Genomic DNA, 56,366 nt, shown 5'->3' with positions numbered 1-56,366 from the left:
TCTATTCCGTCGGCGTGTATGTGGGCGCAGGCGCATCGCTCGCGATCGGCGGCTCGATCGTGTCGGCATGGGAGCACGCCTTCGCGAACGGCAATGCGCCGCTCGGGCTGACGGGCTGGCAGGCGTCGTTCATCGGCGTGGGCGTGCCCGGCATGCTGTTCGCGCTGATCGTGATGCTGACGGTGCGCGAGCCGGTGCGCGGCCGGCTCGACACGGTTCCGGCAAGAAAAGACCCGCATCCTTTCGCGAGCGCGCTGCGCGATCTCGGCGCGATGATCCCGCCGTGGAGCTGGCTGCGCCTGCAGGCCCTGGGCGCGCCGCGCCGCGAGTATTCGCGCAATGTCGTCTATCTGCTCATTTCCGTCGCGCTCGTGATCGTGGCCACTTGGGGCACCAATCAGGTGTTGTCCGCGGGCCGCAAGGCCGTGATCGCGACGGTCGGCGGTTTCGACATCACCAGCAATCTCGTGCAGTGGATCGCCATCGCGGTGGCGTTCTATGTGTGCTCCAACTGGTATCAGGCGACGCGTCTCGGCGATGCCTACGCGCACCGTCTCATCACCGGATCGCGCACTTTCGCGGCCGTCACCGTCGCGGGCGCGTTCCTCGCCTTCGCGATGAACGCCGTCAACGCCTTCGTGTTCGTCTACGCGAGCCGCACGCTCGGCCTGACCGCGCACGCCGGTCTGCACCTCGGCATCATCGCGATCATCGCGGGCGGCACGGGCATCAGCGTAAGCGGCTATCTGTGCGACTGGGCCAAGCGCAGGCACGCATTCGGCCGCCTCTACTTCGTCTGCGTGACGGCGACCGCCTTCAGCGCGGCGAGCGTCGTGCAGTACCTCACGCACAGCGTCACGGTGTTCTATTGCGCGTATGCCGTCGCGACCTTCTTCGTGCCGATGTGGTTCGGCCCGCTTCAGGCGACCACGCAGGATCTCGTGATTCCGCGCTTGCGCGGCACGGCGTTCGCCGCATTTTCGCTCGGACCGAACATCTTCGGCCTGGGTCTCGGGCCGTATTTCGTCGGTCTCGTGAGCGACGCATCCGGCGATCTGCGGCTTGCGATTCTTCTCGCGATCGGCGTGCTGCCGGTGTCGATCGGCGCGCTGCTGTTCGCAACCCGCTCGCTCTCGCAGGGCGAAGCCGACGCGCATGCGGAACTCGAACGCTTCAACGCCGAAACGCGCGAGGACGGTTACGTGGAAGTCAGTGGTCCGCAGCTCACGCACTAGCGGTGCGTGCCCGCAATTTTTCAATCAGGAATCAGGCAATGAGGTCGTCAGCATGAAGGTATTGGTTACGGTCAAGCGCGTCGTCGATCACAACGTGAAGGTGCGCGTCAAATCGGATCACAGCGGCGTGGAGCTCGACAACGTGAAGATGTCGATCAATCCGTTCTGTGAAATCGCCGTGGAAGAAGCCGTGCGTCTGAAGGAAAGAGGCGTCGCGACGGAAGTCGTCGCCGTATCGGTCGGGCCCGCCGCCGCGCAGGAGCAGTTGCGCGCGGCGCTCGCCATCGGCGCGGATCGCGCGATTCTGGTCGAAACGTCAGAAACGCCCGGCGCGCTCGCCGTCGCGAAGCTGCTGAAGGCCGTCGTCGAACGGGAAGACCCGCAGCTCGTGCTGCTCGGCAAGCAGGCGATCGACAGCGACAACAACCAGACCGGACAGATGCTCGCCGCGTTGCTCGACTGGCCGCAGGGCACGTTCGCCTCGGCCGTGGACATCGCGGCGCAGCGTGCGGCCGTGACGCGCGAAGTGGACGGCGGGCTGCAGACGGTATCGCTGCGCCTGCCCGCTGTCGTCACCGTCGATCTGCGCCTGAACGAGCCGCGCTACACGACGCTGCCCAGCATCATGAAAGCGAAGAAGAAGCCGCTCGACACGCTCGCCGCGAGCGCGCTCGGCGTATCAATCGAGACATCGCTCAGGACTTTGCGGGTCGAGCCGCCTGCGGAGCGCAAGGGCGGCGTCAAGGTGGAATCCGTCGCGCAACTCGTCGATAAACTCAAAACCGAAGCGAAGGTGATCTGATGGCCATACTCGTCATCGCGGAACATACGAACGGCACGCTCGGCGCGGCCACGCTGAACACGCTTGCCGCGGCTCGCGCGATCGGCGGCGACGTCACGCTGCTCGTGGCCGGACACGATGTGCAGGACGTGGCGCGTCAGGCGGCCTGCATCGCGGATGTGAAAACGGTGCTCGTCGCCGATCACGCCGCCCATGCGCATCAGTTGCCGGAGAACGTCGCGCCGCTCGTCGTATCGCTGGCGGCGGACTTCAGCCACATCCTGTGCGCGGCCAGTTCGCACGGCAAGAACGTGCTGCCGCGCATCGCGGCGCTGCTCGACACGGACCCCGTTTCCGACATCATCGCCGTGCTCTCCGCCGATACGTTCAAGCGCCCTGTCCATGCGGGCAACGCGATCGCCACGGTGCAGTCGTCGGCGGCGATCAAGTGCGCGACCGTGCGGCCGACCGCCTTCGCGCCCGTCGATGCAGGCGGCGGCCATGCCGATATCGTGCCCGTCGCGACGGCGATCGATAGCGGCATGTCCGTGTTCGTCGACGAGAAGCTGGCGCGCTCAGATCGCCCCGATCTGGGCGCTGCCGGGATCGTCGTCAGCGGCGGGCGCGGCATGCGCAGCGCGGAACAGTTCGAGCTGCTCTACCCGCTCGCTGACAGGCTCGGCGCGGCGGTGGGCGCGTCGCGCGCGGCCGTCGATGCGGGCTTCGCGCCGAACGATCTGCAGGTCGGACAAACGGGCAAGATCGTCGCGCCGCAACTGTATGTCGCCGTCGGCATTTCAGGCGCGATTCAGCATCTTGCCGGCATGAAGGATTCGAAGGTGATCGTCGCCATCAACAAGGACGCCGATGCGCCGATCTTCCAGGTCGCGGACTACGGCCTCGTCGGCGATCTGTTCGAGGCGCTGCCGCAACTGCAGGCCGCGCTCTGACACGCACGCGTTCATTGTCAATTCAGGATTCCAAAACATGACCACGCTCACACAGACACTCGCCGATTTCACGGTAGAAACGCGCTTCGAAGACCTTCCTTCGTCCGTCGTGCACGAAACGAAACGCCTGCTGCTCGATACGGTCGGCTGCGCGCTCGGCGCGGTCGATACGCCGAGCGGAAAAATCGCGCTCGACTATGTCGATATCCTCGGCGGCGCGCCGCACGCAAGCGTTGTCGGCTCGTCGCGGCGCAGTTCGGCGACGGCAGCGGCTTACGCCAACGCGCGCCTCGCCAATGTGCTCGACGCCGACGACACCTTCCCCACGTCGACGCACTTTGGCAATGCCACTGTCTTCTCCGCGCTGGCGCTGGCGGAACTCGACAGGAAGAGCGGCCGCGATCTGCTCGGCGCGATCGCCGTCGGCTTCGATGTGGGCGCGCGCATCGGCAGCTGGATGGGCGCGCCGATGCAGATCGAAAACGGCAAGGTGATCGGCTGGAACGAGCTCGGCGGTCCCGCCGCGACGATCACGTGGGCGGCCATCGGCGCATCGGCGCATATCGCGCGTCTCGACGGCGGCCAGGCCAATCACGCGTTCGGCATCGGCGGCAGCAATTCGCCGCAGCCGACCTTGCGCAAGTGGGCGGAATCCGTCGAGCAGCCGATGTACAAATATGCCGATGCGGGCTGGTGCGCGGAGATCGGCGTGTCGTCGGCTTTGCTCGCGCGGCTCGGCAGCACGGGCTTCAAAGACATCCTCGACGGCGAGAACGCCTTCTGGAAGTTCTACGGCTCGCCGGGCCACGACGATCACGCGCTCCTCGCCGGTCTCGGCGACGACTGGCAGATTCTCAACACGACGTATAAACCGTGGCCCTGCTGCCGCTGGATTCATCATCCGCTGACCGCGTTCGCACAACTGTTGGAACGGCATGCGCTGCGGCCCGATGAAATCACGCGCGTCGTGGTGCGGGCGAATCCGTTCGCTCTCACGCCGATTTTCCGCGAGCAGCGGCCGGGCGACTGGTTGAGCGCCGAGTTCAGCCACGCGCATGCGCTCGCGGCGCTGGTGCATGCGATTCCGCCGGGTCCGCGCTGGTACGACGCGACGACCATGAACGATCCGCGCATCGCGGCGTTTCGCGAGCGCGTGACGGTCACGGCGGAACCGTCGTCGTCGAACATCGCGGAATGGATGACGGGCGGGCAATGGCGCGGCGTGCCCGGTGGCGTCGATATCCACGCGCGCGGCACGGTGTTCAGCGCAACCGCCGACAACGCGACGGGCGACCCGTGGACGCCGGCAACCCATTTCTCCGATGCGCAGATCCGGCGCAAGTTCGGCGTGATGACCGGTCTCGATGCCGACGGCGACGGCCCGGAAGAACTTCGGCACGCGGCGCGCGACGTGGCCGACATCGTCATGTCGCTCGACGAACATCCGGTCGAACGGTTGACCGCGAGCCTCGACGCGCTGTCCCGCTCGATGCGCGCGCAGGGCGTGGCGGCGTAAAGCGCGGGCATCACCACGCGTTCAGGCAGGGACGCGACCGCTGAGGCGGATAGACTTGCCACGAGCCGTCGTCGTGGCGGAAGAACAGCATCGAGAGGTCGCGCGATGCGCGGCTTATCTCGATGCGCACGCAGCGGTGCGAGCCGGCTTCGTTGCGCGCGAGGCGCACGACGCGCGCGGGAGCCGCAAGGTAGGGGGCAAGCCACTTCTCGACCAGCCCATGCAACGTCATCGACCTATCGTTCATTTCCCGGCTCCGCGGACCACGCTTTAATTGGTCCAATGACCAAATACTAGTGGTCAGTTGACCAATTAACAAGGAAAGCATGACTACTTGTTTACCACTACTTAGCTGGCTATCCGCCCGTATCGAGGTATAAGATTCCAGCAGTTGGTCAGCAGACTAATACTTATAGGTCAGCTGAACCTCCCTGCGAAATCGAACCTCGTGAAAAGGGGCGGGACGAACGATGGAAAATCTGACGATTGCGCTGTCCGGCGTCGCGGAGACGGCGAAGAAGGGAATGGTCCGGGGGAATCGCGAAACGCGCATCCCAGAAATTCTCGAAGCGGCGATCAACGTTTTCGCGTCGGCGGGGAATAGCGGGTTCACGCAGCGGGCCGTCGCGGCGGCCGCGAATATTCGTCTCGCTACGCTGCAGCATTATTTCGGCAGCCGCGATGTGCTGCTCAAGGCGACCATCGAGGCACTCGCGCAGCGCTATCTGCGCCGCTTCAACGAACTGGGCGAGGACACCCGGCTCACGCCTGAAGCGCGCCTTCATGCCGTGCTCGACGAAACCTTCAACGCGCTGAACCGGTCGAGCAATCTGCTCAGTCCGTTCGCTCTCGAATGCTGGTGTCTCGCCGAACACCATCCCGCGATGCGCGAGGTGATGGAGGATGTGAGCGTGAAATACCAGACGCTGTTCAGCTCACTCGTATCGCAGATCAATCCTGATTTGCCGACGCAGGAATGCCGCATTCGAGGCGCACTGATTTACTCGCACTGGCAAGGCCTGATCGTTTTTCTGCGGCGCTCGGGAAGTCATGCTCCGGATCTGCCCGCATTCCGCAAGGCGACCGGCGTGCTGTGGAACGCGCTCGGCAAGACGACTTCGTGAGTCGCTGATATTCGATGATAGTTAGCATATCTATCGATAATGCGCCAGGAACCGACCGAACATCCCCGACGCTCAGAACGGACTGATCCCCGACATTCCCCCGTCGACCGCGAGATCGGCACCCGTCATATACCGCGACGCATCGGACGCGAGAAATAGAATCGCCGCGGCGATTTCGGCTGGCTCGGCGGGCCGCTTCATCGGAATCACGTTCGACCATTGCATCAGTTGCGCTTCGGACATGCCCAGCGATTCGAAGATCGGCGTGTTGGCCACGCCCGGTGAAATGCTGTTGACGCGTATGTCGAAGCCGATGAACTCCGCCGCAAAGCACTTCGCCAGCGAAACCACCGCCGCCTTCGACGCGCAATAAGCAGAGAAATTTTTCGTGCCCTGATTCGCCGCAAGCGACGCAACCAGAATGATCGATGCGGGCCGCGCGAGAAACGGAAGGGCTTCGCGCACCGTCGCATACACGCCGCCGACGTTGACGCTGAGGACGTCGGAAAACTCCGCGAGCGAGGTCTCGGGCACGGGCGTCTGCCGCGACACGCCCGCGTTGGCGACCACGATGCCGACATCGCACTGAAAGTGATCGACGGCGGTCTGATACAGCCGCTGCATGTCGTCCTGGCTCGCGGCGTCCGCGACGACGGGCAGCGCACGATCGCCCAGCATCTGCGCGGCCCGTTGCAGTTTTTCCTCGTTGCGCCCGCTGATCACCACGCGCGCGCCTTCGGCAACGAACCGCTCGGCGGCGGCGAAGCCGATGCCGCTGCTTCCGCCCGTCACGACTGCCAAGGCATTCTTCGACAGCATCGTCTCATCCTCGCAAGTTGATGACCAATGCGCGGCCCGCTCGCAGCGCGCGCGTCGAATGGCCGGTGCCGTGCAGATCGCCTGCCAGGAAAACCGCGCCCGCAGGAAAACGCTGCGCTGCGTCACCGCCTTGCACGGTGATTTCGAGTTCCCCTTCCAGCATCACGACGTATTGCCGCGACGGCGGATTATGCCAACCGAGAAAGTAGTCGCCGTCGAACTCGTGCACGAGCACGCTTTCGCACGGCTGCGGCGAAGACAGCATGACGGCGACGCCGTTGAACAGCACGGGATTTGCCTCGAACGCGGAGAGCCGCCTGAACTTCGAGTGTCCGTCGAGGCTGGTGTAGATCTCGGTGCAGTCCATCGCTTCTCCTTTGGTCGGACGAAAGGACACAGCGAGCAGATTGTTGAATGCGCGAGTAATTGAGTCTAGGACACGATTTCGCGCAATGCATCTCGATGATTGACTCGTCGCGTCACGGCAGCTCGCCGTCTTCGTCTCCCGACGCATCGACGCGTTCGAAGATGGCGCCGCGCGGCGCCGGAGGTTCGGCGATCGGCGCATAGGCAAGTTTGCGAGCTTCCCGCGCTCCGATGCCGAAGGCGCGCATGAGCGCGTACATCGACTGCTCGGCGTAGTCGACTGGCGCGTCGTCAGATAGCAGCGTGTCGATGCCGTACATGATCGAGCCGAGCGCAATATCGCGTGCGACGACCACGTCCGCTACGTCGAAGCGACCCGCATCCAGAGCCATCTGCAGATCTCGAACAAGGTATTCGTCGAGCAGGCGGCCTCGCGAACCCCGCTTCGTGCCCACCCGCGTGATGAACGCGCCCCACAGCGGATAGCGCGCCGCCATGCCCATATAGAGGCGCGAACCCACCACCACGCGCTGTGCCGGATCATCGATTGCGCGCACGAGTGGGTCGATGACCGCGAGCACTTCATCGCTGCTTTCGCCGGCCACCGCTGACAGCAGTTCCGCCGTCGTGCGGAAGTAGTTATAGAACGTCCCGCGCGCCACGCCCGCCGCCGCGATGAAATCGTCGATCGTCGGCGCGTCCGCGCCCTTCTCCGCAAAAACGCTCAGCGCGCTTTCGATCAGACGAATGCGCGTCTTCTCGCGTCGCAATGCGCCCACGCGGGTTCGATGATTCTCGATCGAATCTGTCGCTTCCATTGACTATCCCTTTGATCTGGCTTGATTTTAGCAGCGCATGCCGCCTGCGGGTTTGTCCTATGTCGATTCATATTGACGATATTGTCATTTTGCTTAAAATTAGAAATGACAAATTCGTCAATTCGATAAGCACTCAGCCCTGAGGCAAGTCGCCTCGGGTGAACAGGAGGCAATATGCGGTTCGTCAGTTTCGAAATGAATGGCAAGGCAACCCTCGGGGTTCGCGACGGAGATCATGTGCGCGTCATCGGCGACGAGCCGCTGGAGTCGCTGCTCGCTCGCGGCGTTTGTCTCGATGAGTACGCGAAGACTCACGCGACCGAGGACAAAGTGCCTGCCGCCGGCCTGAAGTTCCTTCCGCCGCTGCAAAAGCCGCCGAAGATCGTTTGCGTGGGTCTGAACTACGCCGATCACACGAAGGAAAGCAAGTACGAACAACCCGATTACCCGACGCTTTTCCTGCGCGTGAACACCAGTCTCATCGCACACGAGCAGCCGATGATTCGTCCGGGCGTGACCGATTGCGAAGGGCTCGACTACGAAGGTGAAGTCGCGGTCGTGCTGGGCACGGGCGGCCGCCGCATCGCGAAGGAAGACGCGCTCTCGCACGTCGCGGGCTATGCGCTCTTCAACGACGGCTCCGTGCGCGAGTATCAGTTCAAGACGCCGCAGTGGACCGTCGGCAAGAATTTCGATGGCACGGGCGCGTTCGGTCCCGACCTCGTGACCGCCGACGAATTGCCCGCGGGCGCGAAAGGCCTGCTGCTGGAAACGCGCGTGAACGGCGAAGTGGTTCAGTCGGCGAGCACCAGCGACATGGTCTTCGACGTCGCGACGCTCATCAGCGTGATCAGCGAAGCCATCACGCTCGAACCGGGCGACGTGATCGTATCCGGCACGCCATCGGGCATCGGCTGGGCCCGCACGCCGCGGCTCCTGATGAAAGCAGGCGACGTGTGCGAAGTGTCGGTCGAGAAGATCGGCACCCTGCGCAATGTCATCGCCGACGAAGCAGCGCGCTAATCCCTTATCCGCGAAGCCGGTCGCAGAACCGGCGCTCATTCAACATGGCGAACATGGAGACACAGTCATGAGCGACCCTGCCGTAGCATCCGCATGCGCGAGTGTTCACTCGATCGATCACTTTGCGCTCAACGTTCCCTCGCTCGCCGATGCAGAGCGCTTCTTCAGCGCGTTCGGTCTCGACGTGGCAGCGACCGTCGCAGAACTCGAATTACGCGCAGCCGATGGCCATCGCTGGGCGCGCATCCTTCCTGCATCGAGAAAGTCACTCGCGTATCTCAGCTTCAACTGCTTCGAGGAAGACTTCGCAGCGATCCGCAATCAGGCGGTGGCGGCGGGCGCGGAACTGGTTGCCTCGCCCGATCGAGGCATCTGGTTCCACGATCCGGACGGCAATCTGATCCAGGTGAAGATCGGCCCGAAGACGACGCCCTTCGACAAGGCGCCGTGCGTCGTCGCGTCGAGCAACGCGGATCAGCGCGGCGCCCACATGCGCTCGGAAGCCAAGACCGTGCGTCCGCGACGGCTCTCTCACGTGTTGCTGTTCTCGCCTGACGTCCTCGGCGCGCTCGACTTTTACGGCAAGGCGCTCGGCCTGCGTCTGTCGGACAAGTCGCTCGACATCATCGCGTTCACCCATGCGCCGCACGGCAGCGATCATCATCTGGTCGCGTTCGCCAAGAGCAGCGCGCGCGGCTGGCATCACGCGGCGTGGGATGTCGATAACGTGAATCTCGTGGGCCAGGGCGCGTCGCAGATGGCGGCTGCCGGTTACGCGTTGGGCTGGGGCACGGGCAGGCACGTGCTGGGTTCGAACTACTTCCACTACGTGCAAGACCCGTGGGGCTCGTTCTGCGAGTACTCCGCCGACATCGATTTCGTGTCCGCAGGCAAGACGTGGCCCGCCGGCGACTTCGCGCCGGAAGACTCGCTCTATCTATGGGGCCCGCCGGTCCCCGACGACTTCATCCATAACACCGAAGCCGGCGTCGTTTTAAAAGACTGACCGCTTCGCACCCTTTGCATCGATTCGATGACTGCCGGTTCATCCGGCGTCAGGGCACAACTCGCTCTTTTTTCAGCAGGTGAACGAAATGACAGATCAAAACATCCTCGACGTCGCGATTGTCGGATACGGACCGGTCGGGCAATCTCTTTCGATATTGCTCGGAGAACGCGGCTATAACGTTGCGGTCTTCGATCGCTGGCCTTCGCTGTATCCGCTTCCGCGCGCCGTTTTTCACGACCACGAGATCCGCCGCATCTTTCATGCGATGGATATCGGCGAGGACGTCGAGCGCATCTCGCAGCCGTCGGCCAAATATCAGTGGTTCAACGCGGACTGGAAAACGCTCGTTGAAATCGACTGGTCGGCGGAATCTATCAGCGATGGCCCCGTGGGCTACCTCTTCAATCAGCCGTCGCTCGAAGCGTTGCTCGACAGGAAGGCGAAGTCGCTCACGAATGTCTCGGTGCAACAAGGCCGGGAAGCAACCGGATTGCGGCAGTTGTCCGACTGCTGCGAACTGACGCTGCGTCGCGGCGTCATGAGCGGCGCGAACTGGGAGCCGACTGACGAGACCCGGACCGTGCGCGCCCGCTACGTCGTCGGGGCCGATGGCGCGAACAGCTTCGTGCGCAAGTCGCAGCACATCGAGTTCGACGATCTCGGTTTCCAGGAAGACTGGCTCGTCATCGATCTGAAGCCCAACGATGGCGTGAAGCTCGATGTGCCCGACATCGGCCAGTGGTGCAATCCGGCCCGCCCGACGACGATGGTGCCGGGCGGCCCCGGCTTCCGTCGCTGGGAGTTCATGCGCCTGCCGCACGAATCGATCGAAGACCTGCAAAAGCCGGAGAAAGTGTGGGAACTGCTGTCGCCGTGGGTCACGCCGGAGAACGCGACGCTCGTGCGCCATGCCGTCTATAAGTTTCGCTCGCTGATCGCGCGAAACTGGCATAGCGGGCGCGTGGTGCTCGCGGGCGACGCGGCCCATCAGATGCCGCCGTTCATGGGCCAGGGCATGTGCTCCGGCATCCGGGACGCATGGAATCTCGCCTGGCGCTTCGACCAGATCCTCAAGGGCATTTCATCGGACCGCCTGCTCGAAAGCTATACCCCCGAGCGTCGTCCGCAAGTGCGCGCGGTGATCGACGCATCCATCGCGATGGGACAGGTCGTTTGCATCTCCGACAAGGAAGAGGCGGCTCGACGCGACGAAGCGTATCTCGCCGGCGAAGTGCCTGCGCTTGCGCCGTTCCCGGGCCTGACCGAAGGCCTGATCTGCCAGAACCCGGCCTTCGCGTGCGAAAGCGTGGCCGGCCTGCTGAGCGTCCACGGCCAGGTCAGGAACCTCGGTGAAGCATCGCGCTACGACGATGCCGTGCCCAACGGCTTTCACGTCATCGCGCTCGATGCGCACCCGAACCAGTATCTCGACGCGCAGTGCAAGGCGGCTCTCGCTGCCATCGGCGGGCGTTCGATCGGCATCACGACCGACGCGGACAAAGCCGTCAAGGATCGCGTACTGCTCGACGTCAGCGGCAAGTACGAGCAGTTCTTCGATGAGCACGGCGTCAAAGCCATCGTCGTGCGGCCCGACTTCTACGTCTTCGGCGGCGTGAAGACGCTTCAGGATCTGCCGTCGCTGCTGAGCGACCTCGTATCGCGGTTTCCGCTTGCCGAATCCATCGAAGCGGCCGTTTCCTGAACTCGAACAATAAAAACCGCTGGAGGAAACATGAGGAAGACACTATTGGCGCTGGTCGCGGCGTGCGCGCTCGCCACGCACGCTCACGCGCAAAGCAGCGTGACGCTGTTCGGCATTCTCGATGTCGGCGTGAGCTATGTGAGCAACGAAAACGGCAGCCACAACTTCAAAGCCGACGACTCGATCTGGACGCCGAGCATCTGGGGCATTCGTGGCATCGAAGATCTGGGCGGCGGGTACAAGACCCTGTTCGAGCTTGCGTCGCAATTCTCGGTGAACAGCGGCGCGGGAATCCCGGGACCGGGCGCCGACTTCAACCGGCAGGCTTTCGTCGGTTTGTCGAAGGACGATGTCGGGCGCATCACGTTCGGCCAGCAATACAACCTGATGGCCGACTTCCTCTTCTTCCCGCCGGCGAAGCTGGATGGCGCCTTTACCTATGGCGGCCTGTACAACATGCGCCAGGGGCCGTTCGCCGCGCTCGGCATTCCTCAGAATCCGACCGGCTCGTTCGACTTCGATCAGACCGGCGGGACGTCGCGCGTGTCGAATTCGGTCAAGATCGTATCGGCCACCTTCACGGGCTTGAGACTCGGCGCGTTGTACGGTTTCGGCAATACGCCAGGCTCGTTTTCCGCGAACAACACGATCGGCTTCGGCGTGAACTATGCGATCGGCGGTTTCGGCATTGCGGCCGCTTACAACGAAACGAAGTATGCGGCGCTGAACGACGGCCACGACGGTATCCGCAATTTCGGCGGCGGGGTGAGTCAGACCATCGGCAACGTGTTTCTCAACGCGCTCTACACCAACACGCGCAACACGCTGACGGGCGGTGTCGTGCAGGCGGTTCAGGTCGGCGGGCTGTACACGTTCATGCCGGACATCAGGTTCGGCGCGAACTATCAGTACATGAAGGGTAACGCGCAGCTCAGCCATAACCGGGCGCAGCAGGTCACGACCGCAGCGCAGTATCTGCTTTCCAAACGCACCACGCTCTATGCCGAGGCGGTCTGTCAGTGGACCGGCGGCGACGTCGAAGGCGGACACAACGCCTGGATCAACGGTGCGGCTCAGTCGAGCACGACGCATCAGGTCATCGGCCGCCTCGGCCTGCAGACCTCTTTCTGACACGTATTCCCTTGCTGGAAACGTGCGCGAATCCCTCGCGCACATTGGATCGTCGCGTCTAAATACGCCGCTTATCGACTGGAGATTGCAAACATGGAACACAACACCGGATTCAGATGGGATACGGCTTATGAGTGGAAAGCCGTCGCCTTGCTGTCCCTCGGCTTCGGACTGGTCGGCATCGATCGGTTCATGATCATGCCGCTCTTTCCCGTCATGATGACGGACCTGCACCTGGACTATCAGGACCTCGGGCACATCACCGGGGCGCTCGCCGTCGCATGGGGCATCTCCGCGATGTTCATGGGCAACCTCTCCGACCGCGTCGGTCACCGCAAGGTGATCATTCCGGCGATCGTCGTGTTCTCGCTGTTGGCGGGCCTGAGCGGTCTGGCTACCGGCGTCGGCTCGCTGATCCTGATCCGCGCGGTGATGGGTTTTGCCGAGGGCGCGTACACGCCTGCGAGCATCATCGCGACCCTCGATGCATCGCGGCCGACGCGACACGGGCGCAACATCGGCATTCAGCAGATGGCGCTGCCGCTTTTTGGCTTGGGCATCGCGCCGATTCTCGTGACGCAATTGCTCAAGGTGCTGCCGTGGCACTGGATTTTCGCGGTCGTGTCGATTCCGGGGTTATTGGTGGCTTACCTGATGTTCAGGGTGTTGCGCAATACTCGATCGACGGCTGCCGCATTGCACACGGCGACGCACGATGTTGCCGCCCACAAGTGGACCGATGTCTTTCGCTTCCGCAACATACCGTTGAACATCGTCGGCATGCTGTGCTGGCTGACGTGCCTCGTCGTACTGAGCGCACTGTTCCCGAACTACCTGATCGACTATCTGCACCTGAGCATGCAGCAGATGGGCTACGTGCTTTCGGCAATCGGCTTCGGCGGCACGCTCGGCACGCTCGTGATGCCCGCTCTATCCGACCGACTGGGCAGAAAGCCGGTCATGATCTTCTCCGTGATCGGAGCGGCCGTCTTTCTGTTCCTTCTCATGCGAACCGGTGCGAATCCGACAACGCTCTTCATCTACCTCACGCTCACGCTTCTTTTCGTGTTCAGCATGATCACGCTGACGGTGGGACCGTTGAGCGCGGAATCGGTACCGGCGGAGCTGATGTCGACGGCTTCGGGTCTGGTCGTCGGCATCGGTGAAGTTTTCGGTGGCGGATTCGCACCGGCGATCGCGGGTTACGTCGCCAAGCACTTCGGCATTCAGTACATCATGCATCTCGGATTGGCTGCGCTCGCGATCGGATTTGTCGTGACGCTCAGTCTGAAGGAAACGGCACCCTCTCGGGCGCGCGTGCAGGCGCCCGCCGTTGCGCTGGACTGATGGCGCGACCCGCGACAGGCGACAGGACGCATCGGGCGCCCGACATGGCATCTCGATGCGTCGCTCTCTCGCACGGCTATCCGGCGACCCGGCTTGCCACCGCGATCTCCTGCGTCACTGCAAGGAATCTCGCGATGTCGCCCGGTGCGTGGCAATGCAATGGCGAGATGCGCACGGCGCCGTCGAGATCGAACGATTTCAACATGCGTCCCGAATAAAGACTCGTCGCGATCCGCTCATACACGATCACACCACGCTCTTCATAGGCGCGCACGGCGGCGGTCGGGTCCAGCGCATCGAAGCCGATGCCCGCGATCAGGTCGCGGCGCGTCAAGTCGTCGTGGTCCCAGAACACTCGCACGCCGTCGATGGCTCGCAGTCCGCGCTGTCCTTCAACCCCATCGAGCATCAGCGAGAGCAATGCGCGCTCGTGCTCCTCGATACGCTGCATGCCCTGTACGAACAACTCGCGCCGGTCCTCGGCGTCGCTGAATTGCGCACCGATCCACGCGGCGTAGTCGACGATCGCACTCACTACAGCGAAATGGGCCGGGGCGGGACTTCCGAGTTCCCAGACGCCCTTCTCCTTGGCGTCGAGCCGATGATGCGGCAACTCCGCGAGCCGTTCCGACAGCCACGCGACGCCCGCTCCTCTGCAACCGAAGAATTTGTATGGCGCGAAGTTGATGCCGTCGACGGGCGTCTTCTGCAGGTCGATGACCGCGTGCGGCGCATGCTGGACCGCATCGACGATGATGAACAGATCCGGCTTGCGTGCCCGCGCCCGCTCGACGATAGCCGCGATATCCAGCTTCGCGCCCGATATATTCGATGCATACATCACGCTCAGGAGCGCCGTGTCATCGTCGATCAGCGAGACGATCGCATCGATATCGACGCCGCCCGTCTCCGCGTTGCTCGGCGCAACGCGCAACGCTTTGCCCGTGCGTTCGCAGTAGAGCTTCATCGCATCGAAGGACGACGGATGCTCGAGAATGGTCGTCACGGCGTTCGTGCCCGGCACGTTCTCCATCACCGCGCGCACCATCTCGAACATCGCGGCGGATGCCGTCAGCGAGAGATAGACACTGCCATCGCGCGCATTGAGGATGCAGCGAATGTCTTCCTCGCCGCGCGTCTGGATGTCCTGCAAATACAGCGCGCGCTCGTGAATGCGCTCGGGACAATCCGGCAGCGCATCGATGCGAGCGAACGCTTCCAGCGCCGTCTTCAGTCGGAACGATCCGCCGGCGTTGTCGAAAAAGAGGCGCGCACGCCCATCGACATCGTGATCGACGTAATGAAAGCGGCACTTGATCTGGTCCATCAGCGATGCGGAAAACAACTGTCCCTGTTTGCTGCTCATCTCGTTTGCTCCTCGTTCCATGATTTCTCGTTACGCGTCCAGCGATGCGATGTAAGCCTTGCCCTTCTCCGCGTCGTACTGGCCTTCCCATCTGGCGATGACGAGCGGTGCGAGCGCGTTGCCGACCACGTTCAGCGCCGTGCGTCCCATGTCCATGATCCGGTCGACGCCCGCGATGAACGCAAGCCCTTCGAGCGGCAGACCCGCGCTCGCGAGCGTTGTCAGCAAGATGACGAACATGAAGCCGGGAACGCCCGCCGCGCCCTTGGACGTGACGACCATCGTCAGCACGAGCACGATCTGCTCTTGCACGCCGAGATGCACACCATAGAGCTGCGCGACGAACAGCGTGCCGATGCCGAGGTAGATCGAAGCGCCGTCGAGATTGAACGTGTAACCCGTGGGCACCACGAAGGTCGTGATGCTTTTGGGCACGCCGAAGTCCTCCATCTTCTTCATCAGTTGCGGCAGCACCGTGGCCGAACTGCACGTGGAGAACGCGATGATGAGTTCATCCTTGATGACCCGCAGCAGCGTGAAGATGTTGAAGCCGAAGAGCCGCGCCGTCACGCCGAGCACGAACACCGCGAACAGGATGATCGCGAGATACGTCACCGCGACGAGCTTGATCAGCGGAAGCAGCGAACCGAAGCCGAAGCTCGCGACGGTCACCGCGATCAGCCCGCACACGCCGAAGGGCGCATAACGCATGACCATGCCGGTGACCTTGAACATCGCATCGCTGATGCCTTTGAATGTCGCGAGCACGGGCTTGCGATATTCGGCGGGAACGGATTGCAAGCCGAGGCCGAAGAGCACGGAGAAGAAAATCACCGGCAACAGATCGCCGCGGCCCATCGCCATGATGATGTTGTCGGGAATGATGCTCAGCAACAGCGCCATGAAACCGTGATGCCCCTGCGTCTGCTGCGACGTTTGCTGATAGCGCGAGATGTCGGTGTGGCCGAGTTGCGACAGATCGGTGCCGAGTCCCGGATGCAGCACGTTGCCGAGCACCAGTCCCAGCACGATGGCGATGGTCGTGATCACTTCGAAGTAGATCAGCGTCTTCAGGCCGATGCGCCCGAGCGAACGGCCGTCGCCCACGCCCGCGATGCCCATCACCATGCTGGTGAAGACGATCGGCACCACGACCATCTTGATCAGGCGGATGAAGATGTCGCCGGCCGGCTGCAGAAAGCCGTTGATGGCCGCTTCGCGAAATTCCGGAAAGCGGTTGAGCACCACGCCCACCGCAATGCCGGCCACGAGGCCGATCAGGATTTGCCAGGCGAGCCCGACGCGCGGCTTGCGCTCTGCGCGATCGGCCTGAGGTGTTTCCAAAACGGATTCCATGCGTCCTCCGGACACTTACCAGTTGAGTTGGTTAGGCGCTTCTTATGAGCGAACCTCGTCGAGCCGCGGCTGGCACTCGTTATGGAAAAGGTAATCAGCCAAAAAGAACTAAAAAAGCGATTTTTTTCTATGAGAAACTATCGCTTTAAGTGATGAGATCGCCACGCTCATGCTGACCTTCAAGCAGATGGAAGCGTTGTACTGGATCGTCCAGCTCGGTTCCTTCGAAGCCGCCGCGACGCGCCTCAACACCACACAGTCGGCGGTATCCAAACGCGTGCAGGAACTGGAGCGTGCATTCGACGTCGCTGTCTTCGACCGCGCGAATCGCAGTGCGCGTCTCACGGAGAAAGGCACGGAGTTCTTCGAGCACGCGAAGGAATTGCTCGAACGCCGCGACCGGATCGTCGAGCGCATGAGCTCGAAAGAATCGCTGGTGCGGCAGATTCGCATCGGTGTCACCGAACTCACGGCGCTGACGTGGCTGCCGCGTCTCATTGCGGCGATTCAGGCCGAATATCCGAAGGTCAAGGTCGAAGCCGAAGTCGATCTCAATGCGACCTTGCGAGAACGGCTGGCGGCGGCGACGGTGGACGTCATCATCGTGCCGCAGACACACGAGGTCGAGGCGTTCGCGGCGACGCTCGTCGGTCAGGTCGAGAACGCGTGGATGTGCGCGGCGAGCCTCGCGCCGGGCAAGCGTGTCATACCGCTCGCCGAGATCGCGAAGTTTCCGCTCATCTTGCAGGGCGGCTTGTCGGGAACGGGCTATGTCTACAGCCGGTTTCTCGAAGAACAAGGCGTGGCCTTGCAGAAAGTGCTGGCGAGCAACAGTCTCATCGCGCAGATCGGGCTAACGCTTTCCGGGCTCGGCGTCAGCTATCTGCCCACGACATGCCTTTCTCGCATGCTCGAGCGGCGCACGCTCGTCGTGGTGCCGACGCGCCCCGCGCTGCCGCCTGTGAGATACGTCGCAATGCATCGGGCAGAGCAGTCGCATTCGTTGAGTGCTGCCGTGGCGCGCCTGGCTGCGCAATCGTGCGACTTCTCTTCCAATCTGCTCGATCCGGGAAGCTAGCGGTCCGCTGCATCGCCTGCGCCCGCATGCGGCGCCTTCGCGCGCCGCTCGACGGGCTTAAAGTTCAGCCAGCCCGATTGGCCGATTCTGAGATTTCAGAACGGCATCAGCGCATCTTATCTAGCCTGCGAAAAAATCTCATTTAAATCATAGACTTAAATATCAACGTCTCCACGCCTCGCCTGGCATAGGCCTTGCCTTATTCCAGACATAGGCCCGGCCGCGAGCGCACTTCGCGGTTCAAAACTAGACGGAGACGACGACATGACTTCTTCACTGCCCGAGCGGGCATCCGCGCCTCGATAGCGCGCGCCATCTTTTTTCCTCACGCATCTCGAACCAGCCGCCCGACCGGGCGGGTGAATGCGCACGCGCGTCAACATACGCGCCGCGCAGCGGATGCCGGATCACAGCCGAATTACCCAATCAGAAAGGACACGACATGCAAGTGACTGGAATGTTGTATGGCTCGAAGCTGCTGCAGTTCGGCGGTTATCCGAGCGCCGAGGTGCTCGGCCCCGACGCCAGCGAGGAAGAGATCAAGGCGCTGATCGACCGCCACGGTTCTGTGTTCGTCAAGCCGATGTTCAAGGGCGGCGTCGGCAAGAAGGGCAAGGCCGGCCTCATCGGCCGCGCGAGCGATCTGCGCACCGCGCTCAAGGAAAAGGAGCGCCTCTATTTCGCGGAGCATCGCCACGGCAATCAGTGTGCGAAGGCGAACGGCGTGACCTTCGAGGGCGCGGTGCCCGCCCAGCATGAAGTGTATTTCTCGATTACCGATTCCACGCGCTTTCGCGCCCCGATGATGACGCTCACGCATCACGGCGGCATGGACATCGAAGAACTCGATTCGAGCATGATCGCGCAGGTGCCCTTCGACCCGCTTACGGGACTGAAGGCGTTCGTGGTGGCGAACGCGCTGTCGCGCCTGAACGCGCCGAAGGAAATCATCTCGCCGCTCGTGCAGCATCTGCCGAAGCTCTGGGAGCTGTATCACAACTTCGGCATGACGACGCTCGAGCTTAATCCCATCCGCATGCAGCCGGGCCGCGACGGACGCCTGACGCCGGTCGCGTGCGACTTCAAGTGCGGCTTCGATCGCGATGACGGCCGCTGGCAGCGCCTGAACCTGCCCGCGCATCTTTTCTCGGTGGACTATTCGGACTTCGAATCGGAGATCAACCAGTTACGCACGTATCAAGGTCAAAGCGATGTCTACGTGATCAACGAGCGCGGCACGATCCTCGCCCCGACCTTCGGCGGCGGCGCGAATTCGCTCGTTTCGGAGATGCTCGGCGACGACGCCATCATCTCCTCCGACTTCGGCGGCAATCCGCCCTACGAAAAGATGAAGGAAGTCGCGCGCATCTGCTTCAGGCACTGGCTGAAGCAGACGAACGTGCTGTTCATCATCGGCGGCAAGTCGAACAACACCGACATCTTCGAGACGCTGCGCGCGATGGCCGACGCCCTGCGCGAGCACTTCAGCCAGCACGGCCCGACGCCGCTGCATGTCGTGATCGGACGCGGCGGCCCGAACCTCGTGCGCGGCTTCGGCGCGATGCGCGACACCTGCGACGCGCTCGGCCTGCCCTACAGCATCTTCGGCTTCGATTCGGACATCAGCGAAGTGATCCGCTACGCGCAGGGCATCGACGCCTGGATGAAGACGGGCGGCCGCGAGCAGATCGCGGCAAAGCTCGGCGGCATCGAATCCGTCGCGGCCCACGCCTGACGCGAGCCGCGACGAACCGCATCGACCCATTCGGAGGAAGACCATGTTTCAGAAAGGTGTAGGCGAATTCAAGTACTACGTCGGCGTCAGCTCGCTCGCACAGGCCGCGAGCCGCGAAGACCGCGTCTGCGTGCTCAACATTCTCGGCGGCGAATCGCGTCAGGTGACGCCTGTCGGGCACGCGTATTCGGGCGGCAATGTCGTGTTCGGCACCTCGCCGGGACGTCGCGGGCAAGTGCTCGAAACATCGCTCGGCAATATTCCCGTCTATAACAACGTGCTCGAAGGCCTGCAGGACGGCCATCGCTTCAACTGCGGCGTGGTGTATCTGCCGCCATCGGCTGCGCGCGACGGCGTCGCCGAGCTCATCCGCGTGAATCCCGAGCTGAAGAAGATTTTCATCGTGACGGAAAAGCTCTCCGTGCACGACTCCCGCGAAATCCGCGCGATGGGCCAGCAGAACGGCATCGACATTTTCGGCGGCAACTCGCTCGGCGTGGCCGACGCGTGGAACCGCGTGCGCATCGGCGGCGCGCTCGGCGGCGACAATCCCGACGAGGCCTTGCGCAAAGGCTCCATCGCCATCTTCTCGAACTCGGGCAACTTCACGACGACGATCGCCACGTACCTGCGCATGGCGGGCTGGGGCACGACCACGCTGATGTCGAGCGGCAAGGACGTGTACATCCACTTCGCCGCGCCGGAGTTCGCGTTCGCGCTCGCCAACGACGCGCGCAGCAAGGCGGCCGTGCTGTATTCGGAACCGGGCGGCTACTACGAGCTCGATGCCGAGTTCACGAAGCCGGTCGTCGCGTGCGTGGTCGGGCGCTGGAAGGGCAAGCTCACGCGCGCCGTGGGTCATGCGGGCGCGCTCGCGGGCGGCGACGACGATGCCGTCGCGAAGGAACGCTGGTTCATGGAAAAGTTCGGCGTCGAGCGCGCGTTCACGCCGGATGATCCGGTGTGCAGCGCGAAGGGCGCGCTCGTGACCAACATCGCCTACATTCCCGCCGCCCTCACCGCCGTGATGCGCCTGAACGGCGCCCGTCCCGACTTCGAGCCGGAAGGCAGCCTCGCGCTGAAGCCGTGGTTCCGCTCGTCGCGCGGGCTCGCGATGCCCGTCGAGCTCGATCTTCCGGTCGTCGACGCGCTTTCGCCCTACGACCAGCAGATCGCGGCGCTCGACCAGCAGGTCGGCATCGTGCTGCCGCGCGAGAACATGAAGGATGCCTCGGGCGCGTCGCAGATGGACCCGCAGACGCAGGTGGCGAGCCTGCATGGCGTGAGCGTCCTGCAGGCATCGCAGCAGTCGATGGAAGCGAACCTGTGCCTCGCGCTCCTGCACGAAACGGGCGGCGCGAACGATGCGAAGCTCGTCAGCGCCGCGGTGGGCGCGTGCGTCAATCTGCACGGCGATGTGACGCTCGCCGCCGCGCAGGCCGCGCGCGAAGCCGGCAATGCGCCCAACAGCGTGCTGGCAGCGGCGGTGAGCATCGTCGGGCCGAAGCGCGTCGAGCATGCGCGGCGGGCGGCGCGTGCGCTCGTCGATCTCGGCGTCGCGGCGGGACTGAAGGATGCGCTCGACGAAGACTTCGATCTGTCCGCCTTCGATGCCGATGACGACACGCGCGCCCTCTTCATCGCCCGCGAGCCCGATCCGCAGGCGGAAGCGCTGCTCGCGGGCGTCGGCCGTCGCGAGGCGAAGTCGGTGTTCATCCGCTACCTGCGCTCGCTCGGTGCGCCGCTTCGTGCCGACGCCGTGCTCGCCGCGATCACGACGACGCTCGCCTGGGGCCCGCTCATGCGCAAGCGCGTCTCGCGCGTGACGGCGGAGAACCTGCCGTGGTGGATGCGTATCGTGGGCACGATGATCGGCGCTTCCGCCGACGCATGCCGGCATGAAGCCGGACGCTTCTGCGGCATCCCGATGGAAGACGTGACCGGCGCGCACTCGCTCACGGCGGTCGCGTGCGCCGCGCTCATCGGCGGCGAACCGGGCGAAGCGGACCTGTCCGGCTTCCGGACGCTCGTCGGCCTGCTGCTCACGAACGGCCCCGGCGCGATCTCGGCGCAGGGCGCGAAGGGCGCGGTCGCGGCCGACGGCCCCGAGACGCCGGCACGCGTGCAGCTCAACAAGGCGATGACCGGCTTTCTCACGCACGCGGGCTACGCGCACGGCGGCAACGGCTTCGAAGGCGTCGCGTTCCTGCTCGAACGCTTCAGCGACGTCGCGATGACCGATCCCGGCAACGCGGCCCACGGCCTGGACCTCGCGTCGATGGCCGCCCGCTTCGCCCGCGCCTACGGCGACGAGCGCGCCGCGCGCAAGGAGCTCGGCGCGCAGCAGGCGAGCGCCCTGCCCTGCATCAACCATCCGGTATTCAAGGGCAAGCCTGTGAACGTGGACCCGCGCGAGGCCTTCGTGCGCGAACGCTTCGCGGCGCGCGGCGAATACAACGTGTTCCACGACTACTACCGCGCACTGGTTCAGGCGCTCTACGACGAAAACGTCACCCGCAACGTGTTTGCCGTGAACGTGGACGCAGTGATCGCCTCGGTGCTGCTCAAGATGCTGTGGACGCGCCACCGCGAGGGCGATTTCAGCGACGCGTCGCTCGAAACCGCCGCGTTCACCGTGTTCCTGTTCGGCCGCATGATCGGCTGCGCGGGCGAGATCGACGATCACCTGAATCGAGGACGCAACATGGACACGCGCACGCCGCAATCGAAGGTGCGCTTCGTCGCGTAAGCGCGGTCATCGGACAACAAACAAGGAGACATTCATGCACATCACATCCCGTTCCGCGCCGCACGACGACGCGCAGACAGAAACATCGGTGAACAAGGAACGCTTCTGGCCCGAAGGCTGGTGGAAGCTGATGGAGACGCGCATCGGCATCATTCCGCTGCCCGTGTACGTATTGCTGCTCGTGCTGATCACCGGATTCGCGGTGACGGGCAAGGTGCCCGGCGAAATCTCGATGGCGATCGCCGTGCTCGCCTTCTTCGGCTTCACGTGCGCCGAGATCGGCAAGCGCATGCCGCTCGTGCGCAACATCGGCGCGGCGGCGATCTTCGCGACCTTCATTCCGTCGGCGCTGACTTACTATCATCTGCTGCCGAAACCGATCCTGCATCTCACCACCGAGTTCACGAAGCAGACGAACTTCCTGTATCTGTTCATCGCGTCGATCATCGTCGGCAGCATCTTGAGCATGGACCGGCGCGTGCTGATCCAGGGCTTCATCAAGATCTTCATTCCGCTCGCGGCAGGCTCGATCGCGGCGGCGATCGTGGGTACGGCGGTCGGCACGGCGCTCGGCCTCGGCGCGCGCCACACGCTGCTCTACATCGTCGTGCCGATCATGGCGGGCGGCGTCGGCGAAGGCGCGATTCCGCTGTCGATCGGCTACTCGGAGATCATGCATCTGCCGCAGGGCGAGCTGTTCGCGCAGGTGTTGCCGCCGGTGATGCTCGGCAGCCTCACGGCGATCGTGCTGTCGGGCGTGCTCGACATGGTCGGACGTCGCTTTCCGCATCTGACGGGCCAGGGCCGTCTTCAGGTCGGCGAGCAGGACGAGATGGACCCGGTGCAGGAGGAGATTCGCGGGCATATCGACGTGACGCACATCGCGGCAGCGGGCATCACCGCAATCACGCTGTATCTGCTCGGCCTGATGTGCCGGAACATGTTCGGCCTGCCCGCGCCGGTCGCCATGCTGTTTCTCGCGGTGCTGGTCAAGCTCGCGCGCGCGGTGTCGCCGCAGCTTCAGGAAGGCGCGTTCGTCGTGTACAAGTTCTTCTCGACGGCGGTGACGTATCCCCTGCTGTTCGCGATCGGCGTGGCGATGACGCCGTGGGACAAGCTGATCGCGGCCTTCACGGTGGCGAACATCGTGACGATCGTGGTGACGGTCGCGACCCTGATGGGCACGGGCTTCGTGGTCGGCCGGCTGATGAAGCTGTACCCTATCGACACGGCGATCGTGAACGCGTGCCACAGCGGCCAGGGCGGCACCGGCGACGTGGCGATCCTCACGGCCGCGAACCGCATGACCCTGATGCCCTTCGCGCAGATCGCGACACGCATCGGCGGGGCGATCGTGGTCACGCTGACTTTGCTGATGCTGGCGCATTTCGGATGATCTGAACATGACGATGCGGGGCATTCCGTTGTGGGCATGGGCGGCAGCCGCGGCGCTTTATCTGGCCGCGGCTGCCGCCGCAATGGAATTCGCCTGGCATCGCGGGCTGGACGCACTGACCGATGCAGGCGCGCATCGCCTCGATCTGTACGCGGCGAGCCTCAGAAGCGAGCTGGGGCGTTATGAAATCCTTCCCGCGCTCGCCGCCCGCCAGGACAGCATCAAGACCCTGCTGGAAGCGCCGCGCGATTCGAGGCGTGCGCTGCTGCCCGCCGTCAATGGCTATCTGGAAGCGGTCAACAAGGACGCGGGCAGCGTCGCCGTGGATGTCATCGACCTGAACGGCGACGTCATCGCCGCGAGCAACTGGAACCAGCCGGTGAGCTTCGTCGGCACCAACGTCGCGTACCGTCCGTACTTCATCGATTCGATCTCGACTGGCAGCGGCCGCTTCTTCGGCATCGGCACGAACACGGGCGAGCCGGGGCTCTACTTCGCGAGCGCGGTGCGCGGCGGGCAGAAGGTGCTCGGCGCGGCGGCCGTCAAGATCAGCGTCGATCCGCTGGAACACGCATGGCGCGTGCCGAACGAAGCCGCGATGGTCGTCGATGGCAATGGCGTCGTCGTGATCTCGACCGTCCCGGCGTGGAAGTTCACCGCGCTCGCGCCCATCGCCGCGCAGAAGCAGGCGCAGATTCAGGCCACGCGCCAGTACGCGGGCCGCAAGGTCGAAGCGCTGGGTTACGAGCGGCTCGACGACTGGCGCAACGGCGCCTGGTTCGCACGCCTGCCCGACCGGGCGCATCCGGGCCGCGAGCGGCGCTATCTCGTGATGTCGCGCAGCGCGCCGCAAGCAGGCGATGCGATCATGGTCGTCCTCGATCTATCCGCGGCGCGGCGTCAGCAACAACTCGCGTTCGCGTTTGTGACAGGCGCGTTCCTGATCGCGGCGCTCTATGCCCTTTACGCCGTGCAGCGGCGCCGGGTGATCGCCGAGCGGTTGAAGGCGCAGGATGCGCTGCAGCGCGCCAACGACCGTCTCGAAGCGACCGTCCAGCAGCGCACCGCGGCGCTCGTCACGGCCAACGAGCGCATGCAGGAGGAGATCGACGAACGCGCGCGCACCGAGCAAAAACTGCGCGACTCGCAACAGGAACTCGTGCACGCGGGCAAGCTCGCTGTGCTCGGACAGATGGCGGCGGGCCTCACGCACGAGATCAATCAGCCGCTCGTCGCGATCCGCACGCTGTGCGACAACGCGCGCACGTTCTTCGAGCGCGATCAGCCGGCGCAGGCCATCGCCAATCTCGAGCGCGTCGGCAAGCTCGTCGAGAACATGGCGGTGCTCACGGCCGAACTGAAAGCCTTCGCGAGAAAGCCCGAGACGCAGACGGTCCCGGTCCCGCTCGGCGATGCGGTCGCCCATGCGCGGCTCATCTACGAGGCGCGCATCCGCGACGAAGGCGTTCATGTCGATGTCGACATCGCGCCGGACGCCATCGTGGAAGCGGAGCCCGGACGCCTGCAGCAAGTGATCGTCAATCTGCTCGGCAATGCCCTCGATGCGCTCGCCGGGCGCGACGAGCGCCGCATCCGCATCGGCGCGCGCCGGGCCGATGACCCCGCGCGCGTAATGTTCTTCATCGCCGACAACGGCCCCGGCATCGATCCGCAAGTGCTCGCGCATCTGTTCGAGCCGTTCGTGACGACGAAGCCGCGCGGTCATGGCCTCGGCCTCGGACTCGCGATCACGTCGCGCATCGTGGAAGGCTTTGGCGCGCGGATATCGGCTGCCAATCCGGACGGCGGCGGCGCACAATTCAGCATCGAATTCGTAGCGGCGGAGAGTCGACAGTGAACCAGCAATCGAGTCAGCGGACCGGCGATGACATTCGCGTCGTGATCGTCGAGGACGACGAGAACGTGCGCCTCGGCGTGGAACAGGCGGTGGCGCTCGCGGGTTTTCCGGTGGAATCGCACGCGACGGCGGCAAGCGCGCTCGCCGCGGCTGTGCCCGGCGCGCCGGTGATCTTCGTCTCCGACCTGCGCATGCCGGGCATGGACGGCATGCAACTGCTCGAACGCGTGCTCGCCATCGACGCGCAGATTCCCGTCGTGCTGATCAGCGGCCATGCCGACATTTCGACGGCCGTCGGCGCGATGCGCATGGGCGCCTACGATTTCATCGAGAAGCCGTTCTCGTCCGAGCATATTGCCGGACGTGTCGCGCGGGCGGTCGAGAAGCGCCGGCTCACGCTGGAGGTTGAGGGCCTGCGCGCCGCGCTGCACAACTGGCGCGGCATCGAGGCGCTCGTGCTCGGCAAGTCGCCGGCCATCGCCGACGTGCGCAAGAAAATCCTGCGGCTCGCGGACACGTCCGTCTCGGTGCTGATCACGGGCGAGACGGGCACCGGCAAGGAACTGATCGCGCGGGCGCTGCATGACTATGGCACGCGGCGCGAGCATCACTTCGTCGCGCTCAATTGCGGCGGCTTGCCCGAGCAGCTTTTCGAGAGCGAGCTGTTCGGGCACGAAGCGGGCGCGTTCACGGGCGCGACGAAGAATCGCGTAGGCAAGATCGAATGGGCCGATGGCGGCACACTCTTTCTCGACGAGATCGAGACCATGCCGATCGCGCTGCAGATCAAGCTGTTGCGCGTGCTGCAGGAGCGGCGCGTGGAACGGCTCGGCACCAATGAATCGATCGCCGTGGACTGCCGCGTGGTCGCCGCGTCCAAGGCCGACCTCGCGTCGCTCTCTGCCGAAGGAGGCTTTCGCGCCGACCTGTTCTACCGGCTCAACGTCGCGATGATCGATCTGCCGCCCCTGCGTGAGCGACGCGAGGATGTGCCGCTGTTGTTCGAGCACTTCGTGCTGGCGGCAGCGCAGCGCTTCGGTCAGGACGCGCCGACGGTCACGGCGGCGCAAGTCTCGGAACTGACGTCGCACCAATGGCCCGGCAACGTACGCGAGTTGCAGAACGTGGCGGATCGCTTCGTGCTCGGGCTCGCGGGCGATGAACTGATCCCCTCCGGCGACCGTCCGCGCGGCGTCTCGCTCAGCGAGCAGCTCGCGTATATCGAGCGGGTGCTGATCGAGGACATGCTGCGGCGTCATGGCGGCAACGTCGGCGCGGCGAGCGAGGCGCTCGGCATGCCGCGCAAGACGCTGTACCACAAGCTGCGGCAGTTCAGGATTCCGGCGCGCAGTGAGGCGGCGGAGGGGGAAGAGGGTTAAGTTGGCGGTGATCTAGGCAAGCAACATCGACGCATCCGCGAGCGACAGCACCGTCGTGCGCGAATCGAATGCGGTGGCGAACAGATGTTCATGGACCACCTGATCCGGGTCGTAACAACAGTCCTTCACCGTGTACAGGTGGAAGTCTGCGTCGCTTGCATACGCGACCGACGACAGCACGACGCCCGTCGACGCAATGCCGACCAAGATCAGCGAGTCGATCCCTCGTGCGCAAAGCCGTGCTTCCAGACCGGTGCCGAAGAACACGCTGGCCCGGTGCGCGATGATGAGCGGTTCATCGGCCTGCTGGCCCAACTCGGGCGCGGTCCCGTCGTCGATGAAAAGACCGAGCCGCTTGATCCCCTGCCCGTTCTTGTTCGATGGGCTCACTTCCGGATAGCCCGCACTGAACCGGAGATTGGCGAAATAGACGCCGACGCCTTTGGCCCGCGCTGCATCGCATAGCTTGCGCGTGTTGGGAAGCAGCGACGGCGCGACCGATGGGAAGAGCCCGAGAATATCGGTCTGATAATGCATGACGATGAGCGCGGTTCGCGCCGGCGTGATCGCTGGAATCTGCGAGGACGGTGTTCCCATATACACATCTCCTTTGCGTCGAATGCGGCGAAGCGGCCGCTAGGCTTCACGCGCCCCGCGACCCGCGTGCGCCAAAGCAAGTGCCAGCCTCGCTCCCACTTCGGCATTGTGTTTCACGAGCGCGATATTCGTCGCCAGACTGCGCCCGTTCGTCAGCGCGTGAATGCGCGTGAGCACGAACGGTGTGATCGCCTTACCGGCGATGCCTTGCGCCGTCGCCTCGGCGAGCGCCTGCTGCGTCAGCGCGTCGATCTCCTCGACCGCCATCTCCGATACTTCCGGCACCGGCGTGCTCAACACGACACCGCCCGCGAGGCCCAGGTCCCACTTGGTGCGGATGAAGCGCGCCTGCTCCGCCGCGCCGTCCAGCCTGAAGTCCGCGCGAAAGCCGCTGTCGCGCGTGTAGAACGCGGCGAAGTTGTCCTGCTCGCAACTGAGCACCGGCACGCCGTGCGTCTCCAGGTATTCCAGCGTGAGGCCGATGTCGAGAATGGACTTCGCACCGGCGCAGACCACCGTCACCGAAGTCTTCGCCAGTTCCTGCAGATCGGCCGAGATGTCGAAGGTTTCCGGTGCGCCCCGGTGCACGCCGCCAATGCCTCCGGTAACGAATACCTCGATGCCGGCCAGTGCCGCACAGATCATCGTGCCCGCCACCGTCGTGGCGCCCGTCTCTCCGCTGGCCAGCACGGCCGGCAGATCGCGGCGGCTCACCTTGTGGACGTGATCCGAATGGCCGAGCAGTTCCAGCTCTTCGTCCGTCACGCCGATGCGGATTCGCCCGCCGATCAGGGCGATCGTCGCGGGCTCGGCCCCGGCGTCGCGAATCACCGCCTCCACTTCGCGCGCGGTGCGAATGTTCTCGGGGTAAGGCATGCCGTGGGCGATGATCGTCGATTCCAGCGCCACGATGGGCCGCCCCGCGGCCTGCGCAGCGGCCACGGGCAGGCTGAAGCTCAGCCAGGATCGTGCAAGGTCGTCAGCCATGTCGATGTCCTCCGCGGTGCGATTCCCAAGTATGCAGCACGACGCCGGGTCTGCATCGGACATCGCACGCTCATCCCTCTGATCGTGCCTGCAATGCCCCATGCACGGAAGTCATGCGCCTCATGAGATCTTTTCGATTGTCGTCGCGACGGAGCCGCATCGAGAATGACTTCACTCCAGCCGCGTCCGCGCTGAAACCAACCAGGAATGCGACGACCGATGAACCTTCGCGAATCCAGCAAGCACTTCGACGAACGCAATGCAAGAGCGGCAAACAGTCAGGCAACCGCATGCCCCCGCACCTGCGGCGAAGCGCTCGTCACATTGCTCGAAACCTACGGCGTTCAGTACGTCTTCGGCATCCCGGGTGTGCACACCGTCGAGCTTTATCGCGGCCTTGCGCGCTCGTCGATCCGCCACGTCACGCCCCGCCACGAACAGGGCGCGGGCTTCATGGCCGACGGATACGCGCGCGTCACGGGCAAACCCGGCGTGTGCTTCATCATCACCGGGCCGGGCATGACCAACATCGCGACCGCGATGGCGCAAGCCTATGCCGATTCCATTCCGATGCTCGTGATATCGAGCGTCAATGCACGAGGCCAGCTCGGCAACGGCGACGGACGTCTGCACGAACTGCCTTCGCAGCGCGAAGTATTCAGCGGACTCGCCGCGTTCTCGCACACCTTGCTCGATGCCGCCGAGTTGCCGCAAGTGCTTGCACGCGCGTTCGCCGTGTTCGAGAGCGCGCGTCCGCGGCCCGTGCATATCGAGATTCCGCTCGATGTCATCGTGTCTCCGGCAAGCGCGATGAAGCCGGCACCCGCCGTGCGCGCGTCAAAGCCCACCGCACATCCCGCCGCGCTCGCTTCTGCCGTGGACCTGCTCGCCGATGCCCAACGCCCGCTGATTCTCGCCGGCGGCGGCGCGGCGCACGCCGCGGTCGAATTGCGCGAGCTCGCCGAGCGGCTGCAGGCGCCCGTTGCGCTCACCACCAACGCGAAAGGTCTTCTCCCGTGCGGAGCGCCGCTTCTCATCGGCTCGACGCAATCGCTGCCGCCCACCCGCGCGATGATCCGCGAAGCCGACGTCGTGCTCGCGGTCGGAACCGAGCTGGGCGAGACCGACTATGACGTCGTCTTCGATGGCGGCTTCGCGATCGCCGGACAACTCATCCGCATCGATATCGACGCGCAGCAGGCGATGCGCAACGCTCATCCGGATATCGCCATCGTCGGCGATGCGCGCGAAGCATTGAGCGCCCTGTCGACGCGACTGCACGAGCGGCCGATACGTCCCGCTTCGCCGGACTGGGGCGCCGCGCGCGTGAAGGCGGTGCGCGATGCCGTCATGACAAGCTGCGACGCCGCGATGCGATCGCAGAAGCGCTTCATCGACACGATCGTCGGCGCCTTGCCCGACGTCATCATCGCGGGCGATTCGACGAGTCCGGTCTACGCGGGCAATTTCCTCCACGACGCGCCCACGCCGCGCTCGTGGTTCAACTCTTCAACCGGCTACGGCACGCTCGGATATGGCCTGCCCGCCGCTATCGGTGCGAAGCTCGCCGCGCGTGAGCGGCCCGTCGTGTGTCTGATCGGCGACGGCGGACTCCAGTTCACGCTGCCGGAACTGGCGAGCGCGGTGGAAGCGCGCGTGCCCGTGATCGTGCTGCTGTGGAACAACTTCGGCTACGGCGAAATCCGGAAATATATGGATCAACGCGATATCTCGCCCGTCGGCGTCGATATCTACACGCCCGACTTCATGGCGCTGGCAAGCGCCTTCGGATGCGAGGCCACGAGAGCCGACGATCCATCCACGCTCGACGCCGAATTGCGGCGGGCGGTATCGCGCGAGGTTCCGACCGTGATCGAGATTCGCGAAGCCGACTGGTTTGCACGGGTGCCGTCATGAGCGCGCAAGCACGCCCCCTTTTCGATTTCCCGCTGCGCACCCGGCTCTTCATCGATGGCGCGTGGTGCGTGTCCGAGACGCGGCAGCGGCTGCCCGTCGTGAATCCATCGACTGAAGAAACGATCGTCGAAGTGGAAGCCGGCGGCCCCGCCGATGTCGATCGCGCGGTGCGGGCGGCGTCGCATGCCTTTCGCGCCTGGAAGCAGACCTCGGGTGCGGAGCGCGCGGCCTTTCTGCGTGCGATTGCGCGCGGCGTGGAGGCGCATGGCGAGCATCTCGCCGCGCTCCAGTCGCACAACAACGGCAAGCCGATCGCCGAGTCGCGGATCGACGTCGGCGACGTGGTCGCGACCTTCGACTATTACGCGGAACTCGCTGAAACGCTGGATGCGCCCGACGAAGCGATCGCGCTTCCGAGCAGCGAGCATCGCGCCGTGATCCGTCGCGAACCGGCGGGCGTGGTCGGATTGATCGTGCCGTGGAACTTCCCGATGGTGACGACGGCGTGGAAGCTCGCGCCCGCGCTCGCCGCGGGATGCGCCGTCGTGCTGAAGCCCTCCGAATTCACCCCGCTGCCGGAGCTGGAACTGGCCGCGATCGTCGAGCAAGCAGGTCTGCCGCCGGGCGTGTTCAACGTCGTGACGGGCACCGGCACGGAAGTCGGCGCAGCGCTCACGACGCATCCGCTCGTGTCGAAGGTTTCGTTCACCGGCAGCACGGCGGTCGGTGAGCAGGTCATGAAAGCGGCCGCGCAATCCATCAAGGGCGTGAGCCTCGAACTGGGCGGCAAGTCGTCGATCGTCGTGTTCGCGGACGCCGACCTCGATCTCGCGGTCGATCTCGTCGTGGGCGGCGCGTTCTTCAACGCCGGACAGATGTGCTCGGCCACGTCGCGCGTGCTCGTCGAGCGGCCGCTCGCGGAGGCGCTGATCGCGCGCCTCGCCGACCGGGTGGCGCGGACCGTCGTCGGCGATCCGTTCGAATCCGGCGTGCAGATGGGGCCGCTCACGAACCGCGCGCAATACGATCGCGTGCAACGCTTCATCGCGCGGGGCAAGGCGGACGGCGCGAGTCTCGTGGTCCAGGGCGGCGCGCCGGAAGAACGCGGCTATTTCGTTCAGCCAACGATGTTCGTCGGTGTCCCCACCGGCAGCGCAGTGTGGCGCGAAGAAATCTTCGGACCCGTGCTGTGCGTGCGCAGCTTCGATACGGAAGACGATGCGATCGCCACGGCCAACGATACCGAGTTCGGTCTGGTCGCAACCGTCGTCACGCGCGACGCGGCACGTGGCCAGCGCGTAGCGGGCGCGTTACAGGCGGGCGTCGTCTGGATCAACACGCCGCAACTGATCTTTCCTCAGACCTCCTGGGGCGGCTACAAGAAAAGCAGCATCGGCCGCGAACTGGGCCCGTTCGGGCTCGCGTCCTTCCAGGAAATCAAGCAGGTATTAACCACGAGTGGCCCCGTCTGAAAGGTTTTTCGAAGCCCGAGCCATGCGTTCGGCTCATGGCAACCATGCCGAGAATTCGATTGTTGCCGAAATTTTGCATCCCTAGAGTGTTCTCACCGACCGCCGTTGTAGTCCGCCGCACGTTCATCGAGGAGCAAGCCATGCAAGACATCAAACGAGGCAGAAGGCAGGCCATCAAGACCATCGGCATGGCGCTCGCCGCATCGAGCCTGCCGATGCCGTTCATCAGCACGGCAAGGGCGCAGGAAAAGAGCTTCGCCGGCAAGACGCTGCGTCTCTTGACATGGTCCGACGACACCGGCGCCGCGGCACTGCGCAACATCGCCGCGACCTTCAGTCAGAAGACCGGCGCGCAGGTCGTCGCCGATCGCGCCGACGGCACATCCGGCATGGTGGCGAAAGTGAAAGCGGCCGGCGACCGGCCGACCTACGATGTCATCACGCTCGCTGGCGTGGGCGCCTCGGGCCTCGCGGATGCCGGCCTCTTGATGAAGCCCGATCTGAACCGCCTGCCCAATCTGAAGGATGTCCCCGCGCAGTACCGCACCGGCGCCAATGGCTTCGGCATCGGCTATCTGCTGTGGTCGGACGGGCTCGTGTACAGCACGTCGTCGGTCAAGACGGCGCCTTCGACCTACGAGGCGCTCTGGGATCCGAAGTATGCGGGCCGCATCTTCCTGCCGCCGCCGGAATGGGCCGAAGCGGTCGATCTCGCGATCATCGCCGCGAAGATGGCCGGTGGCTCGCAACAGAACATCGAGCCGGGCTTCAAGAAGCTCGCGCAACTGAAGGACCGGGTGCTCACGCTCGGCGAGAATCCGAATCAGGTCGCCGATCTCTTTCGCACCGGGTCGCTGGATATCGGCGGCATCTATTCGCCGGCGTTTTTCCCCAATCAGTTGCGCAAGCCCGAGTACAAGATGGCCGTCACGTACGGCATGAAGGAAGGCTTCGCGACGCAACTGATGTTCACGGTGATTCCGAAGGCGCATCCGGGCGACATCGAACTGATTCACGCGTTCATCAACCATTCGCTCGATGCCGGCGTGCAAGGCCGCATGGCCGCCGACGTGCTCAATGGACCGGTGAACTCGAAGGCGGTGATCCCCGCCGAAAGCCGCGCGTTCGTGCCGTCTCCCCAGCAGATCGCGGAGAACGCCGTGCTGCACGACGACAAGGCGCTCGCCGCCGTACAGCCGGCCTGGATCAAGCGCTATACGGAAATCTTCTCGGCCTGATATCCATGTCCGCACTCTCATTCCGCCGCAGGACGGCAGCGATGGCGGGCGCCGCCCCTGAGCAATCGGCGGCTGCCGCGCTGCCCAGGGTGCCGCCGTGGCTTCTGCTCGCGCCCATCCTCGCGTTTCTCGCCGTGCTCGTCGCGGCCACGCTCGCGGTGCTGCGCATGAGCTTCGGCGTGTCGGGGAACGAGTGGCATGCGCTCACGCTCCGCAATTACGCGGACCTCGCCGATTCGTACTTCCTGCGCTCGCTCTGGCTCACGCTGAAGCTCGCGTTTCAAAGCATGGTCTGTGCGGTCTTGCTCGCGATTCCCGTCGCGCTCGCGATGGCGCGCACCGAGTCGCGGCTCGCCCGCCGTCTTCTGCTTGCGGGCGTGCTGCTGCCGCTGCTCGTCAACCTGCTGCTGCAAGGTTATGGCTGGCTCGTGATGCTGGGCCCGGCCGGCATGCTGAATCATGCGCTGCTCGCCGCCGGCGTGATTCGCCGCCCGCTCCAGTGGCTCTATCGCGAGAACGGCGTGCTGCTCGGCCTGATCCAGACCGCGTTTCCGCTGGCCGTGCTGCCGCTCGCGAGCGCGATGCGCGCCATCTCGCGTTCCTACGAGGAAGCCGCCGCGACGCTCGGCGCGACCCGCTGGCAGACGCTGCGCCACGTCGTCCTGCCGCTGGCGATGCCCGGCCTCGTGTCCGGCGCGCTGCTCGTCTTCGCCTACAACGCGAGCGCGTTCGCCGTGCCGCTGCTGCTCGGCGGGCGCCGCGTGCCCATGCTCGCCGTGCTCGTGCATGACCAGGTGGCGCCGCTACTGAACTGGCCGGCCGCATCGGCATCGGGCGTGGTGCTGATGGTGGCGACGCTCGTCGTCATGTCGGTTTCGCAACGGCTCGTGCGCGGCATGCAGCGCACGGAGGAATCCTGCTCATGAATACCCTGCGTCTCTCCGCGATCATGCCGGGACGGCTGAGCCGCGCGACCAGCTCGCTCGCGACCATCGTGCTGTTTCTCGCCGCCTTGCCGATCCTCACGATGATCACGATGTCGTTCGGCAACTCCGACACGCTCGAATTTCCGCCGCAGAGCTTCGGGCTGCGCTGGTATCACGCAGCGTGGCACACGTTCCTGTCGCCCGATGCCAGCGACGTGCTCTCGATGGGCGCCGCGCTGACGACGAGCCTCATCGTCGCGGTCTCGACGATGATCATCGCCACCGCGGTCTCGGTGCCCGCCGCCTACGCGCTCTCGCGCTACCGCTTCCGCGGCAAGTCCGTGATCGAACAGCTCGTCGCGCTGCCGCTCGTCTATCCGCTCGTGATGCTCGGGCTCTCGCTGCTGCTCGTGTTCAACGTGCTGCCGGTCGAGCTCGGCATGCTGCGGCTCATCATCGCGCACGTGATTCTCGCCTTGCCGTTCACGGTGAAGAACTGTGCCGCGTCGGTCGCATCGATCGGGCCGGAGTTCGAGGAAGCCGCGTGCCTGATGGGCGCGAGCCCGCGCCGCGCGATCGTCGACGTGGTCTTGCCGCTCATGCGGCCGGGCATTCTCGCCGGCATGCTGTTCGCCTTCATCATCTCGTTCAACGAATTCACGGTGACGTTCTTTCTGTACGGCATCGACACGATGACGCTGCCGATCTGGCTGTACAGCCGCACCGTGTCCTCGCTCGATCCGACCGTGTTCTCGTTCGCGGTCGTCATCGTGCTCATCGATTTCGCATTGATCTGGCTGCTCGAAAAGCTCGTCGGCGACGCAGGCGTCGCGCTGTGAACAGGGAACCCTCATGACTCATCTGACACTTCAGGCGGTGACGAAGCGCTTTCAATCGGCATGCGCGGTCGATCATGTCGATCTCGCCGTGCCCGACGGCAAGCTCGTGTGCTTTCTCGGACCGTCCGGCTGCGGGAAGACGACGCTGCTGCGGATCATCGCGGGACTGGAGACGGCAACGTCGGGGACGGTCGCATTCGCCGGGCGCGATCTCACGCACGTCCCCGCGAACCAGCGCGATTTCGGCATGGTGTTCCAGTCGCTCGCGCTCTTTCCTCACATGACGGTGGCGCAGAACATCGCGTATCCGCTGCGGCTGCGCCGGGTCGCGAAGGACGCGCAAGCCGCGCGCGTCGCCGAACTGCTCGACCTGATCCAGTTGCCGCACATGGCGGACCGGCCGGTCTCGCGGCTGTCGGGCGGCCAGCGCCAGCGCGTGGCGATTGCCCGCGCCATCGCGTCGTCGCCGAAACTGCTGCTGCTCGACGAACCGCTCTCGGCCCTCGACGCGAAGCTGCGTGAGGCGATGCAGGTCGAAATCCGTCTGCTGCAGCAACGTCTCGGCATCACGACGATCATGGTGACGCACGATCAGCGCGAAGCCATGACGATGGCCGACGAAATCGTCGTGATGGAAAAAGGCCGCATCGCGCAGGTCGGCAAGCCGCTCGATATCTACCGCAATCCCGTCAGCGAGTTCGTCGCGGATTTCATCGGGCTCGGCAACATCCTGCCCGTCACGCTCGACGGCACGGACCGCATCGGGCTTCCCGGCGGCCAGCAGATCATCGTCGACGCCGCGCTGCGCACGAGCGGTGCGACAGGCGATGTCCGCTTGCTGATTCGCCCCGAAGACGTATCGATGCGAGCGGCCGTCGCCGATCCGGGACCGAACGTGCTGGCCGGAAAGGTGGCGTTCATCCGCGATGTCGGCTCGTCGCTCGAAGCCACCATCGATTGCGCCGGCTTCACGCTGACCGCCGCCACGACCCCGCGCGAGACGCCGGACCTTCAGGTAGGCATGCCGATCTTCGCGGAGTTGCCGCCGCATGCCTGCAAGCTCATCGCGGCACGCACCGCGCACTGATTCACGCCGACCAAAACATAGTCACAGGAGACACCCTCATGAACACCATTTTCAAGCGTACTTCCGCCACGCTCGCCATCGCGGGTCTTTGCGCATTTGCGCCGCTGGCTCACGCCGATGCGCTCGACTCGATCGGCAAATCCGGCGTCGTGCGGATCGGCGTCTTCGAGGACTATCCGCCGTTCGGCTCCATCGGGCCGGACATGAAGCCGCAAGGCTATGACATCGATGTATCGAACCTGATCGGCAAGACGCTCAATGCGAAGGTCGAGCTGGTTCAGGTCACGGGCGACAACCGCATGGCCTACCTCGCCGACCACAAGGCCGACATGCTGCTCTCGGTCGGCAAGACGCCGGAGCGCGAAAAGGTGATCGACTTCTCGCAGGCGTATGCGCCGTACAACCTCGCCGTATTCGGTCCGAAGTCGCTGGCCGTGAAGAACGCAGGCGACCTGGCCGGCAAGAGCGTGGCCGTCGCGCGCGGCACGCTCGAAGACCTGAGCGTGAGCAAGGTCGCGCCGCCGTCCGCGTCCATCAAGCGATTCGACGATCCGAACGGCGCCATCTCCGCGTTCCTGTCCGGTCAGGCGCAATTGCTCGTGGTGGGCAACGACGTGGGCGCGACGATCATCGCCCGTCGCCCCTCGAACGAACCCGAGCAGAAGTTTTCGCTCTTCAGTTCGCCCGATCACGTCGGCCTGAACAAGAACGAACCGCGCCTCAAGCAGAAGGTGGACGAGGCCATCGCGGCCGCGAAGAAGGACGGCACGATGAACGCCATTTCGCAGAAGTGGCTGCGCGCACCGCTGCCGGCCGATCTGTGATGCGCTGCGCTTTTCCGCTCATTCGCACGCTGAGGATGATTCGATGACCTACACGTTCGATTTCAGCGACTTCGGCCTCTACCTGGACGTGCTCGCGCATGGCGTCGCGGTCACGCTCGGCCTCACCGCCGTATCGACGCTATTGGGCGGTCTGGTCGGCATCGGCGGAGCGTGTCTTGCCGTGACGGGGTCGAAGCCGGTTCGCGCCGTGGTGGCCACGTATGTCGAGGTCATTCGCAATACGCCGTTTCTCGTGCAGCTCTTCTTCGTGTTCTTCGGGCTGCCGAGTCTCGGCGTGCACATCGGCGAAATCGAAGCCGCCGTGCTCGCGATGACGGTGAATCTCGGTGCGTATGCGACCGAGATCGTGCGGGCGGGCATCGACTCGATCCCGCGCGGACAAGTGCAGGCCGCGATGGCGCTCGGTCTGCGCGGCCCGCACGTCTTTCGCCACATCGTGTTGCCGCAGGCGCTCGCCAACGTGTTTCCGGCGTTGCTCGGGCAAGTGCTGATCGTGATGCTCGGCTCGGCGGTCGTATCGCAGATTTCGGTGCCGGACCTGACGCATGCCGCCAGTTTCATTCAGTCGCGCAACTTCCGTTCGTTCGAATGCTACGTGATCGTCACCGCGATCTATCTGCTGCTGTCGATCGTGCTGCGCATGCTGATCAACCGGCTCGGCAAGCGGCTGTTCGCGGGACGGGCCGCGCGTGGCGGCGCCGCGAGCGCGCCGCGACGCGGATGGCGCAATCTGTTGTCCATGCGCTTGGGCCTTCCGAAGGAGCGTTCACGATGATCGAGTTCACGCTATGGGATATCGCGCGCAACCTGTTTCTCGCCGCGCGCTGGACGGTTTTGCTGTCGTTGATCGCGTTCGTCGGCGGCGGCCTGACGGGGCTGGTGCTGCTCGCGATGCGGGTGTCGCCGCTGCCGTGGCTGCGCAGGTTCGTGGTGCTGTATGTCGAAGTGTTTCAGGGCACGCCGCTTCTGATGCAGCTCTTCCTCGGGTTTTTCGGCTTGCCGATGCTGGGCGTCGAAGTGTCGCCGTGGGCTGCCGCGACGGTCACGCTCACGCTCTACACCGGCGCCTATCTCGCCGATATCTGGCGAGGCTGCGTGGAAGCGGTGCCCCGCGGCCAATGGAGCGCGGCGGCGAGCCTCGGCATGACATGGACGCAGCAGTTGCGTTATGTGGTCTGGCCGCAGGCCTGGAAGATCGCCGTGCCGCCGACCGTGGGCTTTCTCGTGCAGGTCGTGAAGAGCACCGCGCTCACGTCGATCATCGGGCTCACGGAGCTGACCAAGACCGGGACCATGATCACGAACGCAGCGTTCCGCCCTTTCCCGATCTACGCCCTCGTCGCGTTGCTGTACTTCGCGATGTGCTTTCCGCTGACCTGGTATGCGCGCGCGCTCGAACGCCGCTATCGGCTCGGCAGACATCGCTGAGGTCCGGCGTCTTGACCAACGTCCTTTTCAAACGGATTTGCGCATGATTTCCATCGGTAACGTGTCGAAGTGGTACGGCCAGTTTCAGGTTCTGACCGATTGCAGCACCACGGTCAGCAAAGGCGAAGTCGTCGTGGTCTGCGGGCCTTCCGGTTCCGGCAAGTCGACGCTCATCAAGACGGTCAACGGCCTGGAGCCGTTCCAGAGCGGCAGCATCACGATCGATGGCCAGTCCGTCCACGACAAGCGGACCAATCTGTCGAAACTGCGCTCGAAGGTCGGGATGGTGTTTCAGCATTTCGAGCTCTTTCCGCACATGTCGATCACGCAAAACCTCACGCTCGCGCAGACGAAAGTGCTGGGGCGCTCCAAAGACGAAGCGTCCGACAAGGCGCTGCGCCTGCTCCAGCGAGTCGGCCTGCGCGCGCACGCGGACAAGTTTCCGGGGCAGCTTTCCGGCGGCCAGCAACAGCGCGTGGCGATTGCGCGAGCGCTGTCGATGGACCCCGTCGCGATGCTGTTCGACGAACCCACTTCCGCCCTCGATCCGGAGATGATCAACGAAGTGCTGGATGTGATGGTCGAGCTGGCGCAGGAAGGCATGACGATGATGTGCGTCACGCATGAAATGGGGTTTGCCAGAAAGGTCGCGCACCGGGTGATCTTCATGGATCACGGGCGCATCGTCGAGGACGACGACAAGGATGCATTCTTTGCCCATCCACGGTCCGACCGTGCGAGGGATTTTCTGGGCAAGATACTTCATTAATATCGCGTCCGGCTTGCTACCATAGCTCCAGCCGACACCGTATTCATGATCGGAGACACGCCCCATGCGACGACTTCCTCCGCTCAATGCACTGCAGATCTTCGAGACGGTCGCGCGCCACCGCAGTTTCACGCGCGCGGCTGAACACCTGTGCCTCACGCAAGGGGCGATCAGCCGGCAGATTCTCGCGCTCGAGGAATACTTCGGATTTCCCCTTTTCATACGGGGCGCGAGAGGATTGACGCTGACGGCCGAAGGCGACGTGCTGCTGCCGGTCGTCAGAGAGGGTTTCGCGCGTATCGAGGAGGTGTCGTTGCGCCTCACGCGCCAGCGCACCGATCTCGCGCTGAAAGTGCCGACCTGCGTGATGCGCTGGATGCTGCCGAGGATCATGCGTTTTCAGAGCGAGCATCCCGAGCTGCAACTTCAGATCACGACGACCTGGCAGCACGACGTCGATTTTCAGGTGGAATCGTTCGATGCGGCGATCATCTATGGCTCGTCGCCCGGCGCGGACGTGCACGCCGTGCCGCTCTTCGACGAGCAGCTCACGCCCGTGTGCTCGCCAGATTTGCTCAGTGAAAAGCCGCTCGCCGCCGCAGCGGATCTTGCGCATCATGCCCTGCTGCATCCGACGCGGGATCATCGCGACTGGAAGCTATGGCTCGACCGTGTGGGTGCGAGCGAGATCGACGCGACGCTCGGCCCGACATTCGAAACGCTCGATCTGGCGACCAATGCCGCCATGCAGGGATTCGGCGTCGCGATCAGCGACCGGACGCTGGTCAGCGAAGACGTCGCGGCCCGGCGGCTCGTCATGCCGTTCGATATCGTGCTCGAAACGGGTTCGCGCTACTACTTCGTCTATCCGGACTGTGTCGCGAATCAGCCGAAGGTCAGGCTCTTCAGCGACTGGATCATGCGCAACCGGGACACGGCTGCGACTAAGGCTGATCGGGTTTCGCCGCGAGAGGCAGACGCACCTGAAACGTCGTCTTTCCCGGACGTGAGCTGACGAGCAGTGCGCCGCGGTGCCGGTTGACGACGGTCTGGTATGAAATGTCGAGGCCCAGACCCATCCCTTGACCCGGCGGCTTGGTCGTGAAAAATGGCTCGAACAGATGCGGCATGACGTCGTCGGCGATGCCGGTCCCATTATCGATGATCTCGACCACCGCCTCGTCCATCTCGCGATAGGTCCGCACGATGATGTCGCCCGTGCCGCTCGTCGCATCGATCGCGTTATCGATCAGGTTGGTCCACACTTGATTGAGCTCGCTGCCATACACGGTCAGATGCGGCAGGCCGCGATCGTAGTCGCGCTGCACGTTGACACCCTGCCTGAGCCGGTGCTGCATGATGATGAGGGTGTCTTCGATCCCTTCGTGGATATCCACTTCCTGCTGCGGCGCCTGATCCATGCGCGAATAGGACTTCATCGCCCGGACGATCTCCGAGATGCGCACCGAGCCCACGCGGATATCCTGCATCAGCGCGTCGATCTCCAATGCCGACGCCAGCCAGTGAATGGCGGCGGAGAACTGCTCTCGCGTCAGAACGAGTGCGAGCGGGCCGAGCTCTTCCTGCAGGATGCCCGCGCCGGCGAGACTCGGCGCCTGAAGCCAGGGCTTGGCCACACCCTGTGCGACGAGCCAGTCGCCGAGCGCATCCATCGCCTGATTCTGCTTGAGGGCGTCGATACCCGGCGCCACGTTCGTCACGTCCCGGCGATCGCCCAGGCTCTCCAGGATTTTCATCGCATCGACAGGAATCGCGTGATTGCGCAACGCGACGTCCGCGGCCTTCATCGCCGTCAGTGCGGCCACTGCACGGTCAGCCGTACGCACCATCGCGGCCGCGGGATTGTTCAGCTCGTGCGCGAGGCCTGCCGCGAGCGTGCCGAGGGCGGCCAGTTTCTCGCAGTTGCGCAGCGTCGCTTCGAGATTCATCAGGCGATCGAAGGAACTCTTGAAGATCAAGCGGCAGAAGGCCTCCGAGCCGACCAGCAATTCGCGGAATGCGCGCTCCGGCAGCAACGCGATGCGCCCGTCGGTCACGGCTCTCAGCGTGCTGGGGGCGGACGTGCCCGAGAGCAGCGAAATGGCCCCGAAAAAGCTCGGTGCGATGAACCGGGCCGTGGGAATCCGCTGCCCGCGCGACAACTTCGTCGCGGCGACTTCCCCTTGCAGCACGATGTGAAAGTGCGACCTCTTTTCGCCTTCGCGGGCAAGGACGTCCCCGGCCGCGAAGCTCACTTCCGTGAGCTGTTCGGGCAGAGACTGCAAAAGCGCTTCCGACAAATCCGCGAAGAGCGGATGCTCGCTCAGTTCCTTTAACTCGATCATGACGCCGACCTGCGGAAGGAATGAAATGCAATTCGATCGATGCGCGGCTGCACGGCACGCCAGCCCGCCAGACCGCGGCTTTAGAAAGAATTGTAGGACGCGCGTATTGGAATAACTTTCTCCCGGCTTGGGTATAAGGTTGATAGGTGCACTTCTTTCGCGTGCATCGGCTCATCCGGCGACTCTTCTGGTGCTGCTGCCACCTCGGGCGCCACGCGCGGTGTCATTCCGCGTGTTTCAAGTGTCCTTTCCAGAAACGCGACTCGAACGTGGCCGAAGCGAATGCAATCGAACGCTCGGCATGCGTTCGCTCGCATGTCTAAATAAGGGACCGTCGGGCTACAGAAAGCCTTCGTTGAAGGAGTTCGTCATGAAGACCGTACTCATATCGGCATTGTTGGTGGCCGGGTTTTCGCTCGGGAGTCTGACCCAGGCGCAGGAAACGACCGACACGCTTCAGTCCATGCCGTCATCCACGCAGCAGAACGCGCAGTCCATCGCGCCTTCCGGCGATTCGGCCTATGGCGGCGCCCCGGCCGGCCAGAGCGCCAGCGGCACGACTGCGAAGTGGACGACCGCGGGCAGGACGTCCAACTGCACGCCGCTGCCGTTCTGCAACATCTATTCGGGCGGCCAGTAAGGGCGGTGCGCGTGGCGGGTCTCGGCGGCGCAGTTCGCCTCGCCGTCGATGACCCGATATTTTTGTCCGGTCGCCGTTTCATAACGAACGGGCGTTCCTTTGACCGATTCACCCGAAAGCTTTCCGGTCGTGCTCAATCGCGCGCGATCTGCCCATCGAGACGCGCTTTCGCGGCGCGCATCGCTTCGTCGAAGGTCGCTTCGGTCGCCATGTGCCGATGGTCGATGGAAACGAGCCAGCCTTCATGCGCCCGCACCCATCGGATGCGCGAGTCCTGCAGCAGCAACGAGAACCATCGCCACACGGTTGCGTCTTCGGCATTCGCGTCGGCGCGGGCCTGAAGGCGAACCGTGTTTGCCGGAATCGGGCCGCTGTGCGCGGCGCCTGGCAGCCGCGCGTTCATGACAGCGCGTCCAGCTCCCCGAGCAGCGAAGGCACGCAATCGAACAGGTCGCCGACGAGCCCGTAATCCGCGACGCTGAAGATGGGCGCTTCCTCGTCCTTGTTGATCGCGACGATGATCTTCGAGTCCTTCATGCCCGCGAGATGCTGGATCGCACCCGAGATGCCTACCGCGATATACAACTCCGGCGCGACGATCTTGCCTGTCTGGCCGACCTGATAATCATTGGGCGCATAACCGGCGTCGACGGCCGCGCGCGATGCGCCCATCGCCGCGCCCAGTCTGTCGGCGAGCGGTTCGAGCACGGTCCTGTAGTTGTCGCCGCTGCCGAGGCCGCGACCGCCCGATACGACCACATCGGCGGAAGTCAGCTCCGGACGATCGAGCTTCGTCACTTCGCGGCTCACGCACTGCGAGACGCCTGCATCGGTGCCGGCCGGAATGGTTTCGATCGATGCGCTGCCGCCTTCCGTCGCGACAGGATCGAATGCCGTGGCCCGCACCGTGATCACTTTGACGGGATCGCGAGACCTGACCATCGCGATGGCGTTGCCCGCGTAGATCGGGCGCTCGAACGTATCGGCATCGACGACCGAAACGATGTCGCTGACCTGAGCGACATCGAGCCGGGCTGCAATGCGCGGCGCGACGTTCTTTCCATAAGCGCTCGCCGGCGCGAGGATGTGCGAATAGTCCTTCGCGACCTCGATCAGCGTCGCCTCGATATTCTCCGCGAGTCCATCGGCAAGCTGCGGCGCATCGGCGAGCAGCACTTTCGCGACCCCGGCAAGTTTCGCCGCCGCGTCCGCCGCACCTTGCGCGTTCGAACCTGCAATCAGCACATGAATGTCGCCGCCAATTTTCGCCGCCGCTGCAACCGTGTTCAGCGTCGCCGCCTTCAGCGTCTGGTTGTCGTGCTCGGCAATCACAAGAATCGTCATGTCGTTCTCCGCCTGTCCTGATTTCTGATGTCAAAGCACCCTGGCTTCGGTCGTGAGCTTCGCGACCAGCGCCTTCGCATCCGCCACCTTCACGCCCGCGGCGCGCTTTTGCGGCTCGCGGACCTTCAGCGTCTCGAGCCGCGGCGCAACATCGACACCGAGCGCTTCGGGCGTTACGGTTTCCAGCGGCTTCTTCTTCGCCTTCATGATGTTGGGCAGCGTGACGTAGCGCGGCTCGTTGAGGCGCAGATCGGTCGTCACCACGGCCGGCAAGGTGAGCGACAGCGTTTCTGCGCCGCCGTCCACTTCGCGCGACACCGTCGCCTTGCCGTTCGCGATCGAGACCTTCGACGCGAACGTCGCCTGCGGCAAGTGCGCGAGCGCGGCGAGCATCTGGCCGGTCTGATTCGAATCGTCGTCGATCGCCTGCTTGCCCAAAATCACGAGCGACGGCTGCTCGCGGTCGACCAGCGCCTTGAGCAGCTTCGCCACGGCGAGCGGCTGCAGCTCTTCGTTCGATTCGATGAGAATCGCGCGGTCCGCGCCGATCGCAAGCGCGGTTCGCAGCGTTTCCTGGCATTGCGCGACACCCGCCGATACCGCGATCACTTCCGTCGCCACGCCCGCTTCCTTCAGGCGCACGGCTTCCTCCACCGCGATTTCATCGAACGGATTCATCGACATCTTGACGTTCGCAACGTCGACGCCCGTGTTGTCGCGCTTCACGCCGATCTTCACGTTGGCGTCCACGGACCGTTTCACCGCTACCAGTACTTTCACGTCAGTCTCCTTCGATGCCTTGCAAGGTCGTTGCGGGTTCACGCCAGAAGCGGTCATAGTCGGGCGTGCGTTTCTGCATGAACGCATCGAGACCTTCCCGCCATTCCGTCTTCGGAACATCCAGCGGGGACTTCACGACACGCTCCCAGTCGATGGCGGCATGCGCGCGCAAATTGCGCTTCGCCGCCTTCAGCGCGCCTGGCGGCACGGCTTCGACCACTTGTCCGGCGAGCGACAGCACGCTGTCGAGCACCGCATGTGCGGGAACCACGCGATTGACGAGGCCGATGTCCAACGCTTCGTCGGCCGCAACGCGCCGTCGCGTCAGGATCAGATCGAACGCGCGGCGCATGCCGATCACGCGCGGCAGCAAGGCCACGCCCGTGTTCGGGATCACGCCGTGCCCGAGCTCGGGCATCGAGAACCATGCGGCTTCGCACGCGACGACGAGATCGCACGCGAGCATGAGTTCCATGCCGCCGCCGAGCGCCGGGCCGTGAACCGCTGCGATCACCGGCCGCTCGAACTCGGCGATGCGTTCGAACATCAGCGCGGGGTCTTCGTCGGGCGCGGGACGTTCCATCCATCCGTCGCGAAGATCGTCGATGTTCGCGCCCGCGCAAAATGCCGGTCCGTTCGCCGCGATCACGACTGCGCGCGCGCCTTCGTCCAGTGCGCGCTGCAATGAAACCGACACCCCGCGCACGATCTCGCGCGACAGCGCATTGCGGCGGCCGGGATCGTTCAGCGTGACGAGCGCGATGTTTCCGCGCCGCTCAACCAACACCTTGTCTGCGTTCATGCGAGTGTCTCCGTGGCCGCGTCGGTCAAAAGATATGCGCGCAGTGCGGGCACGATCGGATGCGGACGAGCGGTTTCGCCGTGCACCAGAACGCACACGGCTTCAGCCGTCGCGCAGCAGTTTCCGCGGTGCCCGTCGAACAAGCCTTGCCGCACCTTGAACGACGTGTTCCCCACCTCGACCACCGTGCTGCCCACCCGCACGCGTCCCGGAAAGTGCAACTCGGCGCTGAACTCGATCAGCAATCTCACGACGGCGAGATTCGCGCCGTCCATCAGCGCGCGAACCTGCGGCGGCGCGACGATCTCCATGCGCGCCGCTTCGAACAATGTCGCGATGACCGCGTTGTTGACGTGTCTGAACTGGTCCGTGTCGGCGTTTCTCAGCTTCTCTTCGGTCCAGAAGCGAAAGCCGTTGCTTTGCGATGCGTTCATCGTCCGTCCCGTTCTTCGTGAGGAACGAGATGCGCGCTCGCTTCATGCTCCGTGCGCAGATAGAGCGCGGTCGCGAGCGGCTGCCGCATTTCCTCGAGGATGTGACCGACCAGGCCGACCGCGCGTGCGGCAACCGCGAGTCCGCGGCAGATGCGCCATTGAATGCCCATCTCCGACGCGACGGCGGCCATCGCGCCCGTGACGTTCACCGGCAACGCGCGATCGAGCTTGCGCTCGGCTTGCCTGCCGATCGCCGTCATGAGGCGGATATACGGCCCGTCGTAGCCGGTCTCCTGCGCGACCTTGAACAGCGCGGGCGCACGCGGATCGACGGGCTTGTGGAACGGATGCCCGAGGCCCGGCAGGATTTCCCGACGCGCGCGGTAGTCTTCGACGATCGTGCGCGCGAGTGCATCGATATCGGCGTTGTGCGGATCGGGCATCGACTCCTGCAACAGCCGCGCGGCATTGTCGAGCGAGCCGACGAACACCGAGCCCAGACCGAGCAGGCCCGCCGCGACCGCCGCCTGCACCGCTTCCGGCGCGCCCGCATAGGTCATGCGCGTGGCAAGCGACGAAGGCGTGATGCCGTGCTCGACGAGAATGACCATCATCGCGTTGAACATGCGCAGCTCGCGCTCGTCGGGCAGGCGCGCGAACAATTGCAGAAACGCCATCTGCCCGAAGTCGATCTTGCCGACGATGTCTTCGCACAGATCGAGGCCGTGAATGACCACCTTCTCAGGCGTCGCCCACGCGATGTCCGATCGAATCTCAGCTTGCTTCATGGTTTGAACTCCCGTGTCATGCGGATGTGGTTTGTGCGAGCCCGAGGCTTTGCGAAGCCATCTCGCGCAACTCGTTTCTGAGCACCTTGACGCCGTTGGGTCCGTCCTTCTGCGGAAAGGCCGGTACGCTCACGATGCGGCGCGGCACCTTGAAGCCCGCGATGCCCTGCTTGCACCAGGCGAGCAGCGCTTCTTCGCTGGCGGGCGTCTTCGACTCGCGAATGAAAGCCACGGCGACATCGCCCTCGCCTTCGACATGAACCCCGACGACCTGCGCCGCCTCAACGCCCGGATGCTGCGCGAGGAACATCTCGATCTCGGCGGGATCGACCAGATAGCCGCGCAGACGCAGGCTGTCCCGGATGCGGCCGACGTAGCGGAACGAAGCGCCATCGGCGTAAGCGAGATCGCCGGTCCGGAACCAGCCGTCCGCCGTGAAGGCTGCGGCGCTCGCCACCGGATTGTTCAGATAGCCGGCCATCACGTTATAGCCGCGCAGTTGCAGTTCGCCCTGTTGCCGGTCGGGAAGTGGCGCGTCACTCGCGGGATCGGCGATGCGGAACGCGATGTCGGATGAGATCGGCATGCCGCCGGGCAGGCCGCGTTGCTCCGCATCGCCTTGCGGGTCGCGCATCGCGGTCATCGCGAAGCACTCGGACATGCCGTAGAGCGCGGTCAGGCGCACGCCCCACGCGTCCCATGCCTTCGCGATGACGCTCCGGCCCAGTCCCGCGTATTCGGGAAACGCGCCGCGCCGCCAGCTCGCCAGCGAGTAGTCTCCGGCGTTCAGCACCATGTCGAGCATGGCGTCCGAACCGAAGAAATGCGTGACGCGATGCCGTTCGATGGCCGCGGCCGCCGCATCGGCCTTGAAGACCGGCAACAGCACGCACGCCGCGCCCGCAGCCAATGCCGCAATCGCCTGCACGAAGCCGAGCACACCATAGAGCGGCAGCGCGCAGAGCATGACGTCGTCCGCACGCATGTCGTTGTATCGGCCGACGTTGCGCGCATGCCGCGCGATGCCGCCCGCCGTGTGCGCGGCGAGCTTCGGCTGGCCGGTGGTGCCGGACGTCATGAAGGTGCACAGCAGATCCGTGTCGCGCCCTTCCCAGCGCGGATACGGCTCGTAGGCGTTCCATTCGAGGCTGTCGAACCGCGCGACTTCGACGACCTGCTGCAACGCTTCGCAAGCCGCTTCGATCTCGCGCGCTGCTCCGGCGTAGTCGAAATCGAGAAAGCGTTCCGGCACGAAGAGCACGCGCGCGTTCGCGGTCTTCACGACATGCAGCGCTTCCTGCTGCCTGAAGCGCGTGCTCACCGGCACCATCAACGCGCCGAGCTGCGCCGCGCCGAAGAAGAGCTGCATCCACACCGCGCCGTCGGGCAGCCAGACCGCGATGGTATCGCCGCGTCTCACGCCGAGTTCATGCAGGAACGATGCCGCGCGACGCGACGCCACGCCCAGTTCGCCTCGCGTGAAGCTGCGTTCGCCATGATGCAGCGCGACGCGTTCGATGTTGCCGGCTTCGAGCAGATCAAAGGCCATGACGGCCTCCCGACGCGAATGCCGCGCGTGCGATCTGAATCCGCTGCATCTCCGACGTGCCTTCGCCGATGCGAAACGCTCGCGCATCGCGATAAAAGCGCTCGATGGGCAGTTCCGTCATGTAACCCATGCCGCCGAAAATCTGCAGCACGCGATCCGTCACGCGGCAGCCCATCTCGCTCGCATAGAGCTTCGCGCGGCACGCGGCGACGTGCGCGTGCGCGTCTTCGCGTTCGATCATCTCCGCCGCCGCGCGGATCAGCATGCGCGCCGCCTCGATCTCGACATCGTTGTCGGCGATCATGAACTGGACCGCCTGATGCTGTGCGAGATGCGCGCCGAATGCCTTGCGCTCCTGCGCGTACTCGCAGGCCATCGCCTGGGCGCGCGCCGAAAGACCCAGCGAGCGGCTCGCCGACAATAGGCGATCCTGATTGATCGACTGCATCATGCCGAGGAAGCCCGCGTTGACCTCGCCGAGCAGGTCTTCGTCGGGAACGAAGCAGTTCTCCAGCGTGAAGCCATTCAGGTGATAGCCGCGCCAGCCCATCTTTCGGTAACGCGTCATGCCGACGACGCCCGGATTGCCACGGCGAACGATGAACGTGGTGAGCTTGCTCTTCAGCGACGCCGACGCATCGGTGACCGCGAGCACGATGATGTAATCCGCCGTTTCCGCATGCGAGATGAAATGCTTGGCTCCGTTGAGCAGCCAGCCACCCGATGCTTTCTCGGCGCGCGTGCGCAGGCCGCCGAGATCCGAGCCTGCGTTGGGCTCGGTCAACGCATACGTGACGATCTTCCGGCCCGCGAGAATGTCCGGCAAAAGTTCGGCGCGTTGCCGCTCGTTCGCCTGCGACAACTGAAGCGGCAGATGGCCGAATACCTCGCTCAGCGGCACCGACGTATGCGTCAGCTCCTCGAGTATCGCGACCTTCGCAGCAGCCGACAGCCCCGGCCCGCCGATGCTCTCCGGAAGGTTGAACCCGTAAAGCCCGAGCGCTGCGACTTCCGAGCGCAACTGCGCCAGAAGTTCGTCGCTGACGTCGTCGTCCGTTTCGATCTGCTGTTCGAGCGGAACGAGCCGGTTGCGCACGAAGCGCCGTGCGGTTTCGCGGATCATGGATACTTCGTTGTCGATTTGAGTCATTGCAGTCTCACATTGTCGAAATCGTTTTCGATAAAAGGCGTGCGTGTGCCGGCGGGTGTGCCGATTTCGCGCGGCGCTCAGACCATCGGGCGATACATCTCGAACATTTCGCCGATCTGCGCGTAGTCCGCGCGATAACCGGCGCGCATGATCGGCTGCGCGGCGCGCGTATCGAAGAGACCTTCCTTCAGATACGCCTGCTGGATATGCACGCCGACCACTTGCCCGAGGACGAGCCAGTTGTCGGTGGGCTTGCCGTTCAGGTCGTGCAGATGCGTGACCTGCAGGAGCCGGCATTCGAGTGCCGCCGGCGATTCCCCGACTCGCGGCGCCGATACGTTGCGCCCCGCGATGGGCGTCAGGCCCGTCAGCTCGAATTCGTCGACTTCCGGCCCGACCGTCGCCGAAGTCAGATTCATCTTCTCGGCGAGCGGGCGCGTGGCGAGGTTCCAGACGAATTCGCGCGTCGCCTCGATGTTGCGTAGGCTGTCCTTGCGCCCTTCGCTCGAGAAGCCGATGATCGGCGGCGCGCTGCCGAAAGCGCCGAAGAAGCTGTATGGCGCGAGATTCGGCTGACCGGTCGCGGAACGCGTCGAAATCCAGCCGATGAGGCGCGGCGCGACGATCGCCTTGAACGGATCATGCGGCAGGCCGTGGCCCGCGGCGGGATCGTAAAACATGCGTGTCTCCGATATGTCGATGAATGCGGGGTGAAGCGTCATCTGCGCGTCGAGCTTGCCTGTTCGAGCAGGTCGGCCGGTTCGTAGTCTTCGTCGTCGGCGACGACTTTGGTGAGATCGCGGCCGCGCGTCTCCGGCAGGAAAGTCAGCGCGAGCAGCGCGCAGAAATAGCCGATGAAGCAGAACACCGCGATCGATCCCACCATGCCCATGCGCTCCGCCACCGCGCCCACCAGCGCGACGGAGAGCGCGCCGAGCGACTTGCCCACGTTGTACGAAAAGCCCATGCAGGTCGTGCGGATCTCGGTCGGGAACAGCTCCGACAACATCGGTCCGATGCCGGCGAACGCGCCGTTGATGCCCATGCCGACCGGAAGGCCGAGGAGCGCGAGAAGCCACGGGTCCATCGGAACGAAGAGGTAGCACGCCGTCAGCGAAGCGGAGAAGATGCAGAACGCAATCGCGGTGAAACGGCGGCCGAACGAATCGTTGAGATACGCGAACCCTACTTGCCCGATGAACGAGCCGGCGCTCATCATCGTCGCCATCAGCGCCACGGTGGATACCGGCAGGTGGCGCACCTGCATGAGCATCGTCGGCAGCCAGATCATGATGGCGTAGCTGCTGGCCTGAAGCCCCGTGACGAGCAGCGCGGCCAGCAGGCTCCAGCGGCGCACATCCGCACGGAACGATGAGCGCCAGGTCGCCACGACTGCGCCGCCCGTCGCCCGCTTCATTTCGCGGAATACTTCGGGCTCCGGAATGTACCGTCGAATCAGCAGCACGACGAGCGCGGGAACGACACCGATCCAGAACGCCGAGCGCCAGGCGATGGACGCGGGCAGATACGCGAGCAGCAAGCCCGTGATGACGGCGGCGAGCGCCCAGCCGACGGAGAAGCCGCTTTGCACGAGCCCGAGCGCCTTGCCCCGATGCGCGGGGTTGATCACTTCCGCCATCAGCGCCGCGCCGACCGCCCATTCCGCGCCGAAGCCGACGCCCTGCAACGCGCGCACGATCAGCAACTGGTGATAGGAGTTCGTGAATCCCGCGATGATGCTGAACGCCGTGAACCAGATGATCGAGCCCGTCAGCACGCGCACACGGCCGTGACGATCGCTCAGGATGCCGGAGACCCATCCGCCGAGCGCGGCCGCAAGCAGGGACGATGTCGCGATCAGCCCCGCTTCGGTCTTCGAGAAATGCCACGCCGCCATCAGCGCGGGCAAGAGAAACGACAGCACCTGATTGTCGAAGCTATCCAGCGTCCAGCCGCAAAAGCATCCCCAGAAGGTGCGCCGCTCTGCCGGCGCCGCTTCCCTGTACCAGTCAAACGCTTGCATGGTCATCTCCTCTTCGAACTGCGCGACTCTCGTGCGCTCTGCACGCGTGCGCGGGTTTATCGGGCGACGTCGCCGCTCAGGGCGATCGCGCTGATCTCGACATGCGCGCCGTAGTGCAAGTGGCCGCATGGCACGACGGTGCGAGCCGGCGCGTCGGAGCCGATGAACGCCCGATACAGTTCATTCACCCTCGGCCAGTTGTCGATGTCGGACACATAGATCTGCACGCTCAACAGCTTGTCGACATCGCTTCCCGCTGCCAGCAGCACTTCACGCACGTTCGATAAAGCCTGATGAACCTGCGCGTCGAGCCCTTCGGGAAGAACGACGCCGTCCACGTTCTGGAGCGGCAACTGGCCGGAGACGAAAACCAGACCATTCGCTTTAGTTGCCTGCGCGTAATGCCCGCGCGGCAGAGGCGCATTGGGTGTGACGATATATTCGATCAAGATTGCTCACCGTTGAGTGGACGTGCCTGTTTGCCCCGCGATTTTCGCTTTCCTTCGAAAACGATTTCGAAACTAAGGTAGCAGGCGCATTCGCGAAATTCAAGAGCGTAAAAGCCCGGTTCCGAAATCGTTTTAGAAGATGATCCGAGCGTTCTATTCCGGGCAGAGCCGCACGCTGCAAGCGCGCCAGCGCCCTACATCGCACTGTTTTTCCGGTCGATGCCGGTGTCTGCCGAAGGGTAAACACCGATGCAGAAACCGCTAAAGAATCGCCATTTTCGAAATCGATTTCTGTACGTGGCACACGGCCATCAACGAAACACATGACGCGCGCGTAAAATGTCCGAAAATCGTTTTCGACGTTTCGCCGAAGCGGGCACATGGAGAGCAGCCGGAATGAACATCCAGGAATTCGCAGCGAAGCTGAAGCTGTCGGTCAGCACCGTCTCGAAGGCGCTGAACGGCCGCGAGGACGTCAGCGCCGACACGCGCAAGCGCGTGCTGGAAGCCGCCGAGCTGCACGGCTTTTCGCCGGACCCGGCCGCGCGCCGCCTGCGACGGCAATCGGCGGATACGATCGCGTTCGTCGTGTCGCCCCCGCAGACGTCGTTCGCTCATCCGTTTTTTCTGGACATGCTGATGGGCGTGAACGATGCGATGGACAACACCGGCTTTCAGGTGATCGTCGCGTCCGCGCGCAGCGTCGAAACGGAGATCGATGTGTTCAAGCGTCTCATCGAGCGGCAGCGCGTGGATGCGCTCCTTTTCGGGCGCACGCGGCGTCAGGATGAACGCATCGCCTATTTGCTGGAGCGCGACATTCCCTTCGTCGCCTTTGGCCGCAGCGAAACCTCCGACGCCTTCCCGTTCGTCGATATCGATCATGAGGTCGTGGGCCGCGCCGGCTGCGCGCGGTTCATCGCGCTGGGGCATCGGCGCATTGCGCTCGTTCATGCGCCGGAATATCTGATGTTCAGTCATCTCGAGCGAACGGGCTATGCGGAAGCCTTGCGCGCGGCGGGCATCAGGTTCGACAAGTCGCTCTGCATCGAGGCGGATATATCGGAAGAAGGCGGCGCAGAGGCCGCGCGCAGGCTGCTGAAGCTTGCGGACCCGCCCACGGCGATCGTGTGCGGGCACGATCTGATCGCGCTGGGCGCGCTGCGCGGCATCGCGGAAACGGGAAGGATGCCGGGAGGCGATGTCGGCGTGATCGGCGGAGACAATCATCCGATCGGACGATATGTGCAGCCCGCGCTGACGACGTTCTCGGCGGAGACACATCGCGCGGGCAAGCGGATGGCGCAGATGCTGCTTCAGCGACTCGAAGGCGCGCCGCCGCAGACGCTTCAGGAAATCTGGGCGCCCGAGCTGATCATCCGGAGTTCAGACGGGCCGCACCGGACGCCCGCGCGCGGCAAGGCAAGTCCGCCCGCACGTTCACGCGCAGTTCGCGCATGAGCTTTTAGCGGTCGGCGCAAACCTCACTTCGCATTGAGCCTTCGCCACAACGTCGTCTTGCTGATGCCGAGCGCTCTGCAAACCGCATCGCGATCGCCTCCGAACGCGGCCAGCGACGCGCGGACCTGATCGGCTTCCACCGAGCGGCTCAGATCGCGAAGCGACAGATCCGTCTTGTCGTCGGACCTGTTTTCGAACACCTCGGGCGCGATCGCTTCCAGCTCGTTCAATGTCAACGCGATGGCGGCATCCTTGTCGACGTCCATGTCCGAAATCTCCACCGCGATACGCTCGACGATATTCTGCAACTCGCGCACATTCCCAGGCCACGGATAGCGCTGAAGCACCGGCTCCAGCGGCGCGAGCAGGCGTGCCGCAGCTTCGCGGCCGGGTACGCGCAACGCGAGCGCCTTGTCGCGCCGGGCGGCCTGCACCAGCAGCGCCGTCGCCAGGGGCAGGATGTCGCTGGATCGCGCGCGCAAGGGCGGCAACGCCACGCTCAGAATGTTGATGCGATAGAACAGATCGGCCCGGAACGAGCCATCGGCGACACCTTCAGCGAGCGTGCGATGCGTCGCCGCAATCACGCGGATATCGACGCGCGTCGGCTCCGTCGATCCGAGACGGATGACTTCCCTCTCCTGCAGCACGCGCAATAAGCGGCTCTGCAGCGGCGGCGGCATCTCGCCGATTTCGTCGAGAAACAAGGTGCCGCGATGCGCCGCCTCGATCAGCCCGGCCTTGCCACCCTTGCGCGCGCCGGTGAACGCGCCCTCCTCGTAGCCGAAAAGCTCGCTTTCGAGCAGCGCTTCGGGAAAGGCGCCGCAGTTCATCGCGACGAACGGAAAGTCCTTGCGACGGCTCAGGCGATGCATGCTTTGCGCGACCATTTCCTTGCCCGTGCCGCTTTCGCCGAGAATCAGCACGGTGGCGTCGGATTTCGCGTAACGGCGCACGAGCGCCCTGACCCGCTCGATCGACTCCGACTCGCCGACGACATCCTCCAGCCGATAACGCGCGACGAATTCCTGCGCCCCCTGCCGCGATCGCAGCGTCCGGTCCAGCCGCTCGACCGCGCGCGATTCCTGGAACGTGAAGATCGTGCCGCCCGATGCGCCTTCGCTCGCGAGCGGCCCGCGATGGATCGCATAGCTCACGCCGCGCACGGAGCCGAAGACGTCGCCATCGGCGGAGGGCAACACGCCGTCGAGTTCGGGCGCGACATCGAGCAGCGCCTGGCCGACCGCGCGCGATGTATCCGCGATGCCGAGCGCGGTGGCCAACCGTCGATTGATGGCTTCGATGCGGCCGCCCGCATCGACCGCGACGACGCCATCGCGCAGATGCTGCAACAGGTTGTCCAGGCGATTGCGGCGCGCGACCTCGTGGCGCATCGCCTGCGCGACTTCCAGCGCGGTCTCGAAAGCACCGACGACGGACGTGCGCGAATAAAGAAACACCGAACTCATGCCCGCATCGGCCGCGAGATCCGCGACGAGGCCGGGGCCGACCACGACATCGACGCCGCGATCGCGCAGGTCCAGCACGAGGTTCTCCGCGTCCTGCGCCGAGCGATACGACTCGCAGATCATGTCGATGCCGTAGGCCGCGAGGAACCGGCGGATCTCCGCGGGCGTATCGCCGTGCGTGACGAGCGCGACGCTCGCGCCCTCGCGCCGCGCCTTCGTGAGCGCGTGCATCACGTCGAAACCGGTTGGGCTGATGACGACGACCGGCACCGACACGCGGCCCTTCAGATAAGCGCCATTCGAGCCGCCCGCCACGACGACATCCGGCCGCCCGTCGCGCGCGGCTTCGATGCTGTTCGCGGCGTCCTCGTAGCCGAGCGGCACGACGTCGAGCTCGGCGCGGTCGGCATAGGCGCCGGCGATATCGATGAATAAATCCCTGAGCCGGCTGATGCCGACAGCCCAGATGCGCGGGCGGGACGCAATTTCCGTTTGCATGATCGTCTACGTTGAATGACACGGCGAAGTGCGTCCAGTATGCGCCATTTCATTTCAGGTCCGAAATATGAAATTTCAGTCGTGAAAAGCACGATGATTCGCAGAGTTTCTCTTATCTCGAAAAATCAGGCACTTACGGAAATATCACGAGCTGGCAAGCTATTTGCATATAGATGCGGACTTTTTGAGGAGACGAATGTGAGTTTCGAAAACCTGTCCGCGCAAACCGCGGGCGCGCGCTTCCGCAAGGCAGTCGCCGAAGAATCCCCGTTGCAGGTCGTCGGCGCGATCACCGCCTACGCGGCGAAGATGGCCGAAGCCGTCGGCTTCAAGGCGCTGTATCTGTCGGGCGGCGGCGTGGCCGCGAATTCGCTCGGCATGCCCGATCTCGGCATCAGCACGATGGAAGACGTGCTGATCGACGCGCGACGCATCACCGATGCGTCCTCGCTGCCCTTGATGGCCGATATCGACACGGGCTGGGGCGGCGCCTTCAATATCGCGCGCACGATCCGCTCGTTCATCAAGGCGGGCGTCGCGGCCGTGCATATCGAGGATCAGGTCGGGCAGAAGCGCTGCGGGCATCGGCCGGGCAAGGAAGTCGTGTCGACCGGCGAGATGGTCGATCGCGTGAAAGCCGCCGTCGATGCGCGCACGGACGAATCGTTCGTCATCATGGCGCGCACGGATGCCGCGGGCGCCGAAGGCATCGACGCCGCGATCGAGCGCGCCGTCGCGTATGTCGAAGCGGGCGCGGATATGATCTTCCCCGAAGCGATGAAGTCGCTCGACGACTATCGCCGCTTCAAGGCCGCCGTGCGCGTGCCGATTCTCGCGAACCTGACCGAGTTCGGCTCGACGCCGATGTTCACCGTCGATGAACTGAAGGACGCGAACGTCGATATCGCGTTGTATTGTTGCGGCGCATATCGCGCGATGAATGCGGCGGCCTTGAATTTCTATGAAACCGTGAAGCGCGACGGCACGCAGAAAGCCGCCGTCGAAACGATGCAGACGCGCGCCGACCTGTACAAGTATCTCGGCTATCACGCCTACGAAGACAAGCTGGATCAGCTTTTTGCAGCACAGAAATAACCTTTGTGAAGGAGACAAATCAATGAGCGAAGCAGACAACAGCACCGCATCCGCAGGCGCTTTCAAACCGAAGAAATCCGTCGCGCTGTCGGGCGTGACCGCGGGCAATACCGCGCTGTGCACGGTCGGCAAGACCGGCAACGATTTGCACTATCGCGGCTACGACATTCTCGATGTCGCGACGACGTCCGAGTTCGAAGAAATCGCGCATCTGCTCGTGCATGGCAAGCTGCCGAATGCCGCCGAACTGAAGGCTTATAAAGCGAAGCTGAAGGCTTTGCGCGGCCTGCCCGCGAACCTGAAGGCCGCGCTCGAATGGATTCCCGCATCGGCGAATGCGATGGACGTGATGCGCACCGGCGTCTCCGTGCTCGGCACGCTTCTGCCCGAGAAGGACGATCACAACACGCCGGGCGCAAAGGATATCGCCGACCGTCTGATGGCCTCGCTCGGCTCGATGCTGCTGTACTGGTATCACTACTCGCATAACGGCAAGCGCATCGAAGTCGAAACCGACGACGATTCCATCGGCGGACACTTTCTGCATCTGCTGCATGGCGTGGCGCCGTCGAAGTCATGGGTCGATGCGATGCACGTATCGCTCAATCTTTACGCCGAACATGAGTTCAACGCATCGACGTTCACCTCGCGCGTGATCGCGGGCACGGGCTCGGACATGTATTCGGCGATCACCGG

52 protein-coding genes (1 of these 52 running past the window's edge) are annotated in these 56,366 nt (G+C 64.3%); 31 read left to right on the top strand and 21 right to left on the bottom strand.

All coding sequences use genetic code 11. The features are described 5' to 3' along the window. The 4 genes in view from AWB74_RS17965 to AWB74_RS17950 are tightly spaced (at most 52 nt apart) and all read left to right on the top strand, a layout consistent with a single transcriptional unit that may run on beyond the window. Window positions 1-1,235 carry the 3' portion of a spinster family MFS transporter gene (locus tag AWB74_RS17965; protein ID WP_061148176.1) on the top strand. The gene continues 421 nt to the left of window position 1, outside the view, so the window shows 1,235 of its 1,656 coding nt (coding positions 422-1,656); the start codon falls outside the window, past its left edge; its stop codon occupies window positions 1,233-1,235. Between the two features lie 52 nt (window positions 1,236-1,287). Continuing rightward, window positions 1,288-2,037, top strand: coding sequence for an electron transfer flavoprotein subunit beta/FixA family protein (locus AWB74_RS17960; RefSeq protein WP_061148092.1), 750 nt, complete (start codon window positions 1,288-1,290; stop codon window positions 2,035-2,037). Further along, window positions 2,037-2,966, top strand: a complete 930-nt coding sequence (locus AWB74_RS17955) for an electron transfer flavoprotein subunit alpha/FixB family protein (RefSeq protein WP_061148091.1) — start codon at window positions 2,037-2,039, stop codon at window positions 2,964-2,966. Before AWB74_RS17960 ends, AWB74_RS17955 begins: the two co-directional genes overlap by 1 nt. 37 nt (window positions 2,967-3,003) lie before the next feature. After that, entirely contained in the window at window positions 3,004-4,482 is a 1,479-nt protein-coding gene (locus AWB74_RS17950) for an MmgE/PrpD family protein (protein WP_061148090.1), read from the top strand. Window positions 4,483-4,492: 10 nt separating this feature from the next. On the opposite strand, the gene AWB74_RS17945 is transcribed toward AWB74_RS17950, so the two are convergent. Next, window positions 4,493-4,729, bottom strand: coding sequence for a hypothetical protein (locus AWB74_RS17945; protein WP_061148089.1), 237 nt, complete (start codon window positions 4,727-4,729; stop codon window positions 4,493-4,495). 223 nt (window positions 4,730-4,952) lie between these two features. Between AWB74_RS17945 and AWB74_RS17940 the strand changes: the two genes are divergently transcribed. Further along, entirely contained in the window at window positions 4,953-5,606 is a 654-nt protein-coding gene (locus tag AWB74_RS17940) for a TetR/AcrR family transcriptional regulator (RefSeq protein WP_061148088.1), read from the top strand. 72 nt (window positions 5,607-5,678) lie between these two features. Here the strand turns inward: AWB74_RS17940 and AWB74_RS17935 are convergent, their stop codons facing one another. The 3 genes from AWB74_RS17935 to AWB74_RS17925 all read right to left on the bottom strand — a co-directional run bounded on the left by AWB74_RS17935 (window position 5,679) and on the right by AWB74_RS17925 (window position 7,609). Continuing rightward, window positions 5,679-6,425, bottom strand: a complete 747-nt coding sequence (locus tag AWB74_RS17935; RefSeq protein WP_061148087.1) for an SDR family NAD(P)-dependent oxidoreductase — start codon at window positions 6,423-6,425, stop codon at window positions 5,679-5,681. 4 nt (window positions 6,426-6,429) lie between these two features. Then, the gene (locus tag AWB74_RS17930) at window positions 6,430-6,792 is read right to left on the bottom strand and encodes a cupin domain-containing protein (protein WP_061148086.1); all 363 of its coding nucleotides are present in this window, start codon (window positions 6,790-6,792) and stop codon (window positions 6,430-6,432) included. 112 nt (window positions 6,793-6,904) lie between these two features. Then, window positions 6,905-7,609, bottom strand: a complete 705-nt coding sequence (locus AWB74_RS17925) for a TetR/AcrR family transcriptional regulator (RefSeq protein WP_061148085.1) — start codon at window positions 7,607-7,609, stop codon at window positions 6,905-6,907. A gap of 174 nt (window positions 7,610-7,783) precedes the next feature. On the opposite strand from AWB74_RS17925, the gene AWB74_RS17920 reads away from it, so the two are divergent. The 5 genes from AWB74_RS17920 (at window position 7,784) to AWB74_RS17900 (ending at window position 13,821) form a co-directional block, all read left to right on the top strand. Further along, window positions 7,784-8,632 carry a fumarylacetoacetate hydrolase family protein gene (locus AWB74_RS17920; protein ID WP_061148084.1) on the top strand — a complete coding sequence of 283 codons (849 nt, stop codon included), beginning with the start codon at window positions 7,784-7,786 and terminating at the stop codon, window positions 8,630-8,632. 67 nt (window positions 8,633-8,699) lie between these two features. Beyond that, the gene (locus tag AWB74_RS17915) at window positions 8,700-9,638 is read left to right on the top strand and encodes a VOC family protein (RefSeq protein WP_061148175.1); all 939 of its coding nucleotides are present in this window, start codon (window positions 8,700-8,702) and stop codon (window positions 9,636-9,638) included. An 88-nt stretch (window positions 9,639-9,726) separates the two neighbouring features. Continuing rightward, window positions 9,727-11,343 (top strand): bifunctional 3-(3-hydroxy-phenyl)propionate/3-hydroxycinnamic acid hydroxylase MhpA, encoded by a 1,617-nt coding sequence (mhpA, locus tag AWB74_RS17910; RefSeq protein ID WP_061148083.1) that lies wholly within the window; start codon window positions 9,727-9,729, stop codon window positions 11,341-11,343. 30 nt (window positions 11,344-11,373) lie between these two features. Further along, entirely contained in the window at window positions 11,374-12,474 is a 1,101-nt protein-coding gene (locus AWB74_RS17905) for a porin (protein ID WP_061148082.1), read from the top strand. A gap of 93 nt (window positions 12,475-12,567) precedes the next feature. Then, a complete protein-coding gene (locus AWB74_RS17900; protein ID WP_061148081.1) occupies window positions 12,568-13,821 on the top strand; it encodes an MFS transporter in 1,254 nt (417 codons plus the stop codon). A gap of 76 nt (window positions 13,822-13,897) precedes the next feature. Here AWB74_RS17900 and AWB74_RS17895 read toward each other — a convergent pair whose 3' ends face one another. Both AWB74_RS17895 and gltP read right to left on the bottom strand, forming a co-directional pair. Next, window positions 13,898-15,187: an aminotransferase class V-fold PLP-dependent enzyme gene (locus AWB74_RS17895; protein WP_061148080.1), complete on the bottom strand. Its 1,290-nt coding sequence runs from the start codon at window positions 15,185-15,187 to the stop codon at window positions 13,898-13,900. 30 nt (window positions 15,188-15,217) lie between these two features. Continuing rightward, window positions 15,218-16,543 (bottom strand): glutamate/aspartate:proton symporter GltP, encoded by a 1,326-nt coding sequence (gltP, locus tag AWB74_RS17890; protein ID WP_061148079.1) that lies wholly within the window; start codon window positions 16,541-16,543, stop codon window positions 15,218-15,220. 169 nt (window positions 16,544-16,712) lie between these two features. Here gltP and AWB74_RS17885 point away from each other — a divergent pair, with 169 nt between their 5' ends. The 6 genes from AWB74_RS17885 (at window position 16,713) to AWB74_RS17860 (ending at window position 26,738) form a co-directional block, all read left to right on the top strand. Beyond that, window positions 16,713-17,621, top strand: coding sequence for a LysR family transcriptional regulator (locus AWB74_RS17885; RefSeq protein ID WP_061148078.1), 909 nt, complete (start codon window positions 16,713-16,715; stop codon window positions 17,619-17,621). A gap of 442 nt (window positions 17,622-18,063) precedes the next feature. Beyond that, complete coding sequence (locus AWB74_RS17880) at window positions 18,064-19,356, top strand: ATP citrate lyase citrate-binding domain-containing protein (protein WP_061148077.1); 1,293 nt, start codon at window positions 18,064-18,066, stop codon at window positions 19,354-19,356. A 43-nt stretch (window positions 19,357-19,399) separates the two neighbouring features. Then, a complete protein-coding gene (locus tag AWB74_RS17875) occupies window positions 19,400-22,105 on the top strand; it encodes a CoA-binding protein (protein WP_061148076.1) in 2,706 nt (901 codons plus the stop codon). Between the two features lie 34 nt (window positions 22,106-22,139). After that, entirely contained in the window at window positions 22,140-23,501 is a 1,362-nt protein-coding gene (locus AWB74_RS17870; protein ID WP_061148075.1) for a 2-hydroxycarboxylate transporter family protein, read from the top strand. Between the two features lie 7 nt (window positions 23,502-23,508). Then, window positions 23,509-25,359 carry a sensor histidine kinase gene (locus AWB74_RS17865; protein WP_061148074.1) on the top strand — a complete coding sequence of 617 codons (1,851 nt, stop codon included), beginning with the start codon at window positions 23,509-23,511 and terminating at the stop codon, window positions 25,357-25,359. Continuing rightward, entirely contained in the window at window positions 25,356-26,738 is a 1,383-nt protein-coding gene (locus AWB74_RS17860; RefSeq protein WP_061148073.1) for a sigma-54-dependent transcriptional regulator, read from the top strand. The genes AWB74_RS17865 and AWB74_RS17860 overlap by 4 nt, the downstream gene beginning before the upstream one ends. Before the next feature lie 12 nt (window positions 26,739-26,750). Here the strand turns inward: AWB74_RS17860 and AWB74_RS17855 are convergent, their stop codons facing one another. Both AWB74_RS17855 and AWB74_RS17850 read right to left on the bottom strand, forming a co-directional pair. Continuing rightward, window positions 26,751-27,335, bottom strand: coding sequence for an isochorismatase family cysteine hydrolase (locus AWB74_RS17855; RefSeq protein WP_061148072.1), 585 nt, complete (start codon window positions 27,333-27,335; stop codon window positions 26,751-26,753). A 39-nt stretch (window positions 27,336-27,374) separates the two neighbouring features. Beyond that, on the bottom strand, window positions 27,375-28,322 hold the full coding sequence (locus tag AWB74_RS17850; protein ID WP_061148071.1) for a pseudouridine-5'-phosphate glycosidase: 948 nt from the start codon (window positions 28,320-28,322) through the stop codon (window positions 27,375-27,377). A 219-nt stretch (window positions 28,323-28,541) separates the two neighbouring features. Here AWB74_RS17850 and AWB74_RS17845 point away from each other — a divergent pair, with 219 nt between their 5' ends. From AWB74_RS17845 to AWB74_RS17795, 11 genes are all read left to right on the top strand, one after another. Next, on the top strand, window positions 28,542-30,239 hold the full coding sequence (locus tag AWB74_RS17845; protein WP_087039087.1) for a 5-guanidino-2-oxopentanoate decarboxylase: 1,698 nt from the start codon (window positions 28,542-28,544) through the stop codon (window positions 30,237-30,239). Continuing rightward, window positions 30,236-31,711, top strand: coding sequence for an aldehyde dehydrogenase family protein (locus AWB74_RS17840; RefSeq protein WP_061148070.1), 1,476 nt, complete (start codon window positions 30,236-30,238; stop codon window positions 31,709-31,711). Before AWB74_RS17845 ends, AWB74_RS17840 begins: the two co-directional genes overlap by 4 nt. 140 nt (window positions 31,712-31,851) lie before the next feature. Continuing rightward, a complete protein-coding gene (locus tag AWB74_RS17835; protein ID WP_061148069.1) occupies window positions 31,852-32,949 on the top strand; it encodes an ABC transporter substrate-binding protein in 1,098 nt (365 codons plus the stop codon). A 5-nt stretch (window positions 32,950-32,954) separates the two neighbouring features. After that, window positions 32,955-33,875, top strand: coding sequence for an ABC transporter permease (locus tag AWB74_RS17830; RefSeq protein WP_061148068.1), 921 nt, complete (start codon window positions 32,955-32,957; stop codon window positions 33,873-33,875). Further along, window positions 33,872-34,714 (top strand): ABC transporter permease, encoded by an 843-nt coding sequence (locus tag AWB74_RS17825; protein WP_061148067.1) that lies wholly within the window; start codon window positions 33,872-33,874, stop codon window positions 34,712-34,714. Before AWB74_RS17830 ends, AWB74_RS17825 begins: the two co-directional genes overlap by 4 nt. Before the next feature lie 13 nt (window positions 34,715-34,727). After that, a complete protein-coding gene (locus tag AWB74_RS17820) occupies window positions 34,728-35,801 on the top strand; it encodes an ABC transporter ATP-binding protein (protein ID WP_061148066.1) in 1,074 nt (357 codons plus the stop codon). Between the two features lie 38 nt (window positions 35,802-35,839). Continuing rightward, on the top strand, window positions 35,840-36,625 hold the full coding sequence (locus AWB74_RS17815) for a transporter substrate-binding domain-containing protein (RefSeq protein ID WP_061148065.1): 786 nt from the start codon (window positions 35,840-35,842) through the stop codon (window positions 36,623-36,625). 43 nt (window positions 36,626-36,668) lie between these two features. Next, a complete protein-coding gene (locus AWB74_RS17810) occupies window positions 36,669-37,421 on the top strand; it encodes an amino acid ABC transporter permease (RefSeq protein WP_061148064.1) in 753 nt (250 codons plus the stop codon). After that, window positions 37,418-38,074: an amino acid ABC transporter permease gene (locus tag AWB74_RS17805; RefSeq protein WP_061148063.1), complete on the top strand. Its 657-nt coding sequence runs from the start codon at window positions 37,418-37,420 to the stop codon at window positions 38,072-38,074. Before AWB74_RS17810 ends, AWB74_RS17805 begins: the two co-directional genes overlap by 4 nt. Window positions 38,075-38,117: 43 nt before the next feature. Then, window positions 38,118-38,843 carry an amino acid ABC transporter ATP-binding protein gene (locus tag AWB74_RS17800; RefSeq protein ID WP_061148173.1) on the top strand — a complete coding sequence of 242 codons (726 nt, stop codon included), beginning with the start codon at window positions 38,118-38,120 and terminating at the stop codon, window positions 38,841-38,843. A 64-nt stretch (window positions 38,844-38,907) separates the two neighbouring features. Further along, entirely contained in the window at window positions 38,908-39,858 is a 951-nt protein-coding gene (locus AWB74_RS17795) for a LysR substrate-binding domain-containing protein (RefSeq protein ID WP_235024611.1), read from the top strand. Here AWB74_RS17795 and AWB74_RS17790 read toward each other — a convergent pair. Next, window positions 39,788-41,188 carry a sensor histidine kinase gene (locus AWB74_RS17790; protein ID WP_061148062.1) on the bottom strand — a complete coding sequence of 467 codons (1,401 nt, stop codon included), beginning with the start codon at window positions 41,186-41,188 and terminating at the stop codon, window positions 39,788-39,790. The genes AWB74_RS17795 and AWB74_RS17790 overlap by 71 nt on opposite strands. A 370-nt stretch (window positions 41,189-41,558) precedes the next feature. On the opposite strand from AWB74_RS17790, the gene AWB74_RS17785 reads away from it, so the two are divergent. Continuing rightward, entirely contained in the window at window positions 41,559-41,828 is a 270-nt protein-coding gene (locus tag AWB74_RS17785; RefSeq protein WP_143749273.1) for a hypothetical protein, read from the top strand. A 133-nt stretch (window positions 41,829-41,961) separates the two neighbouring features. Here AWB74_RS17785 and AWB74_RS17780 read toward each other — a convergent pair whose 3' ends face one another. The 11 genes from AWB74_RS17780 to AWB74_RS17730 form a co-directional block, all read right to left on the bottom strand. Beyond that, complete coding sequence (locus tag AWB74_RS17780) at window positions 41,962-42,231, bottom strand: hypothetical protein (RefSeq protein WP_061148060.1); 270 nt, start codon at window positions 42,229-42,231, stop codon at window positions 41,962-41,964. Further along, the gene (locus tag AWB74_RS17775) at window positions 42,228-43,172 is read right to left on the bottom strand and encodes an electron transfer flavoprotein subunit alpha/FixB family protein (RefSeq protein ID WP_061148059.1); all 945 of its coding nucleotides are present in this window, start codon (window positions 43,170-43,172) and stop codon (window positions 42,228-42,230) included. The genes AWB74_RS17780 and AWB74_RS17775 overlap by 4 nt, the downstream gene beginning before the upstream one ends. Before the next feature lie 30 nt (window positions 43,173-43,202). After that, the gene (locus AWB74_RS17770) at window positions 43,203-43,952 is read right to left on the bottom strand and encodes an electron transfer flavoprotein subunit beta/FixA family protein (RefSeq protein WP_061148058.1); all 750 of its coding nucleotides are present in this window, start codon (window positions 43,950-43,952) and stop codon (window positions 43,203-43,205) included. Between the two features lies 1 nt (window position 43,953). Next, window positions 43,954-44,754 carry an enoyl-CoA hydratase/isomerase family protein gene (locus AWB74_RS17765; protein ID WP_061148057.1) on the bottom strand — a complete coding sequence of 267 codons (801 nt, stop codon included), beginning with the start codon at window positions 44,752-44,754 and terminating at the stop codon, window positions 43,954-43,956. Beyond that, window positions 44,751-45,188 (bottom strand): acyl-CoA thioesterase, encoded by a 438-nt coding sequence (locus tag AWB74_RS17760; RefSeq protein WP_061148056.1) that lies wholly within the window; start codon window positions 45,186-45,188, stop codon window positions 44,751-44,753. Before AWB74_RS17760 ends, AWB74_RS17765 begins: the two co-directional genes overlap by 4 nt. Then, entirely contained in the window at window positions 45,185-45,976 is a 792-nt protein-coding gene (locus AWB74_RS17755; protein WP_061148055.1) for a citryl-CoA lyase, read from the bottom strand. The genes AWB74_RS17760 and AWB74_RS17755 overlap by 4 nt, the downstream gene beginning before the upstream one ends. 16 nt (window positions 45,977-45,992) lie before the next feature. After that, on the bottom strand, window positions 45,993-47,525 hold the full coding sequence (locus AWB74_RS17750) for an AMP-binding protein (protein WP_061148054.1): 1,533 nt from the start codon (window positions 47,523-47,525) through the stop codon (window positions 45,993-45,995). Continuing rightward, a complete protein-coding gene (locus tag AWB74_RS17745; RefSeq protein WP_061148053.1) occupies window positions 47,515-48,675 on the bottom strand; it encodes an acyl-CoA dehydrogenase family protein in 1,161 nt (386 codons plus the stop codon). Before AWB74_RS17745 ends, AWB74_RS17750 begins: the two co-directional genes overlap by 11 nt. Window positions 48,676-48,752: 77 nt before the next feature. After that, window positions 48,753-49,355 (bottom strand): flavin reductase family protein, encoded by a 603-nt coding sequence (locus AWB74_RS17740; protein ID WP_061148052.1) that lies wholly within the window; start codon window positions 49,353-49,355, stop codon window positions 48,753-48,755. 38 nt (window positions 49,356-49,393) lie between these two features. Beyond that, on the bottom strand, window positions 49,394-50,698 hold the full coding sequence (locus tag AWB74_RS17735; protein WP_061148172.1) for an MFS transporter: 1,305 nt from the start codon (window positions 50,696-50,698) through the stop codon (window positions 49,394-49,396). A 56-nt stretch (window positions 50,699-50,754) separates the two neighbouring features. Then, on the bottom strand, window positions 50,755-51,147 hold the full coding sequence (locus tag AWB74_RS17730; protein WP_235024610.1) for a RidA family protein: 393 nt from the start codon (window positions 51,145-51,147) through the stop codon (window positions 50,755-50,757). Window positions 51,148-51,543: 396 nt separating this feature from the next. Here AWB74_RS17730 and AWB74_RS17725 point away from each other — a divergent pair, with 396 nt between their 5' ends. After that, window positions 51,544-52,608, top strand: a complete 1,065-nt coding sequence (locus tag AWB74_RS17725) for a LacI family DNA-binding transcriptional regulator (RefSeq protein ID WP_061148050.1) — start codon at window positions 51,544-51,546, stop codon at window positions 52,606-52,608. 23 nt (window positions 52,609-52,631) lie between these two features. On the opposite strand, the gene prpR is transcribed toward AWB74_RS17725, so the two are convergent. Then, window positions 52,632-54,575 (bottom strand): propionate catabolism operon regulatory protein PrpR, encoded by a 1,944-nt coding sequence (gene prpR / locus AWB74_RS17720; protein ID WP_061148049.1) that lies wholly within the window; start codon window positions 54,573-54,575, stop codon window positions 52,632-52,634. A 198-nt stretch (window positions 54,576-54,773) separates the two neighbouring features. Here prpR and prpB point away from each other — a divergent pair, with 198 nt between their 5' ends. Beyond that, window positions 54,774-55,670 (top strand): methylisocitrate lyase, encoded by an 897-nt coding sequence (prpB, locus tag AWB74_RS17715; RefSeq protein ID WP_061148048.1) that lies wholly within the window; start codon window positions 54,774-54,776, stop codon window positions 55,668-55,670. Window positions 55,671-55,692: 22 nt separating this feature from the next. Then, on the top strand, window positions 55,693-56,366 hold a 674-nt coding region (locus AWB74_RS17710), incomplete at its 3' end, for a citrate/2-methylcitrate synthase (RefSeq protein ID WP_327362010.1).

It is taken from the genome of Caballeronia arvi (assembly GCF_001544695.2).
Classification (GTDB): domain Bacteria; phylum Pseudomonadota; class Gammaproteobacteria; order Burkholderiales; family Burkholderiaceae; genus Caballeronia; species Caballeronia arvi.
Note: the sequence above shows the minus strand (reverse complement) of the source record. Positions and strands in the feature narration are given on the sequence as shown.

What these genes read in the sequence shown, in the direction of transcription:
- AWB74_RS17960 (WP_061148092.1), top strand. Translation starts at nt 1,288, where the DNA reads ATGAAGGTATTGGTTACGGTCAAGCGCGTCGTCGATCACAACGTGAAG.
- AWB74_RS17955 (WP_061148091.1), top strand. Translation starts at nt 2,037, where the DNA reads ATGGCCATACTCGTCATCGCGGAACATACGAACGGCACGCTCGGCGCG.
- AWB74_RS17950 (WP_061148090.1), top strand. Translation starts at nt 3,004, where the DNA reads ATGACCACGCTCACACAGACACTCGCCGATTTCACGGTAGAAACGCGC.
- AWB74_RS17945 (WP_061148089.1), bottom strand. Translation starts at nt 4,729, where the DNA reads ATGAACGATAGGTCGATGACGTTGCATGGGCTGGTCGAGAAGTGGCTT.
- AWB74_RS17940 (WP_061148088.1), top strand. Translation starts at nt 4,953, where the DNA reads ATGGAAAATCTGACGATTGCGCTGTCCGGCGTCGCGGAGACGGCGAAG.
- AWB74_RS17935 (WP_061148087.1), bottom strand. Translation starts at nt 6,425, where the DNA reads ATGCTGTCGAAGAATGCCTTGGCAGTCGTGACGGGCGGAAGCAGCGGC.
- AWB74_RS17930 (WP_061148086.1), bottom strand. Translation starts at nt 6,792, where the DNA reads ATGGACTGCACCGAGATCTACACCAGCCTCGACGGACACTCGAAGTTC.
- AWB74_RS17925 (WP_061148085.1), bottom strand. Translation starts at nt 7,609, where the DNA reads ATGGAAGCGACAGATTCGATCGAGAATCATCGAACCCGCGTGGGCGCA.
- AWB74_RS17920 (WP_061148084.1), top strand. Translation starts at nt 7,784, where the DNA reads ATGCGGTTCGTCAGTTTCGAAATGAATGGCAAGGCAACCCTCGGGGTT.
- AWB74_RS17915 (WP_061148175.1), top strand. Translation starts at nt 8,700, where the DNA reads ATGAGCGACCCTGCCGTAGCATCCGCATGCGCGAGTGTTCACTCGATC.
- mhpA (WP_061148083.1), top strand. Translation starts at nt 9,727, where the DNA reads ATGACAGATCAAAACATCCTCGACGTCGCGATTGTCGGATACGGACCG.
- AWB74_RS17905 (WP_061148082.1), top strand. Translation starts at nt 11,374, where the DNA reads ATGAGGAAGACACTATTGGCGCTGGTCGCGGCGTGCGCGCTCGCCACG.
- AWB74_RS17900 (WP_061148081.1), top strand. Translation starts at nt 12,568, where the DNA reads ATGGAACACAACACCGGATTCAGATGGGATACGGCTTATGAGTGGAAA.
- AWB74_RS17895 (WP_061148080.1), bottom strand. Translation starts at nt 15,187, where the DNA reads ATGAGCAGCAAACAGGGACAGTTGTTTTCCGCATCGCTGATGGACCAG.
- gltP (WP_061148079.1), bottom strand. Translation starts at nt 16,543, where the DNA reads ATGGAATCCGTTTTGGAAACACCTCAGGCCGATCGCGCAGAGCGCAAG.
- AWB74_RS17885 (WP_061148078.1), top strand. Translation starts at nt 16,713, where the DNA reads ATGCTGACCTTCAAGCAGATGGAAGCGTTGTACTGGATCGTCCAGCTC.
- AWB74_RS17880 (WP_061148077.1), top strand. Translation starts at nt 18,064, where the DNA reads ATGCAAGTGACTGGAATGTTGTATGGCTCGAAGCTGCTGCAGTTCGGC.
- AWB74_RS17875 (WP_061148076.1), top strand. Translation starts at nt 19,400, where the DNA reads ATGTTTCAGAAAGGTGTAGGCGAATTCAAGTACTACGTCGGCGTCAGC.
- AWB74_RS17870 (WP_061148075.1), top strand. Translation starts at nt 22,140, where the DNA reads ATGCACATCACATCCCGTTCCGCGCCGCACGACGACGCGCAGACAGAA.
- AWB74_RS17865 (WP_061148074.1), top strand. Translation starts at nt 23,509, where the DNA reads ATGACGATGCGGGGCATTCCGTTGTGGGCATGGGCGGCAGCCGCGGCG.
- AWB74_RS17855 (WP_061148072.1), bottom strand. Translation starts at nt 27,335, where the DNA reads ATGGGAACACCGTCCTCGCAGATTCCAGCGATCACGCCGGCGCGAACC.
- AWB74_RS17850 (WP_061148071.1), bottom strand. Translation starts at nt 28,322, where the DNA reads ATGGCTGACGACCTTGCACGATCCTGGCTGAGCTTCAGCCTGCCCGTG.
- AWB74_RS17845 (WP_087039087.1), top strand. Translation starts at nt 28,542, where the DNA reads ATGAACCTTCGCGAATCCAGCAAGCACTTCGACGAACGCAATGCAAGA.
- AWB74_RS17840 (WP_061148070.1), top strand. Translation starts at nt 30,236, where the DNA reads ATGAGCGCGCAAGCACGCCCCCTTTTCGATTTCCCGCTGCGCACCCGG.
- AWB74_RS17835 (WP_061148069.1), top strand. Translation starts at nt 31,852, where the DNA reads ATGCAAGACATCAAACGAGGCAGAAGGCAGGCCATCAAGACCATCGGC.
- AWB74_RS17830 (WP_061148068.1), top strand. Translation starts at nt 32,955, where the DNA reads ATGTCCGCACTCTCATTCCGCCGCAGGACGGCAGCGATGGCGGGCGCC.
- AWB74_RS17825 (WP_061148067.1), top strand. Translation starts at nt 33,872, where the DNA reads ATGAATACCCTGCGTCTCTCCGCGATCATGCCGGGACGGCTGAGCCGC.
- AWB74_RS17820 (WP_061148066.1), top strand. Translation starts at nt 34,728, where the DNA reads ATGACTCATCTGACACTTCAGGCGGTGACGAAGCGCTTTCAATCGGCA.
- AWB74_RS17815 (WP_061148065.1), top strand. Translation starts at nt 35,840, where the DNA reads ATGAACACCATTTTCAAGCGTACTTCCGCCACGCTCGCCATCGCGGGT.
- AWB74_RS17810 (WP_061148064.1), top strand. Translation starts at nt 36,669, where the DNA reads ATGACCTACACGTTCGATTTCAGCGACTTCGGCCTCTACCTGGACGTG.
- AWB74_RS17805 (WP_061148063.1), top strand. Translation starts at nt 37,418, where the DNA reads ATGATCGAGTTCACGCTATGGGATATCGCGCGCAACCTGTTTCTCGCC.
- AWB74_RS17800 (WP_061148173.1), top strand. Translation starts at nt 38,118, where the DNA reads ATGATTTCCATCGGTAACGTGTCGAAGTGGTACGGCCAGTTTCAGGTT.
- AWB74_RS17795 (WP_235024611.1), top strand. Translation starts at nt 38,908, where the DNA reads ATGCGACGACTTCCTCCGCTCAATGCACTGCAGATCTTCGAGACGGTC.
- AWB74_RS17790 (WP_061148062.1), bottom strand. Translation starts at nt 41,188, where the DNA reads ATGATCGAGTTAAAGGAACTGAGCGAGCATCCGCTCTTCGCGGATTTG.
- AWB74_RS17785 (WP_143749273.1), top strand. Translation starts at nt 41,559, where the DNA reads ATGAAGACCGTACTCATATCGGCATTGTTGGTGGCCGGGTTTTCGCTC.
- AWB74_RS17780 (WP_061148060.1), bottom strand. Translation starts at nt 42,231, where the DNA reads ATGAACGCGCGGCTGCCAGGCGCCGCGCACAGCGGCCCGATTCCGGCA.
- AWB74_RS17775 (WP_061148059.1), bottom strand. Translation starts at nt 43,172, where the DNA reads ATGACGATTCTTGTGATTGCCGAGCACGACAACCAGACGCTGAAGGCG.
- AWB74_RS17765 (WP_061148057.1), bottom strand. Translation starts at nt 44,754, where the DNA reads ATGAACGCAGACAAGGTGTTGGTTGAGCGGCGCGGAAACATCGCGCTC.
- AWB74_RS17760 (WP_061148056.1), bottom strand. Translation starts at nt 45,188, where the DNA reads ATGAACGCATCGCAAAGCAACGGCTTTCGCTTCTGGACCGAAGAGAAG.
- AWB74_RS17755 (WP_061148055.1), bottom strand. Translation starts at nt 45,976, where the DNA reads ATGAAGCAAGCTGAGATTCGATCGGACATCGCGTGGGCGACGCCTGAG.
- AWB74_RS17750 (WP_061148054.1), bottom strand. Translation starts at nt 47,525, where the DNA reads ATGGCCTTTGATCTGCTCGAAGCCGGCAACATCGAACGCGTCGCGCTG.
- AWB74_RS17745 (WP_061148053.1), bottom strand. Translation starts at nt 48,675, where the DNA reads ATGACTCAAATCGACAACGAAGTATCCATGATCCGCGAAACCGCACGG.
- AWB74_RS17740 (WP_061148052.1), bottom strand. Translation starts at nt 49,355, where the DNA reads ATGTTTTACGATCCCGCCGCGGGCCACGGCCTGCCGCATGATCCGTTC.
- AWB74_RS17735 (WP_061148172.1), bottom strand. Translation starts at nt 50,698, where the DNA reads ATGCAAGCGTTTGACTGGTACAGGGAAGCGGCGCCGGCAGAGCGGCGC.
- AWB74_RS17725 (WP_061148050.1), top strand. Translation starts at nt 51,544, where the DNA reads ATGAACATCCAGGAATTCGCAGCGAAGCTGAAGCTGTCGGTCAGCACC.
- prpR (WP_061148049.1), bottom strand. Translation starts at nt 54,575, where the DNA reads ATGCAAACGGAAATTGCGTCCCGCCCGCGCATCTGGGCTGTCGGCATC.